Below are 53,294 nucleotides of genomic sequence, written 5' to 3' on the forward strand. Positions count from 1 at the left end.
AGCCGCCTGCCGCAGCCGCAGCCGCGGCCGCAGCCGCCGCACCCGCCGCTACGAACCGGCCGTGGGAGCGGGGGCCGGCGTGGACGTGCCCGGGGCGGCGTGCTGGTGCGCCTTCACGTCGGCGCGCACAAGGTGGCGCAGGGCGTGGCGCCACCGCTTCGGTACGTCGGCCTTGGACTTGTCTGCCTTGGCGGCCTCGATCTTCGTGAGGTACTGGCTGGCCTGCGCGCCGTATGCTCCGGCGAGGACGTCCGTGCGAATGGCGGCGAGGGCCGCGGGCCGTGCGACCGCGTCGAGCTTGATCGCCGCGCGCAGGTCCGCGCGCAACTGAGCAACGGTCTTTACGGTCTCGTCCGCGGCGACAGCGGTGTTGGCGGATGCCGACACGGCGGTCGCGAGTGAACCGGCGACGGTGGACCCCGAGACGGAGGACGCTGCAACGGTCACGGGCATCTCGGCCGCGCTCGCCGCGCCGACCGCGAACGTGCCGCCCGCAATCAGGCCGAGGCTGAGCGTCCCCGCGGCGACAACGGTCGTGGCTCGCTTCGTGAATGCATTCATGTGTTCCTGCCTTTCGCTGGACCGGGAGGGTCCCGGCGGTGAAGCCACAGTGGCAGGCGCACGCAAACGTCGTGTTCGGGAAATGTTCGGAACATGTAAGGCGAGTCGGGCATCCGCCCGCCCGGTTCGCAGCAACCGGCGCCTACTGGCTTAATGGATGCTGTGAGCGACGACAAAGGGCTGGTGCTGGTTGTCGAAGACGACCCCGCAATCGCGGACATCGAACGCCTCTACCTCGTGCGCGCGGGTTTCACCGTGCATCTGGAGTCCGACGGGCGCGCGGGCCTCGAGCAGGTGCGCCGGTTGCGGCCGGCCGCGGTGATCCTGGATGTCGGCCTGCCCGGGCTCGACGGGATCGAGGTGTGCCGGGCCATGCGCGAGGCGGGGGACTGGACGCCCGTGCTCTTCGTCACCGCACGCGACGACGAGGTCGACCGCGTGCTCGGCATCGAACTGGGTGCGGATGATTACGTGACCAAGCCGTTTTCGCCGAGGGAACTCGTCGCACGGGTGAAGGGAATCGTGCGCCGTTCCTCGGGCCTCATCGGTGACGCGGTGCTGCGGGTGGAGGATGTGACGCTCGACCCGGCGACGCGCCTGGTCGCGCGCGGCGGCATCCGCGTGGACCTGACCGCGACCGAATTCGACCTGCTCGCCCAGCTGATGGCGCGGCCCGGACGGGTGTATGCGCGGGAGGAACTGCTCTCCCTGGTCTGGGGAATCGCCGACTACAGTGCGAGCAGGACGGTCGACGTGCACGTCGCCCAACTGCGTGCCAAGCTCGGCGAGGGAAATCCGATCCGCACGGTGCGCGGCGTCGGTTATTCCGTCGCCGGCCGGGAGGGCTGAGCGGTGCGGCGCTGGTTCGGGTCACTCGGCGGCAGGATCCTGCTCGTCACGGTCGGCGTGGCGTTCGTTGCGGTTCTCGTCACTGCCGTCGTGTCCCTGCAACTCGTGCAGACCCTGGTCACGACGCAGGCCCAGGCGGACCTCGGTGCCCGGACGACCGCACTGAGCCAGCGGCCGCTCGCGACCCTGCGCATCCTGCTCGAGGACGACACCCTCCTCGGCGCGCGCGGCGAGCGCTTTGTGTTGGTCGGCGCCGACGGGACGGTACCGGAAACAGGTTCGGGTGCGCGCACGGTCACGCAGGACGTCAAGAGACGCATCACCCAGGTATTGGATGCCGGCCGCTCGGTGTCGACCTCGCTGCAGATTCGGGGTGAGTCGTACGTGGTGGAAGCGAGGCCGCTCGCGGGAGGCGGCGGTCTCGTCGGCTTTGTGCGCGTTGCGGACATCACCGACTCGGGCAGACTCGTCGCCGGGCGCATCCTGCTGGCCGTGCTCGTCGGGCTCGTCGTGGCCGTGCTCGCCGGACTGTTCCTGTCCCGGCGGTTGGCACGACCGCTGGAGCGGACCGCACGAGCCGCTCGGCGGCTTGCCGACGGTGATCGCGGCGTGCTGATCGCGGCCCAGGGCATCCCGGAGATCGACGACGTGTCCCGCTCGCTCCGGGCGCTCGACCGCGCGCTGGGTACGAGTGAGACCCGTCAACGGGAGTTCCTGCTTTCGGTGTCTCACGAGATCCGCACGCCGTTGACCGCGATCCGTGGGTACGCGGAGGCCCTCGCCGAGGGCGTGATTCCGGCAAGCGGCAGCGCGGCGGTCGGCGAGGTACTGGTCGCGGAGACGAAACGCGTTGACCGTTTCGTGAGCGACCTGCTCGAACTCGCCCGCCTTGAAGCGGATGACTTCACCGTGCACCTTCAGCCGATCGACGTCGGCGGAGTGCTCGCGCAGGCCGCGCTCGCTTGGCAGGGTCAATGCACGCAGCTTGGCGTCGTGCTGCGCGTCGCCGGGCCGGGGGACGATGCGGGCGTGGGCGTGGGCGTGGGCGTGGGCGCGGGCGCGGTGCCAGGTGTCCTCACGATCGTGACTGACGGCATGCGCCTGCGCCAGATCGTCGACGGCCTGCTCGAGAACGCTCTGCGCGCAACACCGACCGGCGGCGAGGTCGTACTCGCGGCCCGCCGGGTCGATGGCCGCCATGTACGTGTCGAGGTGCGCGACAGCGGCCCTGGTTTGAGCACATCGGATGCCACCGTCGCGTTCGAGCGCGGAGTCCTGCGAGCCAAGTACCGCGACATCCGCCCGGTCAACACGGGCCTGGGCCTGTCCATCGCCGCCCGGCTGGTGACCAGGATGGGCGGCACGATCACCGTGCACTCCGCGGCCGAGGGCGGCGCGTGTTTCGCCGTGGTGCTCCCGGTCGGCGACGGGCCCATTGCGCGCTGAGGCGAGCGGCGCGCGCCGGGGCATGCGCCTGCGGCGAGACCTACCGGACCAGGCGCACCTCGTGCAGCTGCTCGCCGAGCACTTCCTGCACCTGCTCGTGACCGTCTGGGGCGTAACCGTTGCGGGTGTAGAAGGCGTGGGCGCGCGGGTTGACCGCGGCGACCCAGAGGTAGGACGGCCCGGCGTCGACGACGGCGTCGAACAACTTCTGGCCGATGCCGCTGCCGTGCTTGTCCTCGAGCAGGTACATGAAGTACAGCTCGTGGGCGGCGGGGGCGCTTTCGTCGCGGGCGGGCCCGCTGCCGGCGAAGCCGACGACCTCTCCGTCGACGAGCGCGACGACCTGGCGGTATTCGGCGCCCTGCGTGGTGAACCGGCGCCACATGGCGGCGAGGCGCTGCGGCCGCAGCTGGGAGAGGGCCGCCTGACTCAGCAGGTGATCGTAGGTTTCGTGCCAGCAGAGGGCGTGTACGCGGCCCAGACTCTCGGCATCCGCTTCTTCGACGGGCCGAACAACGACGGTGGTGGTGTCCATATTCTGACCCTAACCCAGCCGGGGGACACCGGTTGACCGCGTGTGCGGGGGCTAACTCAGGAGATTCGACGTGGTGGGACAGTGAGTACCCCGAATGCTGCCGGACTGCACGCGACGGAGGGACGATTTTCCTGAGTTAGCCCCCGACGGCCGCGGAGAACGCCCGGAAATGGTGGCCGCAGGCCGCGAAATCGCGCGGTGGTGCCGTGGATGGCACAGGAATCACGCACAAACGGGCCGGACTCCTGGTGGAGGCCGGCCCGTTGGGTCGTGCGGGGTGACACGAGCGGATGCCGGGGGGTTCAGCCCCGGCAGCCGGTCGCGCCCTGGTGCTGGTGCTGCTTAGCCCTGGGCGCGGCGCGGGGCCGAGCGACGGGCTCCGCCGGCGCCGGCTCCCGAGCCGGATCCGCGGACGAGTCCGCCGACCTGCAGGCCGCCGGAGCGACCGGAGCCCTGCGGGGCGTGGCTGCGACCGGATGCCGCGGGGCGGCCCGAGTGCTCCTGGCGCGCTCCGCCGGCGGAGGCGGTGTCGTTGCTCCGGCTGCCGCGGTTGCCGCGAACGGGCGCGGTGCTCGCGCCGTCGCGGTCGTCACGGCCGCGGGCGCGCTGCCCGTCGGACGAACGAGAGGTGTCGGAGGACGACGAGGACGCATAGGAGCGGCTGCCGCCCTGTGAGGAGGACGAGGAGCGTCCGCCGGAGCGACCGCCCTCGGAGCGTCCGCCCTCTGAGCGACCGCCCTGCGAGCGACCGCCTTCGGAACGTCCGCCCTGTGAGCGTCCGCCCTGCGAGCGTCCGCCCTGGGACTGGCGCTGCTGCTGCGGCTGTTCGCTGCGCGGTGCCGGCTTGACGTATGCGGCGACGTCGCCGACGAGGGCGGCGACGGCGGGGGAGTCCGCGGTGACGCGCTGCGGGGTCACCTTGATGGCGGCCTTGCGCAGCAGGTCCGCGGTGTCGCGACGCTGCTCCGGGAGCACGAGGGTGACGACGTCACCGGCGTGCCCGGCGCGGGCGGTACGGCCCGAGCGGTGCGTGTACGCCTTGTGCTCTGCCGGCGGGTCGACGTGGATGACGAGCTCGATGTCGTCGACGTGCACGCCGCGAGCGGCGACATCCGTTGCGACGAGCACGCTCACGTCGCCGTTGCTGAACGCGGCGAGGTTGCGGTCACGGGCGACCTGCGAGAGGTTGCCGTGCAGGTCGACCGAGGGGATGCCCGCCTCGGTGAGTGCCTTGGCGAGCTTCTTCGCGTGGTGCTTGGTGCGCATGAAGAGGATGCGGCGTCCGGTTCCGGAGGCCAGCTTCTCGATGAGCGCCTTCTTCTGTTCGGCGTTGTCGACCTCGAAGACGTGGTGCGTCATCGCGGAGACGATGCTGTTCGAGTCGTCGACCGAGTGCAGCACCTCGTTGTGGAGGAACTTGCGGACGATCTTGTCGACGCCGTTGTCCAGGGTGGCCGAGAACAGCAGGCGCTGGCCGCCGGTGGGCGTCTTGTCGAGGATGCGGGTGACGACGGGCAGGAAGCCGAGGTCGGCCATGTGGTCGGCCTCGTCGAGCACGGTGATCTCGACGGAGTCGAGGTTGACGTAGCCCTGCTTCATCAGGTCTTCGAGGCGTCCGGGGCAGGCGACGACGATGTCGACGCCGGCCTTGAGCGCGGAGACCTGGCGGCCCTGGGAGACGCCGCCGAAGATGGTCGTCGTGTTGAGGCCGTATGCCTCGGCGAACGGGGTGAGCGCGTTGGTGATCTGGGTGGCGAGCTCGCGGGTCGGCGCGAGGATCAGGCCGAGCGGGCGGCCCGGGCGGCGCTTGCCGCCGGCGAGCTTGCCGCCGAGGCGCGCGGCCATCGGGATGGCGAACGCGAGGGTCTTGCCGGAGCCGGTCTTGCCGCGACCGAGCACGTCTCGGCCCTTGAGGGTGTCGGGGAGGGTGTCGACCTGGATCGGAAAGGGGCTGTCGATTCCCTGGGCCGTGAGAACGGCAACGAGGGGAGCCGGCACGCCAAGCGCGCCGAAGGAAATTTCAGACAAAGTGGTGCCTTTCAGGCATCAGAGCCCTCCGTCGAACCGTGTGCGCACCCCGAGTGAGGGAATGCAGGCTTCGGAGCCAGGAGGATTCACATGGCGAAGGTGCCGATGGGCACATCCGTTCGCCGTAAGAATGTTCATTCGCAATATGCGCTCGGCCCGCCAGGATGGTGGGCCGCCGCAACAAGAAGAGGGCGTTCTACGACGCAGCGAGCGCAGCGATGCATTCGCAAGTTGTTCCAGTGTAGCGGATGCTGTCAAGCACCCTCCCAGGAAACTCCCGATCAGCCCCGCCCGCCTAGTCGAGGCTTCCGGTGTAGAGCTCGCCGACGGGGACATCCACCGTGACGGTGTTGCCTGCCTGCGCGAGCGGGCAGGCCCACATCGGGTCGTATGCGCACGACGGGTTGTACGCGAAGTTGAAGTCGAGGATCAGGGTGTCGTCGTCGACGCCGGGGCCGAGGTCCGCCCCCTTGATCGTGTCGAGCAGGTAGCGCCCGCCGCCGTACGTTCCGCCGGGCCGGCCGGCGAGACCGTCCTTGATCGGCAGGAACAGGCCGCCGCCGTAACTGCCGAGTCGCCAAAGGTCGATCGGGCCGAGGTAGGGCAGGCGCACGATGCCGACCAGGTCGAACGGCACGGTGCCGTCCGTCCCGGTCTCGACCGCGATCCGGTGCGGCTCCGGCGCCCGGTGCACCTCCACCTCAAAGCGCCAGTCCGGGTCGTACGGCGCGACCGTGAGCCCCGTGAACGCGGACCGGTCGTCGGGCAGCAGCGGCGACGACGGATGCCCCGCGAACAGGTCATCACGCCCACTCCGCCAGAGCTCGTGCCCAGCCGCGGGGTTCTGCACGCTCAGTTGCCGCACGCCGGCATACAGACCGGTCACGCGACGGCGCCAGTCGGCGAGCTGAAGGGCCCCGAGGGTCGAGCTCATTCGGTGACCTCCGTCGGCGCAGAATCGACGTCGGCTTCGTCAGGGCCGGCGGATGCGTCCCCGCCTGTCGTGTCCGCAAACCCGGCAGCGTCGATGCCCACATCGAAACGCCAGGTCGGGGCCAGTCGCTTGAGTTGCAGCATTCGCCACTGCCACATCATCCAGAACACCGGCCAGCTCGGCAGGGTGAGCGCGCCGGTGCCGAAGATGAGCTGGTCGCGGTAGAGCGTCTTGCCGGTGCCGGCCGGGTCTGCCGACACGGCCATCCGGTGGTCCCAGAGCGTGACGGCCTCGAGGGCGCCGGACACGCCCCGGCCGGTGTCGCGCACGATGCGCACGCCGTCGCGCCGCTCGGTCGACATCTGCAGCCGGATCACCTGCTTGCCCATCGGCACGAGCCCGAGCGCGGTGAGTTCGACCGGGTGCTCGCCGGGTTCCCAGATCGAGGGGAAGCCGTCGGCCTCGAGCGACTCCACGCTGATGAGGGGCGAACTCACCTCGCGGAAGACGGCGGGGCTCTGCAGGGCGCGCCACGCGGCATCCGGCGGGCAATCGAGGATTTCTTTCAGGAGAACACGCATGCCCCCAGTCTGTGGTGCCGGGGCATGCAGTACAACTGAGGAGTGGCAATTCGGTACTGGCTCGGGGTCGCGCAGCGCGACAACGTGCGGCGGGGCGTCGCCATGGGGTTCGCGCAGGCCGGCTACCGGCTGCGCACCACGCTCGAGGGTATGCGGGAGAGCGACGGGGTCGTGTACTACTCACCGAAGACCGCCGTCGAGGGCGAACTGCTGCGCGAGTTCACCGCGATCGGGTTCGTCGCCGAGGGGAATGCGTACGAATTCCGCGACCCCGCCACGCCCTCCGGCACCTATGTGCCGTGGCGGCGCCGCATCGACTACGACACGGATGCCGTCAGCGCGTCGATCCGCCCGCTCCTGAACGTGCTCGAGTTCACCCGGTCCGATCCGGACTGGGGCTACCAGCTCCGCCGCGGGCTGCTCGAGATCTCGCGACACGATTACGACCTGATCCGGCGGCAGATGCGCCGGATGTAGGCGACAGCCCGGCGTCTCTCGCGTGCGCCCCACGCCCGCCCCAGCGACGTTGATTAGACTCGCGGCTATGACAGGCGATCTCTGGTGGGTGCCCTCGGCGATACTGCTCGCGTTCGTGGTCCTCGGGGTGACGCTCATCGTCGGGTCGGCCCGCCGGCGCCGCCGCGACCGCGAGCAGGCGGAGGCCGCGATCACCTCCGAACGCGCCCGCGCAGCCGCAATCGCGCTCGTGCGCGCCGACGACCAGGTCGGCTCCGCGACCGACGAGCTCGGGTTCGCGGTCGCCCAATTCGGCGAGCCCGCAACCCGGGAGTTCGCGACCGCCCTCGACCTCTCCCGGCGTCAGTTGCGCGACGCCTTCGCACTGCAGCAGAAGCTCGACGACAGCATTCCGGAGACCGAGTCGCAGCGGCGCCGTCTGACCGAACAGATCATCTCGCTCGCCGCGGAGGCCACGACCCGACTCGCCGAGCAGGACCGCGCCTTCACGGCCCGCCGCGGCGTCGAACGCGATGCCCCGCTGCGGCTCGAGCAGCTCATCCGCCGGGTCGACCGGCTCACCGATCGCCTCGCGGCGGGGTCCGCGAGCATCGACCGGCTCGGGCTCAGCTATTCCGCGGGCGCGCTCGCCGCGATCAGCGGCAACGTCGAAAAGGCCCGCGTCGCGCTCGGGCAGGCGAAACAGGCCACGGATGCCGGGGCCGCCCACCTCGCGGCCGTCCCCGGATACCCGATCGGCGACGAACTCGCGGCCGCCGAACTCGGCCTCTTCCAGGCGGGCAAGCTCCTCGACGCGATCGAGACCGGCGAGGACCAGCTCCACATCGGCTACGCGACCCTCACCAAGGCCCTCGACTCCGCGGACGCCGAGATCGCCGAGGCTCGCACCCTCCGTGACGGACAGGACCAGTCCGTTTCGGCAACCGAACTGAACCGGGTGATCGCCGCGGCCGATGCGATCGTGGCCGAGCTGCGGCATCCGTCGCGGGTGAGCGACCCCGCCGCGGACCTCGCCCGGCTGCGCCAGGTGCTCGACGGGCTCGACGTCACCCGGTCGGAGGCGCGCAACCAGCAGCTGCGCCTCGACAACGCCAGGGCAGCGCTCGCCGGCGCGCTGCTGGCCGCGCGCAGTCAGGGCGCCGTGACCCGCGACTTCATCGCCTCGCACAGCGGCAGGGTCGGGGCGGAGGCCCGCACCCGACTTGCCGAGTCCGAGCGGCTCATCGCACTCGCCGAGGCGGAAGCCGACCCCGTGACCGCCCTCGACGCCGCTCGCCGGGCGATGACCCTCGCAACGGATGCCGACGCCCTCGCCCGCTACGACGCGCGCTTCGCCTGACCGACCGGTAGCCTTTTCCGGTGAGTGAATCCCTGCCCCAGCAGAAGTACCAGGTCCGCTTCGACGTCGGCCTCGCCGGGTTCCGGGCCCTCGCCGGGGATGCGGACGTGATCATCCTCGCGGACGCGCTGCCCGCCATCGGCGACCCGGCACCCGCGACGCCCCTCGACGGGCACCGGGTGATCGTGTCCGACCTCGGCAACCCGGCGCACGTCGCCCAGTGGGTGCTCGCGCGGCAGACCGAGAAGGCCGACCGGTTCTCCGTGGCCGTGATCGCCGTCGGCGAGCGGCGCCGGGACGGATCCCCGCGCCCGGCCGTCGAGGACTTCCTCCTCGCCGGGGAGGTGATCGACGAGCTCTCCCGCCTCGGAATCGATCACTGTTCCCCGGAGGCCGCGGCGCCCTCCGCCGGATTCCTCGGGCTCCGTCGCGCCCTGCGGCACCTCGTGAGCGCGTCCGAGACCGCCGTCGCGCTCGGTGCGGCCGGTCGCGGCGATGACGTCCGGGCCGCCACCGACCTCGCCCGGCCGCGAGTGGCCACGGATGCCGCCCCGCGCCCGGCCGCAATTGTCCCCGTCCGGGAATTCCGGTTTCCGGCCTGACGTTGGGGTGAGGTAAGGCCAGTACCACCCCGACTCACCGACCGAACAGGAGCACCCCATGAAGGCAGTATTCAACGGCGCGACGATCGCCGAAGCCCCGCAGTCCGAGCTCGTCAAGATCGAGGGCAACTGGTACTTCCCGCCGGCAAGCGTCAAGCCCGGGTTCCTCGTGGAGAGCGCGACCCCGTACACCTGCCCGTGGAAGGGCGAATGCCAGTACTACAGCCTCAAGGATGGCGACACCCTCCTTCAGGACCGCGCCTGGAGCTACCCGACTCCGTACCCCGCGTCGTTCGACCGGGTCGGCCAGGACTACAGCGGCTACGTCGCCTTCTGGAAGGAAATCTCCGTCACCGAGTAGGTCACACGCGCGCCCGCGGTGCGTCGGTCGAGCGGCCGTGTGCCCGCACGAGGTACCCGACCGAGCGCACTGCGATGCTGCCGACCACGAGGGTCACGGTGGCGAGGATGCCGGTTCCGGCAACCGCGGACACCCAGGCCCCCGACGCCCACAGGCTCACGAACGCACCGGTCCCGGCACCCGGCGCGGCGGCACCGCCGATCCAGTGCAGGGCGTAGGTCCCGCTCGCCGCAGCCGTGAACGTGAACGCCCAGAAGCCGAGGTCGAACCCGAGCCGCCAGTAGGCGGCGAGCATCATCACCTGCACGAGGATCAGCAGCACGAACGTCCCGAGAAGGACGGTCTCGAGCGTGTCGAGCCGGCCGCCGTTGGAGGCGAACCAGGCGTTCCCCGCGACCGCGGGCGGGGCGGAGAAGATCGCGAACGTCGGCAACAGGCGGGCAGGAAGGGCGGGACGGAATGCCATCCTGCCGAGGATGAGCGCACCCAACAGCATCCAGAACAGCAGCCCGACGCCGATGCACGCGACGCTCAAGGTCGTCCAGCCGAACGTTCCCGCCGACTGGCCCGCGATGAAGGCGGCGGCGACGGTCGGAAGAAAATACCCGGCATGGAGCGTGTCGATGTCGCGCATCCGGAGAGCCAGTTGTGCGACCGACCACGCCCCGAACACGAGCGCCGCGACCATGAATGCGACGACGACACCCTGCACCAGCCAGACCAGGAGCCCGGCGGGCGATCCCGGCAGCGCCCCGGCAAACGGATGCCCGGCACCGGAACCCGCGGACAGGGACACGGCGACATGGGTGCCCAGCAGCATCCCGGTCGTGGGCGCGAGCGCGGCGAACGGTGCCTGGACCGGGTCCACGAGGTCACCCCGGATCGTCCCCCCGGCGTTCCGGCTGCGCATGAGGTAATTGGCGAAGACCAGAACCCAGGCGACGAGCGCGAACAGCCACAGCGCCTCACCGATCCCAGCGGGCGTGCCGAGCACTCCCGCTGCCATCGTCCAGGTGCCGGCAAGGCCGGACAATCCGAAGGGGATACCGAAGCTCGTGAGCGGGGCCCGACCGGTCCGCAGGACTCTGCGGAACGCACGAGGGGATGCCGGCATGCGCGTTCCCCTCGGGCCGCTGTTGAACGGACAGGTGTCCTCTCAATAGGGTACCGGAGGCTGGACTACCCGCATATTCCCGCTGAGTAAGGACACGCCCTTGTTCGGGGGGACAATTGGGTGACAGGATTTACGATCGCGCGTAGCAAAAGTAACGGAACCGACACACATGGTGAAGCTCAGCGGCGGCGGCATGTACAGGAGGCGCACGGCAGAATCCGTGATCGACAAGCTCCTCCGCCAGCACGCCGGAACGCCGGCGCGCTCCCCGTGGCATCGGTTCCGCGGACGCTCCCCGCTCGGCAAGCGCTGCGAGGGCTGGTACCTGGCCGCGCTCGGCGAGATCGCGGTCGGGAAGGCCCTCGAGGCGCTCAGCTCCGACTGGACGGTCTTCCACGCGCTCCCGATCGGGCTCGAGGGCTGGGACATCGACCACCTGATCGTCGGCCCCGGCGGCGTCATCACGATCAACGCGAAACAGCATCGCGCGGCCCGCATCCTCGTCGACAAGGCCCTCCTCACCGTCAACGGGCGCACCGTGCCCTACCTCCGCCACGCCGAGTTCGAGGCGAACCACGTCACCGATCTGATGAGCGACCGCCACGCCCAGACCGCACCGGTGCGGCCGACCGTGGTCTTCGTCGGCGCCCGCGAGGTCAATGTCAGGGCCCGCCCGCCGTTCGTTACGGTGCTCGGCGTCGACGAGCTCGTCGGCTGGCTCCAGGCGCTCCCCGTCGTCCTCACCCAGAACGAGTGCGGTCGGTTCACCGACCTGTTCGACAACCCGGCGATGTGGGCGAACGTGCCCGTCGAGACCGGAGATGACCTGATCGAACGCTTCCAGGCCCTCGACGCGGAGGTCCGTTCGGCGACGCGCCAGCGCCACGTCTACCTCCCGATCGCGATCTTCCTCGGCGGCGGCGCCGGCTTCTTCGGCATCATCGGTCTCGTGTCCGAGGCCATGGGCCTCTCCGGCTGACTTTCCGGCGGAGGTCCCGGCTGAGATCCCGGCGTGCGCGCCGGCCGGCGGATGCCGCGGGCCGCGCCGCCCTGCCGCCCCCGGCTACCCGATGCTGTCGGTGTCTGCCGGGATCGCCGGCAGGCCGAGCAGCACCCGCAGCTGGGCGTCGGTGAGCGCAGCCCAGGGTGAGGCGTCCGGATTCTCGGCCGCGGCATCCGGGCTGTCTCCCTGCGTCCACCATTTCGCCTCGAAGGCACCGGTCTCGAAGAGCACCCGCTGGCCCTTGGTGTAGATCGTGGTGCCGGACCATTCGGGGAAGCTGCCCGCGGGGAGGGTTAGCGTCGGCACCGGTGTCTCGCCGGCGAGCACCGGCCCGATCAGCCGCCACGGCGTCTCGGACGCCTGCAGCACCGGGTTGTCCGGCAGGTCGCCCTGGGTCCAGTACTTCGCCGAGTACACGTTGTGGTGCCACACGACCCGGGTGCCCTTCGGGTACGCGATCGTGACCGACCAGATCCGGTACGGGCTCGTCGCGGGATCGTCCGTGGCCGCCGCAGTGTCCGTCGCCACGGCGGTGGGCTGCGCGGTCGAGCTGTCGCCGGCGCTCGCGGCCGGGCTTCCGGTGAACGACGCACCGAGCACATCCGCGAACAACACGGAACCCTGCTCGATGCCGCTGCACGAGTCGGAGACCTGCTTCACGTCCGGGTAGTTCGCCCCGCAGCTCGCGTCACGGTTGAGTGACCACATCGACATGCGGCCGACACCGTTCGCGAGCGCGAAGTCGTTGAGCGCAACACCGTCGGCGAGGGTGAAGATCTCGCCGGGCACGTCGTTCTGCCCGATCATCGCGGTCGCACCGAGCTTGTTCCAGAGCGCCTTCGACCCGAGGGGCTGGCCCATCCGGCGGTAGAGCGTGGACAGTTGGCCGTGGGCGGACTGCAGGGCATTCGTCGCGGCATCCGCCATCGACTGCCCGGCGGCGCGCGACGCGCCGAAGTCCATGGTCATCAGGTTCACCCCGCTGAGGTTGACGCCCTCCGTCAGCAGCTGGGTGACCGCGTTCGTGCCGTCCTCGGTGAGGCCGGTCGGGGTCGTCGGCAGGGTGAGCCAGATCGCGAGCGGGGCGGCGGATGCCGCGGCGGCCTTCTGCAGGGCGGCGAGCGCCACGCCGCGGCGCGCCCCGGCGTCCACGTCCGTGAGGTTCGCGCCCTCGAGGTCCAAGTCGATGGTGCTCGGCTTGTAGCGCTCGATCACCGAGGCATAGGCGGCCTGGAGTTTCTCAGGGTCGGTGCAGGCGACGGCGAGCTCCTGGTTGATCGCGCCGCCGAACGACACGATCACCTCGCCGCCCTGCTGGGTGCGGCGCGCCACGCGCCGGTCGAGGTCGAGGTCGCTCTCCGCTGCCGCCATCGTGTAGAAGGTGCCCCAGGTCGGCGTGCAGGCGTCGGTCGGGTCGGCCACGATGAAGGACAGCACGACGTTGTCGCCGGCGGCGGAGACGGGGTTCTCGAAGGCCAGGCTCGGGGTGGCGGTCACGTCGACGTACCCCGCCATCCACGGCTTCGCGCTCACGGATGCGGCGTCGGCGATCTGGTTCCAGCCCTGGAAGCCGGCGAAAACCAGGCAGGCGGCGACTGCGAAGACACCGATCAGCCGGATGATCGACAGACGTCGACCGGGAAAACGTGTGGACATGCGGCTCCTCGCCCTCACGTGGATTATTGCAGTGATCGTGTACACAATCCGCCCCTAGACTGTGGGGACCGTGACTCCGAGGTCGATGAACCGGGTGCGCGCGCGGGGACGAACCGGAACTTTTTGCGGTTCCTGCTCGTCTCAGGATAGGAAACAGGCACGTGGCGACACCGAAATCAACAGCGCAGCGGGATTCCCGAGCGTCGGAAACGTCGGCGCCGTCGGTCGCGGCTGCATCCGCTGGGGAAGCGACGGAGACCCAGCGGGCGCGTCGCAGGCAGTGGGGAGCGGAGCGACGCAGCGAACCGCTGTCGATCGTGCACCCGCGGCCGACCACCCGCGCGATCCTCTGGGCACGCGTCGCCATCATCGCGACGATCGTCTTCTGGGCCTATTACCTGCTCACGACGATCGTGCGCCTCTTCGTCGACACCCCGCGCCCCGACTTCACGTTCACCATGGAGGCGATCGGCTACGCGATCGTGGTCACCTTCCTGACCTTCTCCGCCCTGATGTATCTCGTCGCCCGCCTCGGTTCGATGTACCGTTACCAGAGCCACGTCCGGGTGCCCCGCGGCGAGCTCGACCGGCACTTCGGCAACTACCGGCACGGGATCACCGTGCTGGTGCCCTCATACGCCGAGGAGACGCACGTCGTGCGCGCGACGCTGTGGTCGGCGGCGCTCCAGGAGTTCCCCGAGCTGCGGATCGTCCTGCTCCTCGACGACGCGCCGTTCCCGACCGACCCGGAGACGCTCCGCGTGCTCGAAGCGACCCGGGCGCTCGCCGGGGAGATCGGCGAACTGCTCGCGGTGCCCGCCGGACGGTTCCAGCGGAGCGTGGAACGCCGGCTCGACCGGTTCGTGGGCGACCCCGTTGTCACGGCGGCGGATGTCCGCGACCTCGCCTCCGACTACGCCGCCGCCGCGGACTGGCTCGAAAAGATGGCCGAGCAGGAGGAGGTCCACGACCACGTGGACGAGTTCTTCGTGGACCAGGTCATCATGGGCCTGGCCAGGGAACTGCGGCTGAGCCTGCTCGCGCTCGAGGCCGCGGCCGAGGGCGCCGACTTCCCCGACGCGGACCAGATCGTGACGCTGTCGTTGCGCCTGGCCCAGATCTTCACCGTGCGGCTCGACTACTTCGAACGCAAGAAGTACGCCTCCCTCTCGCACGAGGCGAACAAGGCCATGAACCTCAACTCCTACATCGGCCTGATGGGCACGTCGTGGGTGACCGGCCACACCGCGGAAGGCACCGTGCTGCGCGCCGCCGTCGGTGACACCGTCGGCGACTTCACCGTTCCGGACACCGAGTACCTGCTCACCCTCGACGCGGACTCGCTGCTGCTGCGGGACTACTGCGTGCGGCTCGTCTACCTGCTCGAGGAGCCTGAGAACGCGCGGGTGGCCGTCACGCAGACGCCGTACTCCTCGTTCCACGGCGCTCCGACCCGCATCGAACGGGTGGCCGGCGCGTCGACCGACCTGCAGCACATGCTGCACCAGGGCATGACGTACTACAACGCGACTTTCTGGGTCGGCGCGAACGCCGTCATCCGCAAGAAGGCCATCGAGGACATCGTCGAGGTCGAGGAGGTCGGCGGGTTCGAGATCCGCACCTACATCCAGGACCGCACCGTGATCGAGGACACCGAGTCGAGCATCGACCTCGGCAGCCACGGCTGGACCCTCGTCAACTACCCCGAACGCCTGAGCTACAGCGCTACCCCGCCCGACTTCGGCTCGCTCATCGTGCAGCGCCGGCGGTGGGCCAACGGCGGCCTGCTCATCCTGCCGAAATTCTGGGACCAGCTCCGGGAGCGCCGCTTCCGCCGCGAGCGGGTGCGCTGGAGCGAGGTCTTCCTCCGCACCAACTACATGGCCTCGATCGCCTGGTCGAGTTTCGGGCTCGTGTTCCTGCTCGCCTTTCCCTACGACAGCCGGCTGCTCAGCCCCTTCGTCTTCCTCGCCGCCCTGCCGTACTTCCTGGCGATGGGCAGCGACCTGCGCGAGGCCGGTCACCGCTTCAGCGACGTCTTCCGGATCTACGGCTTCAACCTCGTGCTGCTCCCGGTCAACCTCGCCGGAGTGCTCAAGTCCTTCCAGCAGATGCTGTCCGGTGAGAAGATCCCGTTCGTGCGCACCCCGAAGGTGCTCAACCGTACGGCGGCGCCGGCGCTCTACGTGATCGTCCCCTACCTGATCGTGGCGTTCTCCCTGCTGACGCTGTACCGGGACATCAACCACCAGAACGTCGGCAACGCCGTCTTCGCCGCGTTCAACGCCGTGGCGACCGGCGCGGCGATCCTGATGTACATCGGCCTGTGGAACTCCGTCGTCGACGTGTGGCTGGGCCTGCTCAACTTCCTCTACGTCGACGTGAAGAAGCCGAAACGGCCGGCAGCGTCCCTGATCGACCCGAGCGCTCCGGTCGACTGGCAGGGCATCCTCTATCACGGCGACCGGCGGCTCAACCGGGACAGCCGCACCTCCCGGGACCGACGCCACCGGATCGGCGTGCGCTAGGCATCCGTTCCCCGCCGCTCTGGTGCGGGGACGCTAGTCGCCGGCGGATGCCGCGGCGCGGCGTCGTGCGGCGGCCGTGATCTCCCGGCTCGTCCAGTCGATGAGATGATCGCGGTTGAATCCCCGGCCGCACAGGCCGCAGGCGAGCGCGCGCGTCGGTTTCCGGTAGCGGTAGTGGATGTGCCCGGACGGGCAGGTGCCCACCCACGGGGCGAGCTCGTTGGCGATCTCGCCGTCGTGCGTGCGCTTGCCGTCGTAGCCGAGGTCGCGGGCGATCGCCTTCCACTTCGGGCCGTGGCCGGCGCGCGGGCCGGCGAGCGCGTGCCCGACCTCGTGCAGCAGGATCTGGTGCACCTCATCGTCCTCGTAGCGGGAGGCGAGGTAGCGCGAGACCGTGATGCGTTTGGCCGTGAAGTTGCAGAGCCCGGCGCGCTTCTTGGCATTGTCGAACGCGAAGGTCCAGCCGGCATCGAGGTGCAGGTCGATGAGCGCCTCGGCCCATCGTCGCACGCGAGTGAGGTCGGCCATCAGCGCGTCACCGCGACCTCGGCCGGCAGAGTCGCGCCCGGCGCCGGTCGAATGCCGGGCGCCGGCTGAATGCCCGGCGTCAGCTGAATGCCCAGGGCCAGGGGCCTGGTCTGCTCCACGCGAACCGAGTAGAGCCTGTCGTCGCCTGCGGCTCGGGTACCGCGGCCATCCGTGTTGTTCGTCACAAACCACAGTGTCCCATCCGGGCCCGACACCACGTCGCGCAGCCGGCCGAAGGTGTTGACAAACCACGCGGTCGCCATGCCTGTTGAGGAGTCGACCCGCCAGAGTCGCTCGCCGCGCAGGGCCGCGAGGAAGACGGTGTCCCCGACGATCGCGAGGCCGCTCGGACTGGCCTCCGACGTGGGCCACTGCACGACGGGGTCGGTGTACCGCGAGTCGTGCTCGACGCCCTCGGCGTCCGGCCAGCCGTAGTCCGCGCCCGGCGTGATCAGGTTGAGCTCGTCCCAGGTCGACTGCCCGAACTCGCTCGCCCACAGCCGGCCTCGAGAATCCCAGGCGATGCCCTGCGGATTCCGGTGCCCATAGGAATAGACGAGTGTCCCGAACGGATTGTCCGGCGGCACAGTACCCGTCGGCGTCATCCGCAGGATCTTCCCGCCGAGCGACCCGAGATCCTGCGCGCTCGCGGTGTTCCCGGCGTCGCCGGTCGTCGCGTAGAGCATGCCGTCAGGCCCGAAGCGGATGCGGCCGCCATCGTGATTGCCTGCCTGCGGGATTCCCGAGAGCACCGGTTCGGTACTTCCGAGCGTGAGGCTTCCCACGGTGCCGGTGAGGTTCATCCGCACGATCTGGTTCGAGCTGGCGCCGGTGAAATACGCGTACACCCAGCCCCCGGGGCCAGGGCCCGTCTCGCGTGCGGTCCCGGCGCTCGCCGCGGCGGGGTCGGCGGGGTCGGCGAGGTAGGCGAGGCCGAGCAGACCGGCCTCGCCCCGCGCGACGACCCCGGGAACCGTTCCGGCGTCGCGGAGCCCGCCGGGCACCAGCTCGCGCACGCGCGCGGTGCCCCTCTCACTGATCAGGGTGCCGCCGCCGGGCAGCCGAAGAATCGACCACGGCGCCTCGAGGCCGGAGGCGAGGACGACGGGTTCCCCGACCGGCTGGACGGGTCCGGTGACCACGCCGGGGCCCGGTCCAGTCTCCGGGTCGCCCGGTTGGGTCCCCGGGTCAGGACTCGGCACACCGATCGCGCCCGGGGACGAGGGCGTGCCGGTTGCCGGATCGGTCAAGGTGGGCGCCGTCGATGCTCTCGTGCCGCCGGGAGCACCCGGCAGCCCGGACGTGCATGCCGCGAGCGCAAGGGTGACTGCCGAGAGCAGCATCAGCCGTCCGAATCCCCGGCTAGCGCGGCGCGCCGCACTGCGCCGCTGTACCCGCGCCGGCCTGCACTCGTCCACTTCGTCCTCCCGACTCCTCCTGCACCCGCCCCTGGGCACGGGACCTGGGTCCTGCCGTTCCGGGCACCCGGTGAGGTCTGCGGGACCAGCCGCGCCCGTTCCTCCAGAATGCCCCCGCCCACCGACATTGACCACCGGGTTGCCGCAGCGCCCTCCGTGTGTTCCGCGCCCGCCGTCGCGCCCGTTTGCGCAGCCCGCGGCCGCAACGGCGGGCGCGGCCTGCGGAAACCGGCGCGGGCGTGGGTGCAGGCGGGCGCGGTCTGCGGAAACCGGCGCGGGCGTGGGTGCAGGCGGGCGCGGTCTGCGGAAACCGGCGCGGGCGTGGGTGCAGGCGGGCGCGGTCTAGCAGCTAGCGGGCCTGGCCCCGTTCGGCGATGAAGGATTCGACGACTGCGACGGCGAGCAGTGACCCTTCGAGGTGCTCGACGGATGCCCCGGCCTTCTCCCGCAGGAACACGGCGGCGGTGAGGTCCGCGAGAGCGCCCTCGAGGTCGCCCTGCTCGAACAGAACCTTGCCGCGGTTCTCCCGTGCGAACGCGGCAACCGCGCTCCACTCGTGCGTCTCCGCCTCGAGAACGCAGTGGGTGAGTTCGCTCGCGGCCTCGTCGAGCTTGCCCTGGAACTGCATGACCTGGGCACGGCGGATGCGGCTGGCCGCGAGCTCCTCCCGGGAACCGGTGAACCGGGCCTGGCGCAGGGCGGCGTTGGCCATGTCGAAGGCCTCGTCGAGACGTCCGATCAGGCGCAGCAAGGCGATCTTCTCGTTGAGCGCGGACAGGCTGCGCAACTCGCCGAGTTCGTCGAGACGCTGCCCGGCGGCGAGCAGGTCGACTTTTTCACGGAGAGTGACGGCGTCGTAACCAATGATGATGGGCAGGGTGTAGTCCTGAGGCAAGGGCGGCCGGGTGTGCCGCGGACGATCGGGTTCCCTAACAGGATAACCCGCGAACCGCCCTCGTTCAGGGGTGCCGCGCGCCGAGTCTCAGTTCGAGAGCGGATGCCCGCTCCGCCCGCGAACGCGACGGGTCCCGTTCCCGCCCGGAGTCGCCGGTGCACCGGCGGTTCTCAGCACAAACGGGACGCCTCAGCGTGCTTCGGGATCCCGGCCTCAGCCGGGCAGCGGACTGGTCCCGTCGTGCGCGGTTCAGTGGTCGAGCTGGAACACCGTGCGGCCGGGCAGCGGGGACGGCGTCGCCGTCGCATCCGTCGTCACGAGCGCGGTCGCCATGAACTGGCGAAGCTCCGCGCCCTCGACGACCTTCGCCGGGTGCGGGCCGCCGGCGAGCAGCCGCGGCACCCAGGTCAGGTCGACCCGGGTGAGCGTGGCCACGAGCACGATGTTGCCGAACCGGCGCCCCTTGAGCACCTGGGTCTCGGCGAGGCCGATCACGTGCGGGAACACCGCGGACAGCGTCGCGGCCTGGGCGCGGGCGAATGCGAGCCCCGGCCCGTCGGCCACGTTCACGACGAGCACCCCGCGCGGGCTCAGCAGCGGCCGGGCGAGCTCGTAGAACTCGCGGCTCGTCACGTGCTTCGGGGTGCGCGCGCCGGAGAAGATGTCGACGACGACGAGGTCGGTCGTGCCGTGCAGCCCCGCGGGCAGCTTGGCGAGCACCTCGCGGGCGTCGCCGTGCCGCACGCGCAGGTTGGCGCGCTTGTCCCAGGGCAGTTCGGCCCGCACGAAGTCGATGAGGTCGCTCTCGATCTCGACGACCTGCTGCCGCGAGCCGGGCCGCGTCGCCTCGACGTAGCGGGGGAGCGTGAGCGCGCCCGCGCCGAGGTGCACGGCCGTGATCGCTTCGCCGACGTCACCGAGCAGGTCGATGACGTGCCCGATCCGCTGGATGTACTCGAAGAACAGTTCGTCGGGGTGGTCGATGTTCACGTGCGACTGCGGGGTGCCGTCGACCACGAGCTCGAAACTCCCCGGCACGAACCGGTCCGGCTGGATCTCCGCCACCATCCCGCTCAGCTTCAACGTGACCGACGGATGCTGCACTTCAGACCTGCTCATCTCCCCAGTCTCCCCCAAGCACCCCCACCACCACTCCGCGAGAGTACGAATTAGGCCCTTTCAGCGGCGTTGAAAGGGCCATTTCTCCGCTCTCGCGGGAGGTGGGCGGCGCGGTGGGGCCGGCGGATGCGGCGGGTTATACCTGAGAAAATGGTGAAGGTCAAGAATGCGCTAGACAATAGGGCAAACAGAGCCTATAGTTGATCTTTGCGCTCCCAGACAAATCTATGCCTTCATATTGCGGTCGGCTTTGCGTGCTCAAGCCACCTTGAGGCATACCTCGTATCAGTTCAGAGGGTCTGGGGAGCGTACTCGGAATTCATTACTAACAGTGACTAGACCTGACGGGGTCTACGGAGGTTATTTCCTTGGCTGCTGCGCGCAACGCAACCACCAACTCACCCAAGAACGGCCGCGCTGCAGGGCGTCTGTCGTTCGCAAAGATCACAGACAATCTGACGGTCCCGGACCTGCTCGCCTTGCAGACGGAGTCCTTCGATTGGCTTGTCGGAAACGACAAGTGGAAGAAGCGTGTCGAAGAAGGCCAGGCGCAAGGTCGCCAGGACCTCCCGACCCGCACCGGGCTCGACGAGATCTTCGAAGAGATCTCCCCGATCGAGGACCTCGGCGAAACGATGCAGCTGTCGTTCACGAACCCCGAGCTCGAGCCTGAGAAATACACCATTGACGAGTGCAAGGAAAAGGGCAAGACCTATTCCGCACCGCTCTATGTGAACGCTGAGTTCATGAACCACCTCACCGGTGAGATCAAGACCCAGACCGTGTTCATGGGTGACTTCCCGCTGATGACCCCCAAGGGCACCTTCGTGATCAACGGCACCGAGCGTGTCGTCGTTTCACAGCTCGTGCGCTCGCCCGGTGTGTACTTCAACCGTGAGCAGGAGAAGACCTCCGACAAGGACATCTACTCCGCCCGCGTCATCCCGAGCCGTGGAGCCTGGCTCGAATTCGAGATCGACAAGCGCGACCAGGTCGGCGTTCGCATCGACCGCAAGCGCAAGCAGTCCGTGACCGTGTTCCTCAAGGCACTCGGCCTCACGAGCGAGCAGATCCTCGAAGAGTTCAAGGGCTTCGCGTCCATCGAGCTCACCCTTGAGAAGGACAACATCCTCACCAAGGAAGAAGCCCTCAAGGACATCTACCGCAAGCTGCGCCCGGGAGAGCAGGTCGCCGCTGAGGCAGCCCGCGCGCTCCTCGACAACTTCTTCTTCAACTCCAAGCGTTACGACCTGGCCAAGGTTGGTCGTTACAAGATCAACCGCAAGCTCGGCATCGAAGCGCCGCTCAGCTCCTCCGTGCTCACGCTCGAGGACATCCTCGCCACGATCAAGTACCTGGTTGCCCTGCACGACAACCAGACCACGATCGCCGGCATCCGTGAGGGCGTCCCCACCGACATCCGCATCGACATCGACGACATCGACCACTTCGGTAACCGTCGTATCCGCGCCGTCGGCGAGCTCATCCAGAACCAGGTCCGCACCGGCCTGTCCCGCATGGAGCGCGTCGTCCGCGAGCGCATGACCACGCAGGACATCGAAGCGATCACCCCGCAGACCCTGATCAACGTGCGCCCCGTCGTCGCCGCGATCAAGGAGTTCTTCGGTACCTCGCAGCTGTCGCAGTTCATGGACCAGAACAACCCGCTCGCCGGCCTCACGCACAAGCGCCGCTTGTCCGCGCTCGGCCCGGGTGGACTCTCCCGTGACCGCGCCGGCGTCGAGGTGCGAGACGTTCACCCCTCGCACTACGGCCGCATGTGCCCGATTGAAACCCCGGAAGGCCCGAACATCGGCCTGATCGGTTCGCTCGCCTCGTTCGCGCGGATCAACGCCTTCGGATTCATCGAGACCCCGTACCGTCGCGTCGTCGACGGCGTCATCACGACGACCATCGACTACCTGACCGCGAGCGAAGAAGACGAGTTCATCGTCGCCCAGGCCAACGCGCCGCTGACCAAGGACGCCCGGTTCGCCGAGCCCCGGGTCCTCGCACGTAAGAAGGGTGGCGAGGTCGACCTCTTCCCCGCCGAAGACATCGGCTACATGGATGTCTCCCCGCGCCAGATGGTGTCCGTCGCGACCTCCCTCATCCCGTTCCTCGAGCACGACGATGCGAACCGCGCCCTCATGGGTGCGAACATGCAGCGCCAGGCCGTCCCTCTCCTCATGAGTGACAGCCCGCTCGTCGGTACCGGCATGGAGGTCTTCGCGGCCATCGACGCCGGCGACGTCATCACCGCCGAGAAGTCGGGTGTGGTGATGGAGGTTTCGGCCGACGTCGTCACCATCCAACTCGACGAGGGTGGCACGCAGGACTACTACATGCGCAAGTTCGCGCGCTCCAACCAGGGCACGAGCTACAACAACCGCGTCATGGTCACCGCCGGTGAGCGGATCGAAGCCGGCGAGGTCATCGCCGACGGTCCCGCCACCGACAACGGAGAGCTCGCCCTCGGAAAAAACCTCCTCGTGGCATTCATGCCGTGGGAAGGCTACAACTACGAGGACGCGATCATCCTGAGCCAGAACCTGGTCAAGGACGACACCCTCTCCTCGATTCACATCGAGGAATACGAGGTCGACGCCCGCGACACCAAGCTCGGCAAGGAAGAGATCACCCGCGACCTGCCGAACGTCTCCCCGGACCTGCTTGCAGACCTGGACGAGCGTGGCATCATCCGCATCGGCGCCGAGGTCCGCCCCGGCGACATCCTGGTCGGAAAGGTCACGCCGAAGGGCGAGACCGAGCTTTCCGCCGAGGAACGCCTGCTGCGCGCCATCTTCAACGAGAAGAGCCGCGAAGTTCGCGACACCTCGCTCAAGGTGCCCCACGGTGAGCGCGGAACGATCATCGGCGTCAAGGTGTTCGACTCGCAGGATGGCGACGACGAGCTCGGCTCGGGCGTCAACCAGCGCGTTGCCGTCTTCATCGCCCAGAAGCGCAAGATCACCGAGGGTGACAAGCTCGCCGGCCGTCACGGCAACAAGGGTGTTATTTCCCGCATCCTGCCGATCGAGGACATGCCGTTCCTCGCCGACGGTACCCCGGTCGACATCATCCTCAACCCGCTCGGTATCCCCGGTCGCATGAACTTCGGCCAGGTGCTCGAAACGCACCTCGGCTGGATCGCGAAGCAGGGCTGGGACGTGGAAGGCAAGCCCAAGTGGGCCGCCAACCTCCCCGAGCAGGCGCACCACGCCGCACCGAACACCAAGGTCTCCACCCCGGTGTTCGACGGCGCGTTCGAGATCGAGATCGAGGGTCTCCTCGACTCGACGACGAAGACCCGCGACGGCGTGCGACTGATCGACTCCACCGGAAAGACGCAGCTGTTCGACGGCCGCTCCGGCGAGCCGTTCCCGAACCCGATCTCGGTCGGCTACATGTACATCCTGAAGCTGCACCACCTCGTCGACGACAAGATCCACGCTCGTTCGACCGGTCCGTACTCCATGATCACGCAGCAGCCGCTGGGTGGTAAGGCGCAGTTCGGTGGACAGCGATTCGGTGAGATGGAAGTGTGGGCGCTCGAGGCATACGGTGCCGCGTACGCCCTGCAGGAGCTCCTGACCATCAAGAGCGATGACATCCTCGGCCGCGTCAAGGTCTACGAGGCCATCGTCAAGGGTGAGAACATCCAGGAGCCCGGTATCCCCGAGAGCTTCAAGGTCCTCATCAAGGAAATGCAGTCGCTGTGCCTGAACGTCGAGGTCCTGTCCTCGGACGGAACCGCCGTCAGCCTGCGCGACACGGATGACGAGGTGTTCCGCGCTGCGGAAGAGCTCGGCATCAACATTTCCACCCGCTTCGAATCATCCTCGATCGACGACATCTAGGGCCGGGCAGAATGACGAATACTCCGAACACTCTTCAAGGAGAGAAATTGCTCGACGTAACCACGTTTGACGAGCTTCGAATTGGCCTGGCGACCGCAGACGACATCCGTCGCTGGTCGCACGGTGAGGTCAAGAAGCCCGAAACCATCAACTACCGCACGCTCAAGCCGGAAAAAGACGGCCTGTTCGGCGAGCAGATCTTCGGCCCGTCCCGGGACTGGGAATGCTCATGCGGTAAGTACAAGCGAGTTCGCTTCAAAGGCATCGTCTGCGAGCGTTGTGGCGTAGAGGTCACCAAGTCGTCGGTGCGTCGTGAGCGGATGGGCCACATCGAGCTCGCCGCCCCCGTCACCCACATCTGGTACTTCAAGGGAGTCCCCTCCCGTCTCGGCTACCTGCTGGACATGGCACCGAAGGACCTCGAAAAGGTCATCTACTTCGCTGCGTACATGGTCATCACGGTCGACGAAGACGGCCGTCACCAGGACATGCCGGGCCTTGAGAACGAGCTCCGCCTCGAGATCAAGACCCTCGAAGGCCAGCGCGATTCCCGGATCGCCGACCGTCTCGTGCGCCTCGAAACCGACCTCGCAGCACTCGAGGCCGAGGGCGCCAAGAGCGACCAGAAGAAGCGCACCAAGGATGCCGCCGAGAAGGAAATGGGGCAGGTCCGCAAGTCCCTCGACGAGCAGATCGCGCACCTCGAGCGCGTGTGGGAAGACTTCCGCACCCTCAAGGTCGGCGACCTCAAGCCCGAGGACAGCGTCTTCCACGAGCTCCAGGACCGTTTCGGCATGTACTTCGAGGCCTACATGGGCGCCGAAGCCATCAAGAAGCGCCTGCTGGCCTTCGACCTGGTCACCGAGAGCGAAAACCTGCACCTGCAGATCGCCGAGGGCAAGGGTCAGAAGAAGATCCGCGCCATCAAGCGTCTCCGCGTGGTCAACGCCTTCATCATGACCGGCAACTCGCCGGCCGCGATGGTGCTCGACGTCGTCCCGGTCATCCCGCCCGAACTGCGCCCGATGGTGCAGCTCGACGGTGGCCGTTTCGCAACGAGCGACCTCAACGACCTCTACCGTCGTGTGATCAACCGCAACAACCGCCTGCGTCGTCTGCTTGACCTCGGTGCCCCCGAGATCATCGTGAACAACGAAAAGCGGATGCTGCAGGAAGCTGTCGACGCACTGTTCGACAACGGTCGTCGTGGCCGTCCCGTCACCGGTACCGGCAACCGCGCCCTCAAGTCCCTGAGCGACATGCTCAAGGGCAAGCAGGGTCGTTTCCGCCAGAACCTCCTCGGCAAGCGCGTCGACTACTCCGGCCGTTCGGTCATCGTCGTCGGCCCGCAGCTCAAGCTGCACCAGTGTGGTCTGCCCAAGCAGATGGCACTCGAGCTGTTCAAGCCGTTCGTGATCAAGCGCCTGATCGACCTGAGCCACGCTCAGAACATCAAGGCCGCCAAGCGCATGGTCGAACGTTCACGCCCGCAGGTCTGGGACGTGCTCGAGGAGATCATCCGCGAACGCCCCGTGCTGCTGAACCGTGCGCCCACCCTGCACCGCCTGGGCATCCAGGCCTTCGAGCCTCAGCTCGTCGAGGGTAAGGCCATCCAGCTGCACCCGCTCGTGTGTGCCGCGTTCAACGCCGACTTCGACGGTGACCAGATGGCTGTGCACCTGCCGCTGTCCATGGAGGCCCAGGCCGAAGCGCGCATCCTGATGCTCGCCTCGAACAACATCCTGAAGCCGTCCGACGGCCGCCCGGTGACCCTGCCCACCCAGGACATGATCATCGGTCTGCACCACCTCACGACGCTCAAGGAAGGCGTGATCGGCGAAGGCCGCTCGTTCTCCTCGATCGCCGAGGCGATCCTGGCCTTCGACCAGAAAAAGGGCGAAAACCAGGGCCTCGACCTCAACGCGAAGGTACGCATCCGTCTGACGGACAAGTACTTCGAAGAGGGCACCCAGCCGGAAGGCGTGGAACTCGTCAACGGCCAGGCCGTCGGAACCGTGCTGGTGAGCACCACGCTCGGCCGCGCGATCTTCAACGAGGCCATGCCGGTCGACTACCCGTACTTCGAAAAGGTGGCCGACAAGGGCAGCCTCTCGGCGATCGTCAACGACCTCGCCGAGCGGTACCCGAAGGTGGAAGTTGCCGCGACGCTCGACCGCGTCAAGGACGCCGGTTTCTACTGGGCCACCCGGTCTGGTGTGACCGTCGCGCTCAGCGACATCCTCACCCCGCCGGACAAGCCCGAGATCGTGGCTCGCTACGAGAAGCTCGCCGCCAAGGTGCAGTCGCAGTTCGAGAAGGGTCTCACGACCGACCTCGAGCGCCGCCAGGAGCTGATTCAGATCTGGACGAAGGCGACGGAAGACGTCGCCGAGGCCATGCAGAAGAACTTCCCGAAGGACAACACCATCAACCGCATGGTGACGTCCGGTGCTCGTGGTAACTGGCTGCAGGTGCGTAACATCGCCGGCATGCGAGGCCTCGTGAACAACCCGAAGGGTGAGATCATCCCTCGCCCGATCATCTCGAGCTACCGCGAAGGCCTGTCCGTCGCCGAGTACTTCATTGCTACTCACGGTGCTCGCAAGGGTCTGGCCGACACCGCTCTCCGTACCGCTGACTCGGGATACCTCACCCGTCGTCTCGTGGACGTCTCGCAGGATGTCATCATCCGCGAAGACAACTGTGGAACGACCAAGGGCCTCGAGTTGCCGATCGCGATCGTCGACCCGCTCGGCAACCTGGTTCGCCACCCCAACGTGGAGAACGCGGTCTACGCCCGCAGCCTGGCCGCAGCAGCGGTCAACGCAGCAGGCGAAGTTGTCGCCGAAGCCGGCGCCGACGTCGGAGACGTGCTGATCGAGAAGCTGGTCGAGGCCGGCATCGAGACCATCAAGGTGCGTTCCGTGCTGACGTGTGAGTCTGCCGTCGGTGTGTGTGCGGTCTGCTACGGCCGTTCGCTCGCGACCGGCCTGCTCGTGGACATCGGAGAGGCCGTCGGCATCATCGCCGCACAGTCGATCGGTGAGCCCGGCACGCAGCTGACCATGCGTACCTTCCACACCGGTGGTTCGGCATCCGCTGACGACATCACCCAGGGTCTGCCGCGCGTCCAGGAACTCTTCGAAGCACGTACCCCCAAGGGTGCGTCGCCCATCGTCGACACTGCCGGACGCATCACGATCGAGGACACCGACCGCAGCCGGAAGGTCATCCTGACCCCCGACAACGGCGACGAGCCGATCGCGTACCCGGTGCTCAAGCGCTCCACCCTCCTTGTGGAGGATGGCCAGCACGTCGAGCTCGGCACGCAGATCATCATCGGCGCCGTCGACCCGAAGGAAGTTCTTCGCGTCAAGGGTGTTCGCGCCGTGCAGAAGCACATCGTCGGTGGCGTCCAGGACGTTTACCGTTCGCAGGGTGTGCCGATCCACGACAAGCACATCGAGGTCATCGTTCGCCAGATGCTCCGCAAGGTCACCGTCGTCGAACACGGCGACACCGGCCTGCTCCCCGGCGAGCTCGTCGACCGGTTGAAGTACAACGAACTCAACCGTGCGGCACTCACCGAGGGCAAGAAGACGGCATCCGCTCGTCAGGAAGTCATGGGTATCACCAAGGCGTCCCTGGCGACCGAGTCCTGGCTGTCGGCCGCTTCCTTCCAGGAAACCACCCGGGTTCTCACCCAGGCGGCCATGGAAGGCAAGAGCGACCCGCTGATGGGCCTCAAGGAGAACGTCATCATCGGAAAGCTGATCCCGGCCGGAACCGGACTGCCCCGTTACCGCGACGTCACCGTCGAGGCAACGGAGGAGGCCAAGGCCGAGCGTTACCCGAACCGCATCTTCACCGATGATGCAGCGTTCAACGAGGGCGACCTGAGCTTCGTCGACTTCGACAGCTTCTCGTCCGACGACTTCACGCCCGGTACCTACAAGTAGCGTGTAGTTCTCAACAACGGATGCCCCCCTCACTTCGGTGAGGGGGGCATCCGTCGTTAAAGCGGTCCCGTTCCTGCCGCTGAGGTGTCGCCCCCGCTGCCCGGTTTTCCTGAGTTAGCCTCCGCAGGGCCGACTCAGGAGGCGGGCAGGGCCGGGACTGCGCCGGGCCAGGTGCCCAGGTAGGCGGGGTTGTCGAGATACACGCTGTCCAGGAGCGGGAAGGCCCGCTCGTCGACTCCGCTGATCAGGTTCGCCTGCGTCTGGAGGTCCAGCCGGGTGCCCTGGTTCCAGACAGTGAGGCTCAGGCTTGACGGCTTCTGCCCGACCGCCGTCGCCCAGCCGACCCGCAGGACGTAGTCGAGAACTCCCGGGGCCGTGATCGCGGCATCGTCCTCGACGGAAACCTCCATCCTGGTCTCGATGGTCAGGCCGGAGATCACCGAGCCGATGTCGGCGCCACTGAGGCCGGGGACGGCGTTCAGGAGCGCGGCCGCGGCCCCGCGGCTGATGCCTGCTCCGGAGGTCGTCGGGGTGGGCGCCGGAGCGGCCTTGCCGGCGTGCGGAGAGCAGGCGGTGAGCAGGGCTGCCATCGTCACGGCCGCGGCAAGGGTGACGATCGAGCGGGTTCTGAGTTTCATGTCCGGATCCTCATCGAGTTGCTGGGTAATCTCGGGCGGCCGCGCGTGACGTTCCTCGCGAGGAGCAGATCGTCGGTCACCCGCACGAATCGCGATGCGCGAGATTCTGTCGCCGGTGCACTCGGTGTCATGCATTCCCCCGAGGCCCCGTCAAAGCCTAACGAGATTGGCGGCGGCGGATCAGCGTTTTTCGGTGGACGACTTCACGCTCGGTACCTGCATGTGGCGTGTAGCCCTCTCAGACCGGATGCCCCTCTCGCCTCCGCGAGGGGCATCCGTCGTCACGAGACCCGGTCCACGGCGATGTTCGTCAGATTGTTCCTGCGATCGGGGAAATTGCTGACACACTTGGGTGGACGAGGTCCGGGCGAAGCTCGGGGCCTGGCCGGGTACCGTGCCGAGCGCGCCCGACGGCCTCACGCCAGGTACCTACAAGTAGCGTGTAGTTCTCACACAACGGATGCCCCTTTCGCTTCGGCGAGGGGGCGTCCGTCTTTAATGCCCCGCCGAGTGTCGCCGGCCCGCACCCGGCCGGGCTGCGGGTAAAACAGTTGTCCATCTGGGATTTTTCGTTACTTCTTTTGTGAGGACGCTATAGCGCGCTTCCTCACCGACTGCTACCGTGAGCGACACTGCACAGCGCAGTCGAATGCTTGGGGGCGAGTCATGATGGGCAAAACCAACTTTTGGGACCAGGAACTCAATTCGTCTGCCGATCGTCTGGCCGCCTGCAGTGGCGACGTCACACCAAGCGCGCCGAGGTGCAGAGCCTGATCTACGGCGTCGCCAGTTCCGGCTTCCTGACCGACAAGTCGTCCGGCTCGTTCAATGCCTACTACGAGCAGTTCACCAACGGCGCCCCTGCCGAAACAGAACGACGTCCTCGGTGAGGACCCGGGGACCGGGGCCTTTATGAACGGCGCGGAAGACGTCCACGACTACTACGCAACGAGAAGATGACACGATGACCGTCCTGACCAGGAACCGACCCCGTGGCGGCCGGTTCCATCGAGCGCGAACGACCGCGGTTCTCGCCGGCCTTCTGGGAGCGGCAGCGTTGACCCTGACGGGGTGCGGGATCTTCCCCGCCGGCGGTCAGAAGGAAGCGAGCGCATCGGCGATGCTGCAGGAGATTCCCGGCGTCGACACGGTCTATCTCGGGACGAACAGTTCATACAGCGGCGTGATCAAGCAATCCTTTTTGAACACGCACGTCACGCTCGAGCCGGGCGCGGTCGTCACGAACCTCCCAGCGCTGTTGGAATACGTCCTCGCCGTCACCTGGTCGGCGAACCAGTTGGAACCGAACCAGTCCGTCAGCGTCGGCATCAGCAGCGACGGTGCGACAGTGCCCGGCCTACTGGCCGCCGCGGATTCGCTCGGCTGGACATCGGCGAGGACGCTCCCCATGACGAACTCGGACCTGTTCCTTTCCCTGGACGAGGTTCGGGCGAAGCTCGGGTCGTGGCCCGGAAAAGTGCCGAGCACTCCCTTCGGCCTGATCGAGGTCGCCGTCGCACCGACCCCGGCCGGCTGAGGCAGGAAAGTCGGTGAGGGGGGCATCCGTCGTTAACCCGCCGCCGACCGGCAATTCCGCTAGGGTACGAGAACGTGTGGTGGCTGGGACGGCGCCGCGCGCGGCACCTGCATGACCGGGTGTCGACCACTTGGGGGAGCGACACATGGGGTATCTGCGGACGGGCGAGTCATCGAAGCTGGGGCGTGACGTCCGAGCCCTGTCGGCCATGGCCGTTGCGGTTTCGCTGTTGTCGGGCTGCAGTCTTCTGCCCCATTCCACCGGAGGTACTGTGCAGAGCGATAGTGGCTCTGCGGAGTCCATGGCGGCCATCGTCACGGCCGTCGAAACGAGTTCGCCGGGCATCACGGCGGCTTACGCGACCATCGACCGATCGGGCACATCGCGATACCTGCGTCTCATCGTCTCGGTCAGTGGAGAACAGGTCACGGCCGAGGTCGGGAAGGCTGCGTTGACGGCCGTGTACCCGCTGTTTCCCGCCGACCTTGACCGCATCAAACTGACCTTCTCGACGGAAGGCTCTGATGCCGCGCTCGTCATTGAGACAGCAATGCGCGACCTGGGATTTCCCGCCGAGGACGTGATCAGTGATGGTCGCGTGGCTCTCGTCGAGCGACCGTGGCTCGAGGGATTTGCTGGTTCCGGCCGATGACAGTGACTGGGGATCAGGAGAAACGGCGCCACCGTTCCCGGGCTGCTCGCCACCCCGACGCCTTCAGGTTGACATCGCGTCGGGGCCGCGCCGGGGTCCTGAAACGGGGAAAACAGTTTTCCATCTGGGATTTTTCACCGCCCTTTTTGTGAAGACGCCATGGCGCCTCGGCGCGCCTGCTGCTACCGTGGAGAAGACTGCACAGTGCAGTCCAACACTTGGGGGAGAGTCATCATGGCCAACATCAACGTTTCGTACCAGGAACTCAATTCGTCTGCAGACCGCCTGGTCGCCGGCCGTGACGACATCAACACCAAGCTCGCCGAATTGCAGAGCCTGATCGGCGGCCTCGTCAGCAGCGGCTTCGTCACCGACAAGTCCTCCGGTGCGTTCAACGCCTCCTACGAGCAGTTCACCAACGGCGCCCGCGCCACTATCAACGGTCTCGACGGCCTCTCCAACTACCTGCGCACCACGGCCACCACCCTGTCCGAGGTCGACGCTCAGCTCGCCGCGCGCCTGTCCCGCTAACCCTTCACCGCCGGACGGCCGCCCGCTGCGGCGGCTGTCCCAGTCTGGAGGCACGAATGTACGGAGACATGTCCGTAGTCAGGTCCGACTCTGCGCGCCTGCGCGCCCAGGGTGACGACGTACGCGCCCGAGCCCTCGCGATCAAGGCGCGGGCCGAGGCGATGAACTGGAACTCGGTCGCGGCGACCGCGTTCCGGGCCGAAATCGACCTCACCGCGGACGCCCTCGGCCGTTCCGCTGCAGCGCTCGACACGGCAGCGGATGCCCTGGCGAACCACGCGCGGGCCGTCGACGAGGTGAAGGCGCTGATCCACCAGGCGCAGCAGTGGGCGGGCGAGAAGCTCGACGAGGCGCGTTCGATCGCCGGCAACGTCGTCAGGGTCGTGCACGACGTCGCGGAGAACGCCGTCACCGGATTCATGACCGTGCTGGCGTCCATCCCCGACCAGGTCAGCAAGGTATCCGTCTCCGTGTTCCGGGTGTTCGGCGTGGATGTCGCGCCGGAGACGGTTGCCCGGGCGCGCGACATCGTCCGGGCGGTTCCGAACCGGCCGGATGACGGTTCCCAGGACTGGCTCGACGTGCAGCGCGTCCTGGGCGGCCGCGGCCGCTAGCATCCACCACCGGCCCCTGCCCGCCCACGTGCGCGCGCGTTGTCGGCGCGCCAGGAGCTCGTGGCTTGGGGCTAACTCAGGAGAATTGCCGGGCTGCGGTAGATCGGCCGGACTGTTCCGGGGGCCCGTAGTGGTCGGCCGCGCGTTCTTCCTGAGTTAGCCACCGTGGGGTGCGGCGCGGTGGGGTGGGAGCCGGCGGGACTCAGCCGGCCGGCGGGGTGGGGACGACGCCCGGCCAGGAGCCCAGGTAGGCGGGGGCACTGAGATAGACGCTGTTCACGCCGGTCTGTGCCGGGTACTCGACCCCGGCGAGCAGGTTCGCCTGCGGCTGCAGGTCCAGGGTCTTGCCGTGGTTGCGCACGGTCAGGGTCAGCTCGGCGGGCTGGCTGTCGAATGAGGTCGCCCAGCCGACCCTGAGGACGTAGTCGAGCACGCCGGGGGCCGTGATCGCGGCGTCGTCGTCGACGTAGACCTCGATGATCGCCTGCGTGGACAGGCCGGAGATGACTTCACCGACGGTGGCGTCGCTCAGCCCGGGCACCGCATTCAGGAGTGCCCCGGCGTCGGTGCGGCTGAGTCCCGCCGCGGCACCGGATGGAGTCGGTCGGGCGGATGCCGGCGTGCCCGTCTTCAGGGTCGAGCAGCCGCTGAGCAATAGTGCCGCAGCCACGACCGCGGCCATTGCGCCGATCGAGCGCTTTCGGAGATTCATTTCTGGGTCCTCATCGAGTTGCTGCATAGTCATGGACGCCGACGGCGCCGCCACTGAAGAAGTCCTGGGCGGAGGCGGTGAAATTGTCGGCGTTCGGGTCCCCGGAGTTCTGGAAACCTCCGGCGGTGACCGCATACTTGGCCGCGTTGTGCGGTTCCGAATCGCCCATCACCGGGGGGTCGGCGTGAACCGTGACCTGGTTGGTGGTCGCGGCGTTGTTCGAGCCGTCCGTCGCGGGGACCAGGTCGCCCGTGTGCTCGAACGAGAGGACGTTGACATCGGAGGGGATGTCGAAATTGCCGATCGACGCACCCGCGGTGACGATATTCGTGATGTTGTAGTGCTGATTCACCCACGGGTCCGCGCCCATGAGTCCCGCCGTGATGCCGCCGAGGCTGAACCCGGCGAGCATCACGGGATCGTCGGAGCCCACGCCGGCCTGCACCATGGCATCCTTGACGGCCGCCATGAGTGCGGTCTGGTGCTGCGCTTCGGCGGCGAGGTCACTCGGGAGGTCGTTCGCTGCGGTGCCGGGCGCCAGCCCCCAGTTCTGCGTGCTGGGAATCTGGACGATCCAGTGGTGCACTCCGTCGAGTCCGACGCGTTCCACGAGCCGGATGTCCGAGAAGTCGCCGGTCTTGTCGTGATCGGGGTCGCCGTTGGTGTCGATCTGGCCGGCGCCCGTGAACAGGGAGTTCAGGTCGGTCGGCACGACCTGGCCGATCTTGTTGCCCTGCGCATCGAGGAACGTCTTGGGAGCGACGGTCGGCTGGCCCGTGGCGTCGTCAAAGATGCCGAACCGGCCGCCGCCGGTGATGATGCCCTCGACCATCTGGTCGAAGTTGAGGGGCGGCCAGGGCGCGCCGGTGAGGCCGGACAGGCCGCCGTTGACCAGCGGGCCGAAGCCGAAGGTTGCGCCGGCAAGCAGCCCGGGCGCGAACTTCACGAGAGCCTGTACGAGGTCGGTGTGTTCGCGGGCCCAGGCCTGGAGCGCGGTCTTGTCCGGGGCGCTCGCGAGGAGGTTCGCGAATTCGGTCGCGAGCCGCTGGTTGGCCGCGGTGGCGGCATCCGCCGGCGAGTAGGTGGAGGCGAAGGCGGCCGCGCCCGTCGCGATCAGCGTGGACGAACCGCCGGGGACGAGGAGCGTCGCGAGGAGCCACGGGTTCTTCTGCACCTGATCGCCGATCGCTTCGATGGCGGCCCCGGTGGAGTCGGCGACCTCGGAAATCTGGGCGCCCACCTCGACCCCGGCGGCGTAGAGCGCTGCCGCCCCGGCCGCGACGGTCGCGCCGGCGACGACCACCACGCCGACGACGAACCCGCCGACGAAGTACAGGCCGTCCGCGGCCACGGCAAGGGCCGACTCCGCCGTTTCGTAGGTGACGATGGCCCCGTCCACGAAGAGGTGCAGCACGGTGACCCGCGCGGCCTGGCTCAGGTACAGCGCGGCGGCCTGGAGGATCTTCGTCTCGGCATCCGCCGCGGTGATCGGCGAGAGGATCGCCGACGCGAGCAGGTCACCGCTCGTGGCCATGGCCGCAGTGCGGATGCTCTCGGCCGCGAGATAGTCCTGCACCCTGCCCAATTCGCCGGACAGGGTGCGCATGTCCTCGAACGTCGCGACGAGCGGAGACGTGTTCGTGCCGCCGTCGACCGTGTAGTCACCCATGGGCCATCTCCTTCAGCGTGATTTCGGCGCAGAGCGATGCGAGCTCCGCCAGGATGGCGGCCCGTGTCACCGCGGCGATCGTGATGGTGCCCGAGTCGACGACCTGTTCGGGCGTCGGCAGGCCTGCACGGGAGTCATCCCCGGCGGGAAGCCGCACGTCGACACTGCGCCAGCCCTCGGCGCCGCGAACGTAGCTCAGCACCCGGACGGGAATGCCGTCATCCCGCGAGAGCCGCAGCTCGAAGCCGGCGTCGAGTTCGCCGGCGAGCCCGGAGAGGGCGAGCACCGCGTCGGCACCGCCGATCCGCCGGGAGAGTTCGTCGAGGAGCAGGGGGTCGTGGGTGCGGAGGACCTCGATGCCGCCGCGGCTGTCGGCGAGGGACATCGTCACGAGCGGGCCGTTGACACCACCGACCTCACCCGACGGGATGGCCGTTGCCAGTTCGTTCGCGAGGTCGGGGAACGGCACCACCGTGAATTCGACGCCGGCGAGGTCCCTGGCGGATGCGTGTCCGCCCGCGATCCCGACGTCCTGGGCCCTCGCCAGCACGGAGGCGAAGCCGTCTCGTGCCGAGGAGACGAGCACGAGCGCCGATGCGCGGGTCCATGCCGTCACCTCGAACACCCAGGCCGGGGCGAGGTGCAGGGAGAGGAAGACCATGAAGGACTCGAGGAGCCAGCCGCCGAGGTCCGCGGGGATCGGGTCGCGTGGCACATCCGCCAGCAGAAGGCCCTTGCCGATCAGGCCGTCGAGCGCCGCCTGGCTCCGTTCCGCCGCTTCGGCGGCGGGCAGGTTGGCGTCCCACTGCTGCAGGAACCGCCCCGGCAACCGCAGGGTCGGCACGTGGTCCTGCACGAGGTGCAGCTCGTCTGCGGTCAACAGGAACAGGGGCACAGCCCGACCGGCCCCCGACGAATCGCTCGTCACCATGCGTTTCCCCCGTATGTTCGCTCCCAGCCTAGCGAGATTGCTCGTAGACCAGCGGTTTTGTGGCGTCTTCTCAGTCGGTGAGCGCCACCTGCACCTTCGTGGCCCGGCCGGACTCCACGAGGTAGCCGCGGCCCTCCGGGAAGTCGGCGCGGCTTCCGCGCGGGAAGGCGACCCGGAACAGGCCGATCCCGTCGCTCTCCTCCGGCTGCAACACGAGTCCGACCCGCGCCGTCTTGAGCTCGGAGTGGATCTGCCAGGCCGCCGGGCCGGTCGACAGGTCGGTCTCGACCACGATGAGGACGTTGGCCTTCCTGGCCGCCTTGATCAGCGTCGCAACGGCGCTCTCAGCGGTCGAGCCCTCGAAATCGCCGGCCGTCTCGACCACGATCACACCGGGGCTGCCTGTGACAGGCCACGTCCCCGAGCCGAGGCTCGCGATGAGGTCGCGGGCGAGGGTCTCGGAATCGGAGAGTCCGAGCGCCAGGCGGCTCCACGGGGCGAATCCGGCGAGCTCGCTCCCTGGCCGGGGGCTGATCAGGATGGGATCGTTGCCGGGAAGGGAGCGGGTGAAGGTGCGCACGAGGGTCTTGAGCGCGGTCGTCTTGCCGCTGCGCAGCGGGCCGGTCACGACGACGAGGCCCTCCGGGCTGATCCCGATCGGGAGCAGGTCGGAGTCGGCGACGCCGATCACGGGTCGGTTGTCCGCGAGTGGGCGCAGGTCGTCCAGGCGGATGCGTTCCGCGAGCCTCTGGATCGGCGCGGCCGCCTGCACCCCGGCGGCGCGCAACTCGTCACCGAGGGCCTGGGCCGCGAGGGACTGGTCGCTCAGGCTGCTGGACCCGCCGAGGACCGCGAACTGCACCTCGCCGCCGTCCCGGACGCCGCGACCGGGGGGAGCGTCCTCGAGGATGTCCGCGGGAACGCCGAGGATCCCGTAGTCGGCCTGGGACGCCATCCGCAGCACGATGTTCAACTGGATGTTCGCGCTCAGAACGGTCGGGATGACCCCGGCCCGGTCGGCGCTCACGGCGAAATGGATGCCGACCTGACGGCCGACCGAGAGGAGCTGGGCGAGCGCCTGGAACGTGCCGTCCCCCGCCCGGAACTCATAGGCGTGCCGGAAGTTCGCCATCCCGTCGATCAGGACGAGGATCCGCGGCTCGGCCGTGTTGCCGCTCAGCTGCCGGTAGTCGGTCAGGGTCGAGGCCGGTTCCTTCGCGTACCGGAGGGCGCGTTCGGCGGCGACGTCGACGAGGTGGCGGATCAGTCTCTCGACGCGTTCGGTGTCGTCGCCGGGGATCACGGCGCCGACCGTCGGCAGCGCACCGAGGAGGCCGAGGGCGCCGCCGGCGAAGTCGATCGCGTAGATCTCGACCGGGAACCGCTTGGCGCCGCAGGAGGCGGAGATCGCGAGCGTGCGAAGCGCCGCGCTCTTGCCGGAGCCGCTCGTGCCGAGGATCGCGAGGTTGCCCTGCGCGTCCGGGTCGAAGCCGAAGGGGCTCTGCCGCTGGCGCTGGGGTTCGTCCTGGATCCCGAGTGCGATCGAGGACCCGAGGTCGGCAGCCCCGGTGCCGGATGGACCGGTGTCGACTGAGCGCAGGTCGACGACGTCGGCGAGCGGGGACAGCCAGGGCTTCCGCGGGGTCTCGAGGTGCAGCCCGGCCGCCGCGGCCTGGATGGAGTGCAGCATCAGCTCGATGTCCCTGGGGGTGTCCCGGCGGACAGGGGCGGAGGGCAGGTCGACCGGCCAGCTGTCCCTGACCTCGAACGGGAACTCGGCGATGTCGATGTCGGGCAGCTTCGCCGCGGCGCGGCTGCGGCCGCCGAGGTACCCGGTCTGGAAGTGGATGAGCTTGCCGGGGCCGAGCTTGGCGACGCCGCGACCGGGAGTGGCCGGGTCGAAGGTCGCGGCGTCCTTCCGGCCGATGACGTCCTGGCTGTCCGATTCGTCGGCGACGCGGAGCGCGATCCGGAGGTTCGTGTTGGCGCGCAGGTTGTCCTTGATCACGCCGGCCGGGCGCTGGGTGGCCATCACGAGGTGCAGTCCGAGGGAACGGCCGCGCTGCGCGACGTCGACGATCCCGTCGACGAACTCCGGCACCTCTCCGACGAGGGCCGCGAACTCGTCGATGACGATCACGAGGGAGGGCGGCGCGTCGGGGTCGCCGCGCTTCTCGAGACTGATCAGGTCCTTGGCGCCCTTGTCGTTGAGCAGCGTCTCGCGGTAGTGCAGCTCGGCCCGCAGCGAGGTGAGCGCGCGGCGCACGAGGTGGGTGTTGAGGTCGGTGACGAGGCCGACGGTGTGCGGCAGCCGGGTGCACTCCGCGAACGCGGCACCGCCCTTGTAGTCGATCAGGAGGAAGGTGAGCCGGTCGGGGCTGTACTCGCTCGCGAGACTCATGATCCAGGTCTGCAGGAACTCGCTCTTGCCCGACCCGGTCGTGCCGCCGACGAGGGCGTGTGGTCCGTGTTCGCGCAGGTCGAGCCGCAGCACACCGGATGCGCCCTGGCCGACGATGCCGCTGAGCGTGCCGGCTTCGTGCGGCGGGTTGTCCCGCCAGCGCGCGGTGAGGCTGTGACTGCGGTCCCAGAGCGCTGCGACGGCGTCCGGCGACGAGATCACGTTCTCGGGCTGCAGGTCCTGGTAGGACACGCTCGCCGGGAGGTCGCTCTCGTCGAGTTCCCTGGCCCCGCTGTCCTGAACGGGCGAGAGCAGCCGTGCCGCCACCGCGGCATCCGCCCCCGCGATGATCTCGAGGGGACTCACGACGACCCGCGTCGCCGAGCGCACGAAGCCGACGACGCCGGTGCCGTCCGCGGCGACGTCGACGTAGGTGCGGCAGGCCGCGGGCAGGTCGGCGACGCTCGCCGCGTGCCAGAGCAGGTGCACGCTGTAGTCGGGCCCCTCCTCTGCGAGGGTGACGAGACGGCCGCGGTCCACCTGGCTGTCGCTCATCACGATGGCCACGATCACGGGCGTCGTCGGCAGCGCCCGCACCGCCTGGCCGTGCAGCTCGTCGATGCTCGCGGTTTCCTCGAGGTGGGAGCGGATGCTGCCGCCGGCGGCCGATCGCTCGGCCTTGCGCCGGGCGAGCACCTCTTCCAGTTGCGCGAGCAGGTGGCCGCTCGTGGTCGCGTCGGCGGCGAGGTGACTCGTCGCGATCGGACTGTAGACCGACCCGACGTGGGGCAGCCACTTGAGCCACTGCCACTCGTCCTGGCTGTCCGGGTCGGCGAAGCACGCGAGCACGAGGTCGGACGGCGAGTGCAGTCCGCAGAGCTGCACGATGATCGACCGCAGCACTCCCTCCGACCAGAGCGAGCTCCCGGCGATGCCGATGCTGCCGGCCCTGTCGAACTTCTCGAGCACGGGAACGCCGGGAACGGTGGTGTTCTCCTCCTTGAAGTCCTCGAGAACGGTCCAGTACTTCTCCTCGGACTCGTTGCGGGCGGGGAGTTCGACGTCGATGCGGCTCAGCTGGCCGCCGAGCCCCAGGCGCACCTCGAGGAAGGTCTGGTGCTCGGGCCGCCGGGTCCAGAGCAGGGCGCTGCGCGACAGCATGGCCGTGCAGACCTCCATCGTGCTCGGCGATTCCGCGTTCCTGACGACGGCCTCGCGGCCGCGTTCGATGGTGAGCTTGCCGCGCACGGCCTCGAGGCCCGACTCGAACTGGGCGGTCGTCTCCTTCTTCTTCCGCCGCTCGGTGACGAGCGTGTCGATGTAGGTGCCGAGCATGATGATCGGGGAGAGTGCCACGAAGACCAGGCTCAGTGGCGAGTGGGTCACGGCGAAGAGCACTCCGCCCATCACGAGCGGCGCGATCACGGCGAGGAACGGGAACTTCTGCGGTTCGCCGCGGCGGGGCGGCACCGGCGCGGAGAGCTTCCGGTCGGGGTAGCGCTCGTCGACGCGGGGCGACCTGGCGAATTCGACGACGGCGAGCGGCCGGCCGGCGCCGGACGGGGCGGGAGGGGCCTGCACGGGCGTGACCGAGAAGGTCGTGTTGCCGACGGCGACGACGTTGGCCGGGCCGAGTTGCGCGGCCGCGACGAGGTGATCGTCGACGTACACGCCGTTGCCCGAGCTCTGGTCGGTGATCGTGATTCCGGCGCCGGCGCCGGTGCCGACCTCGATCACGGCGTGCCTGCGGGAGACGGCGTCGTCGGCGAGCAGCACCCGGCAACCGCGGCCGCGGCCGACGGTGTTGGGGCCGGGGGTGAGGCCGAATTCGAGGCCAGCCTGTGGCCCGCTCAGCACCGTGGCCGTCGCGCTCCTCTGGTAGAGCATGACGTCCGTCGGGCGGGCCTGGCTCGGCTGGATCACCTCGACCCAGCATCCGGAGCACAGCCCGGAGGTGAACACCGAGGCAAGGGGATCGAGGATGTGCGGGACGGGGTTGTTCGGATACCGGACCCGCAGGGTCAGCGGGGCGCTGTTGCTCCTCGCCGCCTCCCGGTGCGGTGAGGACCCGGGAACCCCGACCACGAGGTTGCGGGAGATCTCCCCGATCGACGCGAGCACGTCCACGGTGAGGAGCACATCGGTGTCCCCCTCGGGCAGACCAAGAGTCAGCTTGAGTTTCATACGCCCCCCACTTTTACCGCCCAGCGGCTTAGTGCGAGGCTACCGGAGTCCCGGCGCCGGATGAGTGCCGGAGGAGTGCTGCCGCAGGTGCACTCCTCCCCTAGACTTCACGAGGGGTTGCGTGGGCCCTGGGGACGCACTGAAACTAGGCTGGGTCGGGGGAATCGTGGCGAGGAGACTTCCTTCTGTGCCGCCGATCCTGTCCGGATACACCTACGTCCGCCCGCTCGGCTCCGGCGGATTCGCCGACGTGTTCCTCTTCGAGCAGAACATGCCGAGGCGTCCCGTCGCCATCAAGGTGCTGCTCCGCGACGTCGTCGACAACGACGTGCTGCGCATGTTCAACGCCGAAGCGGATGTGATGGCGCGGCTGAGCGCACACCCCGCGATCCTGACGGTCTTCACCGCGAGCATCTCGGCAGACGGCCGCCCCTACCTCGTCATGGAGTACTGCCCGGGGTCGCCCGGCCAGACCTACCGCCGGGAAGCAGGCGCCGTCGCCGACGTGCTCGCCCTCGCCGTGAAGATCGCGTGTGCCCTCGAGACCGCGCACCGCTCCGGCGTGCTGCACCGCGACATCAAGCCGTCCAACATCCTCGTCACGACCCTCGGCGCGCCCGTGCTCGCGGACTTCGGCATCGCCGCCTCGCTGACGAGCCTCGATACCGAGCACCTGATCGCCATGTCCGTGCCCTGGAGTGCCCCAGAGGTCGTCGCCGAGCACACCACCGGTACCGTCGCGACCGAGGTCTGGTCCTTCGGCGCGACCATCTACTCCCTGCTCGCCTCCCGCGCACCCTTCGAGGTGACGGATGCCCCGCGTCCGACGGCCGCGCAGCTCAAGTCCCGCATCGGCCGGGCGAAGTACACCCCGATCGGCGGTGTCGTTCCCGCGGCCCTCGAGGAGTTCCTCGCCCGCACGATGAGCCGCGACCCAGGGCGACGACAGCAGAGCCTGCTGCAGTGCGCGCGTGAACTGCAACTTCTGCAGCAGGGCCTCGGCCTCCCGCCGACCCCGCTCGAGGTCGCCGCCGACGAGTGGGCCGCCGCCGCGACGCCCGTCGACTTCAACAACACCGTCGTGCCCGGGCCGCCCATCTCGGTCGTCGCCGTGGAGAGCAAGCGCCGGAAGCGCGAGTCCGCCCCCGCGGTCTCCCAGACGAACGAGGGCACCCGGTTCAACGGAGCGGCAGCACCACGCCGGTCCGGCGGGTCCGGCCTGAAACTGGCACTGCTCCTGGCCGGCGCGGTCATCGCCGGCGTCGCGGCGACCCTGCTGGTGCTCTCGCTCGCCGGGCTGGTCGGCTGATGGCCGCACGACCGCTGACCGGGCTACGGAACCCGGCGCGCACGCCCTGGCCCGGTTGGGTCAGGATCGTCGCCGTCGCGGCATCCGCCACCCTGCTCGTCGGTGCCGCGGTCGTCGCGAACGGTTTCGACGTGAAGCAGACGCCGGTGAGTGACAGCTCGGTCTGGGCGCTGCAGAACGGCACCGGGAACCGTTATGCGCGGGTGAATACCGACCTCGGCGAGCTCGACACCGTGAAGACCGTGCGCAGCCCGAGCACCCTCGTGCAGACGGCCTCGAACGTGCTGCTCTTCGCCCAGAACAACGAGAAGGTGGTCGACGTCAGCCTGGCCGACCCGCTCGACCTCAGCGACACCTCGCCCGAATACCAGAACACCCCCTCGGGGACCGTGAGCGTCGTCTCGTCCGGCGACTGGGTCGGCTACCTCACGAGCAACGGCGACGTCTACACCGCGCACGGCGGGGCCGACGCCGCCTCCGCCCCGGCCCGGTTCGACCCATACGCCGGGGACGCCGTCGTGGCGGGGGAGAGCCGCCCGGTCTACCGGTCAGACGCGATCGCAATCGGGAGCGACGGGGTCCTCTCCAGTTACTCGGGTGCGACGACGAGCGTCGTGCGTTTCTCGATCGGCACCGGGAAGGTCGACGGCACCGACCCCGTCACCGACGGGCCCACCGAAGCCGGCTCGCAGCTGACCGTCGTCGGCAGCACCTGGGCGCTCCTGAACGCCGCGGGCGACCGGCTCTGGTTGCGGGGCCGCGACCAGCCCGTCACAACGGATGCCTCAGCGCGCGCCGTGCTGCAGCGCCCCTCCCCGGCAGGCGACATCGTCTACCTCGCCGACGAGGCCGGCCTCGCCGGTTTCGCCCTCTCCGACGGGGCCCGCTCGAGCGCTGACCTCGGCGGCAGCGGCACCCTCGGTATCCCGGCCGCACCGACCGCGTTCGATGGCTCCGTGTACGCGGCCTGGCTGCCGTCCACGGGCACGGCGGGCACGCTCTGGAGCAGCACGGCCGGCGCCCGGCCGCTCTCCTACGGTGCCGCGACCGCCAACGGCGACCCGGCCCCGGTGTTCCAGGCCACCGGCAGCCGGATGATCCTCAACGACACCCAGAGCGGCTGGGTCTGGACAATTCCCGACGGTTCGCTCGTGCCGAGTTCCCAGGACTGGGGCCTCGCATCGCAGAACGAGCCGAAGCAGAGCTCGGACGTGGAGAAGGCATCCGTCGTGGTGGACCCGAAGGCGCCCGTCGCCGAGCCGGACAGCTTCGGGGTGCGCGCGGGCTCACTCGTGCAGCTGCCGGTGCTGCTCAACGACCATGACGCCAACGAGGACGTGCTGACCATCGCCCCCGCCCTCGTCACGGGGCTGAACCCGGACTTCGGCACTCTCAGCATCACCGACCAGGGCCAGTCGCTCGCGGTGCAGGTCGCGCCGGGCGCCCAGGGCACCGCGACCTTCAGCTACGGCGTGACCGACGGCACCCGCGTCGACGGGCTCGATTCCCCGCCGACCACGGTGACCCTCACCGTGCACGAGGCGAGTGTCAACGCCGCCCCGGTCTGGTGCGGCACGACAGGGTGCCTGCGCGACTGGCCGGCCCCCGAGGTGCAACCGGGCGGCATGGTCAGCGTCTCCGTGCTCCCTGGCTGGGTCGACCCGGACGGCGACCCCCTCTTCGTGAGCGAGGCGACCGACACCACCGGGATCGGGTCGGTCAGCGCGACGCCGGACGGCACCCTCGTCTTCAAGCACCCCAACCCTGCGGACTCGAGCCTGCAGCCGGTCTCGATCGACGTGCGGGTGTCCGACGTCTACGGTGCCACCGCGACCAAGGCCCTCCAGATCCAGGTCACGCCCGCCCCGAAACTGAGCGTGCGCCCCTTCGCGCTGCTGGCGGCCGTCGGCGAGCGCATCACCGTCGACCCGGCCGCGCACATCGACGGCTCGGCCGGCGCCGTCCAGATCACCTCCGTCACGACACCCCCGAGCACGGAAGGGGTCACCCAGGCCGTCAACACCGGCGGCGGCAGCTTCGATTTCTCGGCCGACAGGCCCGGCAGCTACCTGGTCAGCATGACCGTGGCGGATGCGCTCAGCACCGTGGTCTCGCTCGTGCGGATCACCGTGGTCGCCCCGGACACCACCCCGCTGACCACCTCACCGGTCTCGGTCTTCGTGCGTCCCAAGATCGACACGAGCGTCGACGTCTTCACGGCCGTCTCGAACCCGGCCGGCCGGATCCTGCTACTGAGCGATGCCCTGCCCGAGCGCGCGGCCGGTGCGACGCTCGACGTCGACGTCGTCGGCCAGACCATCCTGCGCGTGCGCGGAACCAGCGCCACCGAGCAGCCGGGCCAGATCGGTGTCGTGCGCTACACCGTCTCCGACGGCACCGGCAACCCGGCGGCGACCGTGCGCGGGCAGGCGACGGTCTACCTGCTGCCCCCCTCCGTCCCACAGGCGCCGATCGCCGTCGCCGATCGGGTCGTCGTGCGTGCGGGCGCGCAGATCGACATCCCGGTGCTGAACAACGACGTCGCCCCCGACGGCAACGTCGTGATGCTCAACGCCGAGTCGATCGACAACCCCTCGGGGAAGGGTCTCGCCTTCGCCGCCGGCTCGGTCCTGCGCTACCTCGCCCCCGAGGAGGCCGGAAGCTACGAACTGCGGTACGGCATCTACATCGCCGGCTCGGCCGAGCTCGTCGACAGCGCCACCGTGACCGTCGAGGTGCTCGCCGACGGCCGGAACCGTGCTCCCCTGCCCCGGGTGCTCACCGGTCGGGTACTCTCCGGCGAGAGCGTAGAGATCCCCTTCGACAGCTTCGGCGTCGACCCGGACGGCGACTCCGTGCTGCTCGATCGGGTGATGACGCAGCCACCGAGCGGAACCGCAGCGGTGACCGCAGCGGGCAACGCGATCGTCTACACGAGCGTGGCCGGCTTCAACGGGCCGGTGCAGTTCACCTACCGGGTGCGCGACGCCGCGGGGGAGACCGCAACCGCCCTCGTGCGCATCGGCGTGCTCGACCAGCGGGCCAACCCGCGGCCGATCACCTTCAGCGACTACGTCGAGGTCGAGGCCGGCGCCACCAACCAGGTCGTCGTCTCGCCGACCGGCAATGACATCGAACCGGCGGGGGCCGCGCTGACCCTCGGCGCGGTCACCCCGGACGCCCCGGCGGACACGGCCGAATTCGCGGCCTTGTCCGAACGGATCGGCGCCGTGACAGGCAACACGGTCGTCCTCACCGCCGGCCTGCAACAGGGCACGATGACCTTCGTCTACTCGGTGACGAACCCGAACGGCGACATCGGGCTCGGCCTGATCGTGATGAAGGTCGTGCGGGCATCCGTGCCGGACTACCCGGTCGTCACCGACACGCTGATCGCCACGGAGCAGCGCTCGAAGCTGCCGGCGGGCATCGACGTCGTCACGGGGAAGGTGTCCTGGGCCTCCGGTGACGTGGGCGGCCTGACCCTCGCGCTCTGGGGAGACGCCCACGGCCTCACCGTCTCCGGCTGGACGATCAAGGGCACCGCTCCGGACTCCGGCTTCCTGGTGCCGTTCTCCCTCACCGGCACGAACTTCAACGGGGTGGTCGTCACGACGTACGGCTTCCTGCGCCTGCCGGCCAAAGACGCGGTCATCCTCGCGCTCAACCGCGGCGATGCGACGCAGAAGGTGAAGGAAGGGGCCTCCGTCAGCTTCGACCTCGCGAAGCTCGTGACCATCCCGGAGGGAACGACCCTCGAGATCGACGGCGGCAACGTTGCGGCCTCCGGGCAGCGCACCGCGGCGACCTGCCGCGTCGAGGGTGGCACCACCCTGACATACACGGCGGGCGCCGGAGCACCCTGGACGGACACCTGCAGCATCCCCGCACGGATCAGCGGCCAGGCCGAATTCACCGAACTCGTCGTGCCGGTCGAGGTCGAACCGCTCGACCCGCAGCCTGTGCTGCGCAGCGCCTCGCTGACGCAGAGCCCCGGGTCTGCCGCGATCACGTTCGACCTCACCCAGATGGCGACCTGGACCGGGCACACCGACCTGTCCCCGCTCGCCTTCACCGTCGGCTCGGCCGGCAGCCTCTTCACGGTGGCGAAGACCGGCTCCACCCTCTCGATCACGACCGCGGACACCGCGCCCCCCGGCAGCGAGGTCGCCGTCGCCGTGAGCCTCAGCAGCAACCCCCAGACCCCGGCCGCCGTGCTCTCGCTCAAGGTCGGGCCGGCGCCGAGCGCCCTGCCGAAGGGCGGAACCACCTCGAGCGAGTGCTCCCAGTCGAAGGGGTCGAGCTGCTCGATCGACGTGATCGGCACGGCCGGCGAGGTCAACCTGTACGCGTCGACGGCGCTGACGCTCGTCTCGGTCGGGTCGGCCACGTGCGCCGGCGTCTCCTTCTCGGTCGCGGATGCCCGCCACGTCACGGCCGCCTGGGCGGCGGACGCCGCGGGCGGCAGCTGCCAGACGAGCTTCGTCGTGCGGGACGCCCAGGGCAGGGACAGCGCGGGGGAACGCAACGGCTCCGTCACGGTCGACCTGCACGGCTTCCCCAAGTCCCCGAACTCGGTCACCCAGGCCGATTACAAGGACCGTTCGATCACCCTCGTCGTGTCCCCGGGCGCGGCCGCGGTGGCCTACCCGCCGCTCACGGGCTTCACCATCACGCAGAACGGCCAAACGGTCGGCAGCTGCGACGCCTCCGGGCGCTGTGGCCCGATCGCGACGGCCGCGAACGGCGCGCGGCTCGGCTACGAGGCCCGTTCGGTCAACGCCGAGGGCACGTCGACCGGGAGCGTGTCCGTCACGGCCTGGTCGTACGCGAACCCCGGCCTCGGGGACGTCACGGCCGCAACCGTCTACGACCGGGGGATCACCTCGGACACCGCCGGCGCCGTGAACGTCACGATCGGCAACTCGGACGAGTCGACCAACCGCTACGACGTCAACGGCCACCAGTACCCGCGGGGCGCCGGAGCGACCACCGCCCTGACCCTGACCCTTCCGGTCGGCGATCAGTCGGTCGTGGTGACCCCGTTGAGCGCGTACATGCCGCCGCTGACCAACGGGCCGGCCACGGCAGCCATCTCGACGCCCGTGAGTGTCGCGGGCAAGCCGCTCGTCACGAGCGTCGGCACCGTCACCGCCACCAAGACGACGCTCACGGTCTCCGGCTACGCCGTGGACCCGAACTCGAGCACGAAACCGCTGAAGTACCTCTTCCTTCCCTACGACCGCGGGCAGCCGCCCGCTTGCCCCGCGGCCGCCGGGGACCTCGGCTACGAGGGTGCGGCAACGATGACCGGGCTGACGGAGAACGCCACGTACGACGTCGAACTCTGCGCCTCCAACGGTTTCGGTGTGGTCTCTGCCATCGTCACCGCCGACAGCGGCCCCGTGCTGACCTGGTCTGAGCCCAAGGCGCCTGGCGACGGCACATACACCTACGCTGTGACGACCGCCAAGGGCGGCGGGAAGTACACGATCACCAGCGAACCCACCTCCGCGGTCGCCCCGCCGGCCAAGTTCGTGCCGGTGTTCTCCCGGATTCCCGACACCTGGGGCGCCGACCCGGTGATCACCGTCAAGTACTGCCTCGAGACCCGCGCGGACCGCTGCGGCCCGGAATCCGCCGTGACCGCGTTCGCCCCCACGCGCGCCTGGCAGGCAAGCATCGAGGACCTCACGGTCGCGAGCTGCACCGCCAAGGGCGCCCTCAAGCTCAAGGTCGCTGGACCGGGCACCGCGACCGCAGTGGGCACGGCGACGGTCTTCTGGTACTACACCCCGCCGGCGCCGGACCCCGTTCCCACGACGAGCCCGACCGCGGCGCCGCCGACGACGCCGAAGGAAGGCACCTGGGCCAAGGCCACCGGCGCCCAGGTTCCTGCGGGCGCGACCAAGGTGCGGAACGTGACCGGGACCGTCACCTGGAGCGGAGCCTCGACCTCGGGGCTCGACCCCTTCACTCTCAGCACCGGAACCGACGCACGACCCGGCACCGAGACAACCTGCAACTAGACACCCTGCAATCAGATCGAGGAAACGAACACCCATGACAGTCACCCCTGAGCAGTCCGCCTGGTTCTCCGGCATGTTCACCGCCATGGTCGACAACGTCGAACAGGTCGTGCTCGGCAAGCGCCACGCCATCGAGCTCGCCTTCACCGCCATGGTCAGCGAGGGCCACCTGCTGCTCGAGGACTTCCCCGGCACCGGCAAGACCTCTCTCGCCCGCGCCATGTCGCAGACCGTGCAGGGCGTGAGCACCCGCATCCAGTTCACCCCGGACCTGCTGCCCGGCGATGTGACCGGCATCACCGTGTACGACCAGAAGTCGGGCACCTTCGAGTTCCACAGCGGGCCGATCTTCGCGAACGTCGTGCTCGCCGACGAGATCAACCGGGCGAGCCCGAAGACCCAGTCGGCGCTGCTCGAGGCCATGGAAGAGGGCAACGTCACGGTCGACGGCGTCACCCGCTCGACCGGGGTGCCCTTCCTCGTGATCGCCACGCAGAACCCCATCGAGCAGGCCGGAACGTACCGGCTGCCCGAGGCCCAGCTCGACCGGTTCATGATGAAGACGTCCCTCGGCTACCCCGACCTCGCCGCGACGATCCGCATCCTCGAGGGCACGAGTGAGGTGCGCCACGAACTCGCGCCCGTGCTCACCCCGCAGGCTCTCGTCGAGATGTCCGCGATCGCGCGGGCCGTGTTCGTCAACCCGCTCGTCTACGACTACGTCGGGCGTCTCGTCGAGGCCACCCGCAGCGCCCGTCAGGTGCGGATGGGCGTGAGCGTGCGCGGCGCCCGCTCCCTGATGAAGGCCGCCAAGACCTGGGCGGCCGCCCACGGCCGGGCATATGTCACCCCCGACGACGTCAAGGCACTCGCCGAGCAGGTGCTCGCCCACCGGATGGTGCTCGACCCCGAGGCCGAATTCGACGGCGTCACCGCCGGGGCGGTCATCGGCCAGATCCTGCTCGACACGGTACCCCCGAGTCGAAGTGACATGGCGTGACCCCCCGGCCTGAGGCGAAGCTCACGCATACCGGGTCCCGGCTGACCCACACGGACTCCCGGTTCACCCGCACGGAGTCCCGTCTGACGCGCACCGGGACGGGTTTCGGGTCCACGACGCACACCCGCTACACCTCCACGCGAGCCGGCGCCCTGATCGACGCCGTCGTCTGGTCCGTGCGCGCCCGCCGCGCCGTCGTCGCCGGCACGACAGCATCCGTGCGCTGGGTATCGGAGACCGTCACGCCCGCCGGCTGGCTCGTCGTGACCTGCGCCCTCGTGCTCCTCCCGCTCGGCCTCCTCCTTGGCTGGGCCGAGCTCATCCTCGCCGGCCTCGTCGGCCTCGTGCTTCTCGTCATCTCGCTGCCCTTCCTCGCCGGCGGTCGCGCATACAGCGTCGCATTCACCCTGCCCGTCGAGCGGGTCGTCGCCGGCTCCGAGGTGACCGGAACGCTCCGCATCGAGAACGTGTCGAAGCGGCTCGAGTTGCCCGGCCGGGTCGACGTGCCGATCGGCGCCGGGCTGACGGATGTCCACGTGCCGCTCCTGCGCCCCGGCCACGTGCACGAGGAGTCGGTTTCGGTGCCCGCGTACCGCCGTGGCGTCATCGACGTCGGCCCGGTCACGACCGTGCGCTCCGACCCGCTCGGCGTCCTCAAACGGGAGCTCGCCTGGGCTGAGGTGCACCGGCTGTTCGTGCACCCGGTGACCGTGTCGATCCCGAGCACGAGCGCGGGCTTCGTGCGCGACCTCGAGGGCAACCCGACGGCGGATGTCGTCGATTCCGATATTTCCTTCCACGCGATCCGCGCGTACGCACCCGGCGACGGCCAGCGGCACATCCACTGGAAGTCCACCGCCAAGACCGGCCAGTTGATGGTGCGCCAGTTCGAGGAGACCCGCCGGTCCCGGCTGGCGATCCTGCTGAGCCTCAACACCGCCGAATACGGCTCCGACGACGAATTCGAACTCGCCGTGAGCGCTGCCGGCTCGCTCGGGGTCCGCGCCATCCGCGACGGCAGGGACCTCGCCGTCGTCGCGAGCGAGGAGATCCCCGAGATCGCGCGCGCCGCCATCCGCTCGATTCGCGTTCTCAACGTCCTCTCCACCCGCGGCCTGCTCGACGACCTGACCGCGATCGAGTCGAGCCCCCGGGCGATGTCGCTCGAACAGGTCGCCGCGCTCGCCGCCCAGGTGATCCCGGACATGTCGATCGCTTTCGTCGTCTGCGGCTCGGCCGTCACGACCAGGCGGCTGCAGGCCCTCTCCCTCTCGTTCCCACCCGGAGTGTCCGTCGTCGTCGTGCTCTGTGACCCGCTCGGTACGCCGAGCTTCAGGATCCTGGCCGGAACCCCCGTGCTCACCATCGAGATTCTCGACGACTTCCGGTCGCTGCTGAGCAGGCGGGTCGCATGAGCGACGACGAGGCCAGGGACCGCCCCGGCGACCCAGCCGACCGGCGCGTTCGCGCCCGTGACCGCGGCCGGGAGGGCATCCGCCGCTCCGCCCGGCCGCGCTCCGCAGCGCGTTCGCCGCGTCCCGGGCCGGGCACCCCCGTGCTCATCGCCTCCGGGGTGTTCGTGCTCGCCCTGTTCCTGGTCGCCGGGTGGGCGGCCTGGCCGATCTACCAGTCCGGGTCCTACGTCGTGATGCTCGCCGGAGCATTCGGCGCCGCGGCCGCGATCGCCTGGCTCGGCCTGCTCCGGTCCTGGGCCTGGCCGAGGGTGCTCGGGGTCACCGCCTGCGCCTACCTCCTGCTCGGTGTGCCGTTCGCGGTCCCGTCCGCCCTCGCGAGCCTGCCGACGGCGGCCGCGGGCTGGCTCGAACTCGTGACCGCGCCCGTGCTCGGCTGGAAGGAATTGCTCACTATCCGCATCCCGGTCGGCGACTACCAGTCGCTGCTCGCTCCGGCCTTCTTCCTCTTCCTCGGCGGCCTCACCGCCGCTCTCTCGCTCGTCTGGCGCGCGAAACGGCTCGACGTGCTGATGCCGCCGATCATGTTCGTGCTGATCGTGTTCGGGATCGTCTTCGGTTCCCGCGACGGCAGCCCGGCCGTTCAGGTCTCCGGCCTGAGCCTGCCCGCGCCACGTGAGGCCCTCGTCGGCCTCGCCGGCTTCCTCGCGGGATTTGGCTTCCTCGTCTGGCGCACCCGCGAGGCTCGACGAGCGGCCCTCCGCCTCGCGGCGCGGGCGAGCGGCGTGCGCCGGGCATCCGCCGGCCGGCCCCGCCGGGTGCGTCGCGTCGTGCTCGCGGGCACCGTGCTCCTGGTCGCGGTCGCCGTCGCGCTGCCCGCACTGTCGACGATCGCCCGGCCGGACGAGCGGAGCGTGCTGCGCGCCGCGATCGACCCCGCCGTGGAACTGCGCGGGTACGTCAGCCCGCTCAGCCAGTACCGGAGCTACTTCGCCGCCGACCGGTACGACTCCGAACTGTTCCGGGTGACGACCACCGGACCGGCGCTCTCGCGGGTGCGGCTCGCTGTGCTGAGCTACTACGACGGCCAGGTGTTCCGGGTCATCGACCCCGCGACCGGCTCCGCCAACCAGGACACCGCCTTCGCCCGACTGCCCCCGACCCCGGCCACTGACGGGTCCAGCACGGCGACGTTCACCCTCGGCGACTATGCCGCTGCGTGGCTTCCGGGGAGCGGGGCGCTCAGCAGCATCCGCTTCGCGGGGGAGCGCGGCCAGACCCTGACCGCCGGGTACTTCTACAACCGGGCGACCGCCACCGGGGTCGAGCTGGCCCCGCTCGCCGCCGGCGACAGCTACACGGTGGAGACCCGGGCAGACGACGTGGGCACCGCGCTCACCGCGCTCGCGAAGCCAGCGGCCGGCAGCACCCCGGCCGACGAGACCGTGATCCCGCAGAGCCTCGTCGACTGGGTGCACGCCCAGAAGCTCGGGTCAGACGGGCCGGCGCTCGCCGAACTCGTGACCAGGCTGCGGGCCCGCGGCTACCTCAGCCACGCCCTGCAGGCCCCGACCGCCGAGCAGGCAGCCTCCTGGACGAGTGACCTGTCCGGCTACGCCTTCGAGCCGAGTCTCGCCGGGCACTCCACCGGGCGGATCGGCGCGCTCTTCACGGCACTGCTCGACAAGCAGAACAGCACCGTGTCGACCGAGAACGCCGACCTCGTCGCGGGCGTCGGCGACGACGAGCAGTTCGCCGTCGCGACCGCGCTCCTCGCCAGGCAGCTCGGGTTCGGCTCGCGGATCGTGCTCGGCTTCGCCCTCGACGGCGGTGCCGCGGCCAGCACGTCGGGGGATCCCTCGACCGGCCCTGCCTGCCTCGACGGCGTCTGCCTCGGCAAGGACCTCGCCGCCTGGGCCGAGGTGCAGGGCGCGGACGGCGCCTGGGTGACCGTCGACTCGACTCCGCAGTACACGCATCCGCTCGCCAAAACGGATGTGTCGACCCGCGACCCGCAGATCAGCACCGAGGTCATCGAGCAGCATGCCCAGGAGCAATTGCCCGGAAATGCGAACCCGACAACGGGCGATGAGCGCGCCGTCGACGACGCCGCGACCGGGCCGAACCTGGCCTGGCTCTGGGCTGCGCTCAAGGCCGTCGGCCTCGGGCTGCTCGCCGTGATCGTGGTGGCGACTCCGTTCGTCGCCATCCTGGGCGCCAAGGTGCTGCGCCGCCGGGAACGCCGGGGCGCCGCCGACCAGACGGCTCGTTTCGCGGGCGGCTGGGACGAGTACGTCGACACCGCCGTCGACCGGGGGCTGCCCGACCAGGGCGTGCTCACCCGGGTCGAGATCGCCTCGGCGTATGCGAGCGTCAGTCCCGGTTCAGTGACGATCGCCGACCTCGCCGACCGCGCGGTCTTCGGCGAGTTCGCACCGGAGAACCGCGACGGCGACCGGTTCTGGCAGCTCATCGACACCGAACGTGAACTGCTGCGGTCCGGTCAGACCCGGAGGGGCCGCGTGGGCGCAGCACTTTCCCTGAAATCCTTCGCCCGGCTGCTCGGACCGCGGGGAACCCGTTCCCGGCGATTCGAAACGCGGCGATTCGCCGACACCTACCTGCGCCTCTTCCGGCGCGACGAGAACAGACTGGAGGAGCGTTCGCCGACCCGCGGGCGCACAACTCACAATGGTTGATCACTGCGCGTTTGATGCGTTTGCCTCGCGGGTGCCCATGGCGTCGTCCGCCGCGGATTCCGGTGCCGCCCTCGGTGCGGTGATCGGCCTGCTCATCGTTCTGCTGGTCACCGTCGGCCTGTACGTTCTCGTGTCGATCGCGCTGGGCAAGGTGTTCCGGGGGCTCGGCGAACAGGCCTGGAAGGCCTGGGTCCCGGTCGTCAACGCGATGACGCTGCTCGAGCTCGGCGGCTATTCCGGGCTCTGGGCCTTCGCCGCCTTCGTTCCGGGTCTCAACCTCGTCGCCGCGGTCTTCGAGGTCCTTGCGATCAACAACGTGAACCGACGACTCGGCAAGGGCGGTGGCTACACGCTGCTCGCCGTGCTCCTCTACCCGGTCTGGGCCTGTGTGCTCGGCTTCGGTGCGACCGGGCGGAGTGCCTCGGAAACGACCGGCCTGCCCGCCGTGCTCGCTCCCACCGCCACCGTTCCGGGCGGTCCGCAGCAGGCCGTGTACTCCCCGCAGCAATCGGTGTTTTCCCTGCAGCAGTCGGCGTTCGCGGCCCAGGCGCCCTCGCGAAACCTGGGCGCGGCCTGGCCGGCGGGGGTTTCGGCCGGAGTGCCGCAGCAGCCCGCTTCTGCGCCCACGCAGCCGGCCCCGACCTCGGCGCCCGACGCGCTCTCCGGACTGCCCACACCACCCGCGCCCTTCGCCCGGTTCCAGCCGTCACCGCTGGCGTCCTCCGTCGCGCCACTGGACGCGCCATCGGTGCCGGCCGGGCCGCCGGCCACTGCGCTTCCGGTGCCGCCGGCTTCGTTCAGTCAGGGCGACTCGCCGCAGCCTGTCGTCGCACCCAGGACCCCGCGGGTCTCCAATTCACCGGCACCTTTCTGGGAGCCGGTGCGCCCCGCAGCGGAGCCGCGCCCGCCCGTCGTCGACGCCGTTCCGGTCGCACCGGTCGCTGCCGCAGCTCCGGCCGACGTCGAAGCCGCGGCCCCCGTCGCCGCGGCCCCGGCACGGGACCCCCAGCCGATCCCGGCCGCCGTTCCTGAACCTGAGCCCGACGACCTCTGGGCGCCCCCGCCGGCGATCCTGCTCGCGAAAGCCCCGACCGTCGTGTCGCTTCCGCCCGCCTCGGCCGCGTCGCTTCTGCCGATCCTGACGCCCGCGCCGGCCGCGCCGGCCGCGCCGGCCGCGCCGGCC

At 69.3% G+C, this 53,294-nt stretch carries 37 protein-coding genes; 21 read left to right on the forward strand and 16 right to left on the reverse strand.

Going from position 1 to position 53,294, the window contains the following annotated elements; all coding sequences use genetic code 11:
* Positions 1-48: 48 nt before the first annotated feature.
* Positions 49-561 (reverse strand): hypothetical protein, encoded by a 513-nt coding sequence (locus E3O44_RS18585; RefSeq protein WP_134536615.1) that lies wholly within the window; start codon positions 559-561, stop codon positions 49-51.
* 153 nt (positions 562-714) lie between these two features.
* Between E3O44_RS18585 and E3O44_RS18590 the strand changes: the two genes are divergently transcribed.
* Both E3O44_RS18590 and E3O44_RS18595 read left to right on the forward strand, forming a co-directional pair.
* Positions 715-1,410 (forward strand): response regulator transcription factor, encoded by a 696-nt coding sequence (locus E3O44_RS18590; protein ID WP_134536617.1) that lies wholly within the window; start codon positions 715-717, stop codon positions 1,408-1,410.
* A 3-nt stretch (positions 1,411-1,413) separates the two neighbouring features.
* On the forward strand, positions 1,414-2,856 hold the full coding sequence (locus E3O44_RS18595; RefSeq protein WP_134536619.1) for a sensor histidine kinase: 1,443 nt from the start codon (positions 1,414-1,416) through the stop codon (positions 2,854-2,856).
* Between the two features lie 40 nt (positions 2,857-2,896).
* Here the strand turns inward: E3O44_RS18595 and E3O44_RS18600 are convergent, their stop codons facing one another.
* From E3O44_RS18600 to E3O44_RS18615, 4 genes are all read right to left on the reverse strand, one after another.
* Positions 2,897-3,391, reverse strand: coding sequence for a GNAT family N-acetyltransferase (locus E3O44_RS18600; protein ID WP_134536621.1), 495 nt, complete (start codon positions 3,389-3,391; stop codon positions 2,897-2,899).
* 342 nt (positions 3,392-3,733) lie between these two features.
* Positions 3,734-5,419, reverse strand: coding sequence for a DEAD/DEAH box helicase (locus E3O44_RS18605; protein ID WP_134536623.1), 1,686 nt, complete (start codon positions 5,417-5,419; stop codon positions 3,734-3,736).
* A gap of 295 nt (positions 5,420-5,714) precedes the next feature.
* Entirely contained in the window at positions 5,715-6,353 is a 639-nt protein-coding gene (locus E3O44_RS18610) for a DUF1684 domain-containing protein (protein WP_134536625.1), read from the reverse strand.
* Entirely contained in the window at positions 6,350-6,934 is a 585-nt protein-coding gene (locus E3O44_RS18615; RefSeq protein WP_134536627.1) for a hypothetical protein, read from the reverse strand. Before E3O44_RS18615 ends, E3O44_RS18610 begins: the two co-directional genes overlap by 4 nt.
* A gap of 42 nt (positions 6,935-6,976) precedes the next feature.
* Between E3O44_RS18615 and E3O44_RS18620 the strand changes: the two genes are divergently transcribed.
* From E3O44_RS18620 to E3O44_RS18635, 4 genes are all read left to right on the forward strand, one after another.
* Positions 6,977-7,411, forward strand: coding sequence for an EVE domain-containing protein (locus E3O44_RS18620; protein ID WP_241976433.1), 435 nt, complete (start codon positions 6,977-6,979; stop codon positions 7,409-7,411).
* Between the two features lie 67 nt (positions 7,412-7,478).
* Positions 7,479-8,750: a coiled-coil domain-containing protein gene (locus E3O44_RS18625; protein WP_134536629.1), complete on the forward strand. Its 1,272-nt coding sequence runs from the start codon at positions 7,479-7,481 to the stop codon at positions 8,748-8,750.
* A 20-nt stretch (positions 8,751-8,770) separates the two neighbouring features.
* Positions 8,771-9,352, forward strand: a complete 582-nt coding sequence (locus tag E3O44_RS18630) for a hypothetical protein (protein WP_134536631.1) — start codon at positions 8,771-8,773, stop codon at positions 9,350-9,352.
* A gap of 58 nt (positions 9,353-9,410) precedes the next feature.
* Entirely contained in the window at positions 9,411-9,713 is a 303-nt protein-coding gene (locus E3O44_RS18635) for a DUF427 domain-containing protein (RefSeq protein WP_134536633.1), read from the forward strand.
* Between the two features lies 1 nt (position 9,714).
* Here E3O44_RS18635 and E3O44_RS18640 read toward each other — a convergent pair whose 3' ends face one another.
* A complete protein-coding gene (locus E3O44_RS18640) occupies positions 9,715-10,827 on the reverse strand; it encodes an SLAC1 family transporter (RefSeq protein ID WP_134536634.1) in 1,113 nt (370 codons plus the stop codon).
* Between the two features lie 169 nt (positions 10,828-10,996).
* Between E3O44_RS18640 and E3O44_RS18645 the strand changes: the two genes are divergently transcribed.
* Positions 10,997-11,806 (forward strand): nuclease-related domain-containing protein, encoded by an 810-nt coding sequence (locus tag E3O44_RS18645; RefSeq protein ID WP_134536636.1) that lies wholly within the window; start codon positions 10,997-10,999, stop codon positions 11,804-11,806.
* A gap of 84 nt (positions 11,807-11,890) precedes the next feature.
* Here the strand turns inward: E3O44_RS18645 and E3O44_RS18650 are convergent, their stop codons facing one another.
* Positions 11,891-13,486: a chitinase gene (locus E3O44_RS18650; protein ID WP_134536638.1), complete on the reverse strand. Its 1,596-nt coding sequence runs from the start codon at positions 13,484-13,486 to the stop codon at positions 11,891-11,893.
* Between the two features lie 161 nt (positions 13,487-13,647).
* On the opposite strand from E3O44_RS18650, the gene E3O44_RS18655 reads away from it, so the two are divergent.
* Complete coding sequence (locus E3O44_RS18655) at positions 13,648-16,014, forward strand: glycosyltransferase family 2 protein (RefSeq protein ID WP_420897945.1); 2,367 nt, start codon at positions 13,648-13,650, stop codon at positions 16,012-16,014.
* Between the two features lie 33 nt (positions 16,015-16,047).
* Here the strand turns inward: E3O44_RS18655 and E3O44_RS18660 are convergent, their stop codons facing one another.
* The 4 genes from E3O44_RS18660 to E3O44_RS18675 form a co-directional block, all read right to left on the reverse strand.
* A complete protein-coding gene (locus E3O44_RS18660) occupies positions 16,048-16,542 on the reverse strand; it encodes a SprT-like domain-containing protein (RefSeq protein WP_134536640.1) in 495 nt (164 codons plus the stop codon).
* On the reverse strand, positions 16,542-17,885 hold the full coding sequence (locus E3O44_RS18665; protein WP_134536642.1) for a PQQ-dependent sugar dehydrogenase: 1,344 nt from the start codon (positions 17,883-17,885) through the stop codon (positions 16,542-16,544). The genes E3O44_RS18660 and E3O44_RS18665 overlap by 1 nt, the downstream gene beginning before the upstream one ends.
* 424 nt (positions 17,886-18,309) lie before the next feature.
* Entirely contained in the window at positions 18,310-18,855 is a 546-nt protein-coding gene (locus E3O44_RS18670) for a hypothetical protein (protein WP_241976434.1), read from the reverse strand.
* Positions 18,856-19,104: 249 nt separating this feature from the next.
* On the reverse strand, positions 19,105-19,974 hold the full coding sequence (locus E3O44_RS18675) for a spermidine synthase (protein ID WP_134536644.1): 870 nt from the start codon (positions 19,972-19,974) through the stop codon (positions 19,105-19,107).
* Positions 19,975-20,342: 368 nt separating this feature from the next.
* On the opposite strand from E3O44_RS18675, the gene rpoB reads away from it, so the two are divergent.
* Positions 20,343-23,834 (forward strand): DNA-directed RNA polymerase subunit beta, encoded by a 3,492-nt coding sequence (rpoB, locus tag E3O44_RS18680; RefSeq protein WP_134536646.1) that lies wholly within the window; start codon positions 20,343-20,345, stop codon positions 23,832-23,834.
* A 47-nt stretch (positions 23,835-23,881) separates the two neighbouring features.
* The gene (locus tag E3O44_RS18685; protein WP_134536647.1) at positions 23,882-27,793 is read left to right on the forward strand and encodes a DNA-directed RNA polymerase subunit beta'; all 3,912 of its coding nucleotides are present in this window, start codon (positions 23,882-23,884) and stop codon (positions 27,791-27,793) included.
* 134 nt (positions 27,794-27,927) lie between these two features.
* On the opposite strand, the gene E3O44_RS18690 is transcribed toward E3O44_RS18685, so the two are convergent.
* The gene (locus E3O44_RS18690; RefSeq protein WP_134536649.1) at positions 27,928-28,431 is read right to left on the reverse strand and encodes a hypothetical protein; all 504 of its coding nucleotides are present in this window, start codon (positions 28,429-28,431) and stop codon (positions 27,928-27,930) included.
* 761 nt (positions 28,432-29,192) lie between these two features.
* Between E3O44_RS18690 and E3O44_RS19825 the strand changes: the two genes are divergently transcribed.
* The 5 genes from E3O44_RS19825 to E3O44_RS18710 all read left to right on the forward strand — a co-directional run bounded on the left by E3O44_RS19825 (position 29,193) and on the right by E3O44_RS18710 (position 31,765).
* Positions 29,193-29,321 (forward strand): hypothetical protein, encoded by a 129-nt coding sequence (locus tag E3O44_RS19825; RefSeq protein ID WP_255454425.1) that lies wholly within the window; start codon positions 29,193-29,195, stop codon positions 29,319-29,321.
* Positions 29,322-29,395: 74 nt separating this feature from the next.
* The gene (locus E3O44_RS18695) at positions 29,396-29,968 is read left to right on the forward strand and encodes a hypothetical protein (protein WP_134536651.1); all 573 of its coding nucleotides are present in this window, start codon (positions 29,396-29,398) and stop codon (positions 29,966-29,968) included.
* Between the two features lie 301 nt (positions 29,969-30,269).
* Positions 30,270-30,620: a hypothetical protein gene (locus tag E3O44_RS18700; RefSeq protein WP_134536653.1), complete on the forward strand. Its 351-nt coding sequence runs from the start codon at positions 30,270-30,272 to the stop codon at positions 30,618-30,620.
* A gap of 234 nt (positions 30,621-30,854) precedes the next feature.
* Positions 30,855-31,151, forward strand: a complete 297-nt coding sequence (locus E3O44_RS18705; RefSeq protein WP_134536655.1) for a WXG100 family type VII secretion target — start codon at positions 30,855-30,857, stop codon at positions 31,149-31,151.
* Between the two features lie 68 nt (positions 31,152-31,219).
* Positions 31,220-31,765, forward strand: coding sequence for a hypothetical protein (locus tag E3O44_RS18710; protein ID WP_134536657.1), 546 nt, complete (start codon positions 31,220-31,222; stop codon positions 31,763-31,765).
* 202 nt (positions 31,766-31,967) lie between these two features.
* On the opposite strand, the gene E3O44_RS18715 is transcribed toward E3O44_RS18710, so the two are convergent.
* The 4 genes from E3O44_RS18715 to E3O44_RS18730 form a co-directional block, all read right to left on the reverse strand.
* Positions 31,968-32,477, reverse strand: coding sequence for a hypothetical protein (locus E3O44_RS18715; RefSeq protein ID WP_134536659.1), 510 nt, complete (start codon positions 32,475-32,477; stop codon positions 31,968-31,970).
* Between the two features lie 10 nt (positions 32,478-32,487).
* Positions 32,488-34,146 carry a hypothetical protein gene (locus E3O44_RS18720; RefSeq protein ID WP_134536661.1) on the reverse strand — a complete coding sequence of 553 codons (1,659 nt, stop codon included), beginning with the start codon at positions 34,144-34,146 and terminating at the stop codon, positions 32,488-32,490.
* A complete protein-coding gene (locus E3O44_RS18725) occupies positions 34,139-35,077 on the reverse strand; it encodes a hypothetical protein (RefSeq protein WP_134536663.1) in 939 nt (312 codons plus the stop codon). The genes E3O44_RS18720 and E3O44_RS18725 overlap by 8 nt, the downstream gene beginning before the upstream one ends.
* 70 nt (positions 35,078-35,147) lie before the next feature.
* Complete coding sequence (locus E3O44_RS18730) at positions 35,148-39,662, reverse strand: FtsK/SpoIIIE domain-containing protein (RefSeq protein ID WP_134536665.1); 4,515 nt, start codon at positions 39,660-39,662, stop codon at positions 35,148-35,150.
* A 187-nt stretch (positions 39,663-39,849) separates the two neighbouring features.
* On the opposite strand from E3O44_RS18730, the gene E3O44_RS18735 reads away from it, so the two are divergent.
* The 6 genes from E3O44_RS18735 to E3O44_RS18760 form a co-directional block, all read left to right on the forward strand.
* Complete coding sequence (locus E3O44_RS18735; protein WP_241976435.1) at positions 39,850-40,971, forward strand: serine/threonine-protein kinase; 1,122 nt, start codon at positions 39,850-39,852, stop codon at positions 40,969-40,971.
* Positions 40,971-47,000: an Ig-like domain-containing protein gene (locus tag E3O44_RS18740; protein ID WP_134536669.1), complete on the forward strand. Its 6,030-nt coding sequence runs from the start codon at positions 40,971-40,973 to the stop codon at positions 46,998-47,000. The genes E3O44_RS18735 and E3O44_RS18740 overlap by 1 nt, the downstream gene beginning before the upstream one ends.
* 34 nt (positions 47,001-47,034) lie before the next feature.
* Complete coding sequence (locus tag E3O44_RS18745) at positions 47,035-48,000, forward strand: AAA family ATPase (RefSeq protein ID WP_134536671.1); 966 nt, start codon at positions 47,035-47,037, stop codon at positions 47,998-48,000.
* Positions 47,997-49,415 carry a DUF58 domain-containing protein gene (locus E3O44_RS18750; protein ID WP_241976436.1) on the forward strand — a complete coding sequence of 473 codons (1,419 nt, stop codon included), beginning with the start codon at positions 47,997-47,999 and terminating at the stop codon, positions 49,413-49,415. Before E3O44_RS18745 ends, E3O44_RS18750 begins: the two co-directional genes overlap by 4 nt.
* Positions 49,412-52,111: a transglutaminase domain-containing protein gene (locus E3O44_RS18755; RefSeq protein WP_134536673.1), complete on the forward strand. Its 2,700-nt coding sequence runs from the start codon at positions 49,412-49,414 to the stop codon at positions 52,109-52,111. Before E3O44_RS18750 ends, E3O44_RS18755 begins: the two co-directional genes overlap by 4 nt.
* A 37-nt stretch (positions 52,112-52,148) precedes the next feature.
* Positions 52,149-53,294: DUF5684 domain-containing protein (locus tag E3O44_RS18760; RefSeq protein ID WP_241976437.1), on the forward strand; the 1,146-nt coding region annotated here is incomplete at its 3' end.

Origin of the sequence: Cryobacterium algoricola, assembly GCF_004402485.1 — a bacterium.
GTDB classification, from domain to species: Bacteria; Actinomycetota; Actinomycetes; order Actinomycetales; family Microbacteriaceae; genus Cryobacterium; species Cryobacterium algoricola.

What these genes read in the sequence shown, in the direction of transcription:
- E3O44_RS18675 (WP_134536644.1), bottom strand. Translation starts at nt 19,974, where the DNA reads ATGAGCAGGTCTGAAGTGCAGCATCCGTCGGTCACGTTGAAGCTGAGC.
- E3O44_RS18665 (WP_134536642.1), bottom strand. Translation starts at nt 17,885, where the DNA reads ATGCTGCTCTCGGCAGTCACCCTTGCGCTCGCGGCATGCACGTCCGGG.
- E3O44_RS18725 (WP_134536663.1), bottom strand. Translation starts at nt 35,077, where the DNA reads ATGGTGACGAGCGATTCGTCGGGGGCCGGTCGGGCTGTGCCCCTGTTC.
- E3O44_RS18690 (WP_134536649.1), bottom strand. Translation starts at nt 28,431, where the DNA reads ATGAAACTCAGAACCCGCTCGATCGTCACCCTTGCCGCGGCCGTGACG.
- E3O44_RS18660 (WP_134536640.1), bottom strand. Translation starts at nt 16,542, where the DNA reads ATGGCCGACCTCACTCGCGTGCGACGATGGGCCGAGGCGCTCATCGAC.
- E3O44_RS18705 (WP_134536655.1), top strand. Translation starts at nt 30,855, where the DNA reads ATGGCCAACATCAACGTTTCGTACCAGGAACTCAATTCGTCTGCAGAC.
- E3O44_RS18650 (WP_134536638.1), bottom strand. Translation starts at nt 13,486, where the DNA reads ATGTCCACACGTTTTCCCGGTCGACGTCTGTCGATCATCCGGCTGATC.
- E3O44_RS18715 (WP_134536659.1), bottom strand. Translation starts at nt 32,477, where the DNA reads ATGAATCTCCGAAAGCGCTCGATCGGCGCAATGGCCGCGGTCGTGGCT.
- E3O44_RS18610 (WP_134536625.1), bottom strand. Translation starts at nt 6,353, where the DNA reads ATGAGCTCGACCCTCGGGGCCCTTCAGCTCGCCGACTGGCGCCGTCGC.
- E3O44_RS18700 (WP_134536653.1), top strand. Translation starts at nt 30,270, where the DNA reads ATGGCGGCCATCGTCACGGCCGTCGAAACGAGTTCGCCGGGCATCACG.
- E3O44_RS18615 (WP_134536627.1), bottom strand. Translation starts at nt 6,934, where the DNA reads ATGCGTGTTCTCCTGAAAGAAATCCTCGATTGCCCGCCGGATGCCGCG.
- E3O44_RS18695 (WP_134536651.1), top strand. Translation starts at nt 29,396, where the DNA reads ATGACCGTCCTGACCAGGAACCGACCCCGTGGCGGCCGGTTCCATCGA.
- E3O44_RS18720 (WP_134536661.1), bottom strand. Translation starts at nt 34,146, where the DNA reads ATGGGTGACTACACGGTCGACGGCGGCACGAACACGTCTCCGCTCGTC.
- E3O44_RS18730 (WP_134536665.1), bottom strand. Translation starts at nt 39,662, where the DNA reads ATGAAACTCAAGCTGACTCTTGGTCTGCCCGAGGGGGACACCGATGTG.
- E3O44_RS18600 (WP_134536621.1), bottom strand. Translation starts at nt 3,391, where the DNA reads ATGGACACCACCACCGTCGTTGTTCGGCCCGTCGAAGAAGCGGATGCC.
- E3O44_RS18745 (WP_134536671.1), top strand. Translation starts at nt 47,035, where the DNA reads ATGACAGTCACCCCTGAGCAGTCCGCCTGGTTCTCCGGCATGTTCACC.
- E3O44_RS18625 (WP_134536629.1), top strand. Translation starts at nt 7,479, where the DNA reads ATGACAGGCGATCTCTGGTGGGTGCCCTCGGCGATACTGCTCGCGTTC.
- E3O44_RS18645 (WP_134536636.1), top strand. Translation starts at nt 10,997, where the DNA reads ATGGTGAAGCTCAGCGGCGGCGGCATGTACAGGAGGCGCACGGCAGAA.
- E3O44_RS18755 (WP_134536673.1), top strand. Translation starts at nt 49,412, where the DNA reads ATGAGCGACGACGAGGCCAGGGACCGCCCCGGCGACCCAGCCGACCGG.
- E3O44_RS18590 (WP_134536617.1), top strand. Translation starts at nt 715, where the DNA reads ATGGATGCTGTGAGCGACGACAAAGGGCTGGTGCTGGTTGTCGAAGAC.
- E3O44_RS18585 (WP_134536615.1), bottom strand. Translation starts at nt 561, where the DNA reads ATGAATGCATTCACGAAGCGAGCCACGACCGTTGTCGCCGCGGGGACG.
- E3O44_RS18710 (WP_134536657.1), top strand. Translation starts at nt 31,220, where the DNA reads ATGTCCGTAGTCAGGTCCGACTCTGCGCGCCTGCGCGCCCAGGGTGAC.
- E3O44_RS18640 (WP_134536634.1), bottom strand. Translation starts at nt 10,827, where the DNA reads ATGCCGGCATCCCCTCGTGCGTTCCGCAGAGTCCTGCGGACCGGTCGG.
- E3O44_RS18740 (WP_134536669.1), top strand. Translation starts at nt 40,971, where the DNA reads ATGGCCGCACGACCGCTGACCGGGCTACGGAACCCGGCGCGCACGCCC.
- E3O44_RS18635 (WP_134536633.1), top strand. Translation starts at nt 9,411, where the DNA reads ATGAAGGCAGTATTCAACGGCGCGACGATCGCCGAAGCCCCGCAGTCC.